The 57,671-nt window shown below is 48.5% G+C and carries 56 protein-coding genes (2 of these 56 cut by a window edge); 17 read left to right on the forward strand and 39 right to left on the reverse strand.

Translation table 11 applies throughout. The annotated features are described in order from the left end of the window. Both tsf and rpsB read right to left on the reverse strand, forming a co-directional pair. Positions 1-280 carry the 5' end (the start) of a translation elongation factor Ts gene (gene tsf, locus ACO0LC_RS14750; RefSeq protein ID WP_423004328.1) on the reverse strand. It extends 602 nt beyond the left edge of the window, so only the first 280 of its 882 coding nucleotides appear in the window; it begins with the start codon at positions 278-280; its stop codon lies off the left edge, out of view. A 137-nt stretch (positions 281-417) separates the two neighbouring features. Further along, positions 418-1,164, reverse strand: coding sequence for a 30S ribosomal protein S2 (rpsB, locus tag ACO0LC_RS14755; protein WP_186951390.1), 747 nt, complete (start codon positions 1,162-1,164; stop codon positions 418-420). Between the two features lie 368 nt (positions 1,165-1,532). Between rpsB and map the strand changes: the two genes are divergently transcribed. The 3 genes from map (at position 1,533) to ACO0LC_RS14770 (ending at position 5,773) form a co-directional block, all read left to right on the forward strand. Continuing rightward, a complete protein-coding gene (map, locus tag ACO0LC_RS14760; protein WP_423004330.1) occupies positions 1,533-2,372 on the forward strand; it encodes a type I methionyl aminopeptidase in 840 nt (279 codons plus the stop codon). 12 nt (positions 2,373-2,384) lie between these two features. Beyond that, a complete protein-coding gene (locus ACO0LC_RS14765; RefSeq protein WP_423004332.1) occupies positions 2,385-4,937 on the forward strand; it encodes a [protein-PII] uridylyltransferase in 2,553 nt (850 codons plus the stop codon). Between the two features lie 89 nt (positions 4,938-5,026). Further along, positions 5,027-5,773, forward strand: coding sequence for a pseudouridine synthase (locus tag ACO0LC_RS14770; protein WP_423004334.1), 747 nt, complete (start codon positions 5,027-5,029; stop codon positions 5,771-5,773). Between the two features lie 68 nt (positions 5,774-5,841). Here ACO0LC_RS14770 and def read toward each other — a convergent pair whose 3' ends face one another. The 5 genes from def to smc form a co-directional block, all read right to left on the reverse strand. Beyond that, entirely contained in the window at positions 5,842-6,375 is a 534-nt protein-coding gene (def, locus tag ACO0LC_RS14775; RefSeq protein WP_423004336.1) for a peptide deformylase, read from the reverse strand. 86 nt (positions 6,376-6,461) lie between these two features. Further along, positions 6,462-7,337 (reverse strand): UTP--glucose-1-phosphate uridylyltransferase GalU, encoded by an 876-nt coding sequence (galU, locus tag ACO0LC_RS14780; RefSeq protein ID WP_423004338.1) that lies wholly within the window; start codon positions 7,335-7,337, stop codon positions 6,462-6,464. A 1-nt stretch (position 7,338) separates the two neighbouring features. Beyond that, positions 7,339-9,396: an NAD-dependent DNA ligase LigA gene (ligA, locus tag ACO0LC_RS14785; RefSeq protein WP_423004340.1), complete on the reverse strand. Its 2,058-nt coding sequence runs from the start codon at positions 9,394-9,396 to the stop codon at positions 7,339-7,341. Between the two features lie 11 nt (positions 9,397-9,407). Continuing rightward, entirely contained in the window at positions 9,408-10,490 is a 1,083-nt protein-coding gene (locus tag ACO0LC_RS14790) for a cell division protein ZipA C-terminal FtsZ-binding domain-containing protein (RefSeq protein ID WP_423004342.1), read from the reverse strand. Next, positions 10,487-14,011, reverse strand: coding sequence for a chromosome segregation protein SMC (smc, locus tag ACO0LC_RS14795; RefSeq protein WP_423004344.1), 3,525 nt, complete (start codon positions 14,009-14,011; stop codon positions 10,487-10,489). The genes ACO0LC_RS14790 and smc overlap by 4 nt, the downstream gene beginning before the upstream one ends. Before the next feature lie 303 nt (positions 14,012-14,314). Here smc and dapC point away from each other — a divergent pair, with 303 nt between their 5' ends. The 7 genes from dapC to ACO0LC_RS14830 all read left to right on the forward strand — a co-directional run bounded on the left by dapC (position 14,315) and on the right by ACO0LC_RS14830 (position 22,184). Next, a complete protein-coding gene (gene dapC, locus ACO0LC_RS14800) occupies positions 14,315-15,547 on the forward strand; it encodes a succinyldiaminopimelate transaminase (protein ID WP_423004346.1) in 1,233 nt (410 codons plus the stop codon). Between the two features lie 72 nt (positions 15,548-15,619). Then, positions 15,620-16,447, forward strand: coding sequence for a 2,3,4,5-tetrahydropyridine-2,6-dicarboxylate N-succinyltransferase (gene dapD / locus ACO0LC_RS14805; protein ID WP_423004348.1), 828 nt, complete (start codon positions 15,620-15,622; stop codon positions 16,445-16,447). Positions 16,448-16,508: 61 nt separating this feature from the next. Continuing rightward, entirely contained in the window at positions 16,509-17,651 is a 1,143-nt protein-coding gene (locus ACO0LC_RS14810; protein ID WP_423004350.1) for a PilT/PilU family type 4a pilus ATPase, read from the forward strand. A 3-nt stretch (positions 17,652-17,654) separates the two neighbouring features. Beyond that, positions 17,655-18,026 carry an ArsC family reductase gene (locus ACO0LC_RS14815; RefSeq protein ID WP_423004352.1) on the forward strand — a complete coding sequence of 124 codons (372 nt, stop codon included), beginning with the start codon at positions 17,655-17,657 and terminating at the stop codon, positions 18,024-18,026. A gap of 2 nt (positions 18,027-18,028) precedes the next feature. Then, positions 18,029-19,156: a succinyl-diaminopimelate desuccinylase gene (gene dapE, locus ACO0LC_RS14820; RefSeq protein WP_423004354.1), complete on the forward strand. Its 1,128-nt coding sequence runs from the start codon at positions 18,029-18,031 to the stop codon at positions 19,154-19,156. 31 nt (positions 19,157-19,187) lie between these two features. Beyond that, positions 19,188-20,090: a 50S ribosomal protein L3 N(5)-glutamine methyltransferase gene (gene prmB, locus ACO0LC_RS14825; RefSeq protein WP_423004356.1), complete on the forward strand. Its 903-nt coding sequence runs from the start codon at positions 19,188-19,190 to the stop codon at positions 20,088-20,090. A gap of 108 nt (positions 20,091-20,198) precedes the next feature. Next, positions 20,199-22,184, forward strand: a complete 1,986-nt coding sequence (locus ACO0LC_RS14830) for an ATP-binding cassette domain-containing protein (protein WP_423004358.1) — start codon at positions 20,199-20,201, stop codon at positions 22,182-22,184. A gap of 46 nt (positions 22,185-22,230) precedes the next feature. Here the strand turns inward: ACO0LC_RS14830 and ACO0LC_RS14835 are convergent, their stop codons facing one another. Next, positions 22,231-23,037 carry a zinc-dependent peptidase gene (locus ACO0LC_RS14835; RefSeq protein WP_423004360.1) on the reverse strand — a complete coding sequence of 269 codons (807 nt, stop codon included), beginning with the start codon at positions 23,035-23,037 and terminating at the stop codon, positions 22,231-22,233. Between the two features lie 361 nt (positions 23,038-23,398). Between ACO0LC_RS14835 and ACO0LC_RS14840 the strand changes: the two genes are divergently transcribed. The 3 genes from ACO0LC_RS14840 to ACO0LC_RS14850 all read left to right on the forward strand — a co-directional run bounded on the left by ACO0LC_RS14840 (position 23,399) and on the right by ACO0LC_RS14850 (position 25,239). Further along, complete coding sequence (locus ACO0LC_RS14840; protein ID WP_423004362.1) at positions 23,399-23,812, forward strand: NUDIX hydrolase; 414 nt, start codon at positions 23,399-23,401, stop codon at positions 23,810-23,812. Next, positions 23,809-24,036: a DUF6500 family protein gene (locus ACO0LC_RS14845; RefSeq protein WP_423004364.1), complete on the forward strand. Its 228-nt coding sequence runs from the start codon at positions 23,809-23,811 to the stop codon at positions 24,034-24,036. Before ACO0LC_RS14840 ends, ACO0LC_RS14845 begins: the two co-directional genes overlap by 4 nt. 87 nt (positions 24,037-24,123) lie before the next feature. Beyond that, positions 24,124-25,239 carry an NADH:flavin oxidoreductase/NADH oxidase gene (locus tag ACO0LC_RS14850; protein ID WP_423004366.1) on the forward strand — a complete coding sequence of 372 codons (1,116 nt, stop codon included), beginning with the start codon at positions 24,124-24,126 and terminating at the stop codon, positions 25,237-25,239. Between the two features lie 49 nt (positions 25,240-25,288). On the opposite strand, the gene ACO0LC_RS14855 is transcribed toward ACO0LC_RS14850, so the two are convergent. The 8 genes from ACO0LC_RS14855 to ppsA all read right to left on the reverse strand — a co-directional run bounded on the left by ACO0LC_RS14855 (position 25,289) and on the right by ppsA (position 36,343). Continuing rightward, positions 25,289-25,747, reverse strand: coding sequence for a MarR family winged helix-turn-helix transcriptional regulator (locus tag ACO0LC_RS14855; protein WP_423004368.1), 459 nt, complete (start codon positions 25,745-25,747; stop codon positions 25,289-25,291). A gap of 3 nt (positions 25,748-25,750) precedes the next feature. Then, entirely contained in the window at positions 25,751-26,386 is a 636-nt protein-coding gene (locus ACO0LC_RS14860; RefSeq protein ID WP_423004370.1) for a cysteine hydrolase, read from the reverse strand. Positions 26,387-26,512: 126 nt separating this feature from the next. Continuing rightward, positions 26,513-29,185 carry a polysaccharide deacetylase family protein gene (locus tag ACO0LC_RS14865; RefSeq protein ID WP_423004372.1) on the reverse strand — a complete coding sequence of 891 codons (2,673 nt, stop codon included), beginning with the start codon at positions 29,183-29,185 and terminating at the stop codon, positions 26,513-26,515. Between the two features lie 112 nt (positions 29,186-29,297). Then, positions 29,298-29,996, reverse strand: coding sequence for a DNA alkylation repair protein (locus tag ACO0LC_RS14870; protein ID WP_423004374.1), 699 nt, complete (start codon positions 29,994-29,996; stop codon positions 29,298-29,300). An 87-nt stretch (positions 29,997-30,083) separates the two neighbouring features. Continuing rightward, a complete protein-coding gene (locus tag ACO0LC_RS14875) occupies positions 30,084-32,024 on the reverse strand; it encodes an SPFH domain-containing protein (protein WP_423004376.1) in 1,941 nt (646 codons plus the stop codon). 134 nt (positions 32,025-32,158) lie between these two features. Continuing rightward, on the reverse strand, positions 32,159-33,109 hold the full coding sequence (locus tag ACO0LC_RS14880) for an SPFH domain-containing protein (RefSeq protein WP_423004378.1): 951 nt from the start codon (positions 33,107-33,109) through the stop codon (positions 32,159-32,161). 59 nt (positions 33,110-33,168) lie between these two features. Continuing rightward, positions 33,169-33,603, reverse strand: a complete 435-nt coding sequence (locus ACO0LC_RS14885) for an NfeD family protein (protein ID WP_423004380.1) — start codon at positions 33,601-33,603, stop codon at positions 33,169-33,171. 322 nt (positions 33,604-33,925) lie between these two features. Further along, positions 33,926-36,343, reverse strand: coding sequence for a phosphoenolpyruvate synthase (gene ppsA, locus ACO0LC_RS14890; RefSeq protein ID WP_423004382.1), 2,418 nt, complete (start codon positions 36,341-36,343; stop codon positions 33,926-33,928). A gap of 232 nt (positions 36,344-36,575) precedes the next feature. On the opposite strand from ppsA, the gene ppsR reads away from it, so the two are divergent. Further along, on the forward strand, positions 36,576-37,424 hold the full coding sequence (gene ppsR, locus ACO0LC_RS14895; RefSeq protein ID WP_423004384.1) for a posphoenolpyruvate synthetase regulatory kinase/phosphorylase PpsR: 849 nt from the start codon (positions 36,576-36,578) through the stop codon (positions 37,422-37,424). On the opposite strand, the gene ACO0LC_RS14900 is transcribed toward ppsR, so the two are convergent. From ACO0LC_RS14900 to ACO0LC_RS14975, 16 genes are all read right to left on the reverse strand, one after another. Continuing rightward, entirely contained in the window at positions 37,421-38,215 is a 795-nt protein-coding gene (locus ACO0LC_RS14900) for a TrmH family RNA methyltransferase (protein WP_423004386.1), read from the reverse strand. The two genes, ppsR and ACO0LC_RS14900, sit on opposite strands and share 4 nt — an antisense overlap. Beyond that, positions 38,216-38,821, reverse strand: coding sequence for a ribonuclease HII (rnhB, locus tag ACO0LC_RS14905; RefSeq protein WP_423004388.1), 606 nt, complete (start codon positions 38,819-38,821; stop codon positions 38,216-38,218). Continuing rightward, positions 38,814-39,065, reverse strand: coding sequence for a glutaredoxin family protein (locus tag ACO0LC_RS14910; protein ID WP_423004390.1), 252 nt, complete (start codon positions 39,063-39,065; stop codon positions 38,814-38,816). The genes rnhB and ACO0LC_RS14910 overlap by 8 nt, the downstream gene beginning before the upstream one ends. A 135-nt stretch (positions 39,066-39,200) precedes the next feature. Continuing rightward, positions 39,201-40,682 (reverse strand): DegQ family serine endoprotease, encoded by a 1,482-nt coding sequence (locus tag ACO0LC_RS14915; protein ID WP_423004392.1) that lies wholly within the window; start codon positions 40,680-40,682, stop codon positions 39,201-39,203. A 12-nt stretch (positions 40,683-40,694) separates the two neighbouring features. Then, on the reverse strand, positions 40,695-41,711 hold the full coding sequence (locus ACO0LC_RS14920) for a MucB/RseB C-terminal domain-containing protein (RefSeq protein WP_423004394.1): 1,017 nt from the start codon (positions 41,709-41,711) through the stop codon (positions 40,695-40,697). Positions 41,712-41,713: 2 nt separating this feature from the next. Further along, a complete protein-coding gene (locus tag ACO0LC_RS14925) occupies positions 41,714-42,382 on the reverse strand; it encodes a sigma-E factor negative regulatory protein (RefSeq protein ID WP_423004396.1) in 669 nt (222 codons plus the stop codon). Positions 42,383-42,445: 63 nt separating this feature from the next. Next, the gene (gene rpoE, locus ACO0LC_RS14930; RefSeq protein ID WP_423004398.1) at positions 42,446-43,048 is read right to left on the reverse strand and encodes an RNA polymerase sigma factor RpoE; all 603 of its coding nucleotides are present in this window, start codon (positions 43,046-43,048) and stop codon (positions 42,446-42,448) included. Positions 43,049-43,184: 136 nt separating this feature from the next. Then, positions 43,185-43,643, reverse strand: a complete 459-nt coding sequence (locus ACO0LC_RS14935) for a protein YgfX (protein ID WP_423004400.1) — start codon at positions 43,641-43,643, stop codon at positions 43,185-43,187. A gap of 60 nt (positions 43,644-43,703) precedes the next feature. Beyond that, the gene (gene fabF, locus ACO0LC_RS14940; protein ID WP_423004402.1) at positions 43,704-44,945 is read right to left on the reverse strand and encodes a beta-ketoacyl-ACP synthase II; all 1,242 of its coding nucleotides are present in this window, start codon (positions 44,943-44,945) and stop codon (positions 43,704-43,706) included. Between the two features lie 32 nt (positions 44,946-44,977). Next, positions 44,978-45,217: an acyl carrier protein gene (gene acpP / locus ACO0LC_RS14945; RefSeq protein ID WP_110253556.1), complete on the reverse strand. Its 240-nt coding sequence runs from the start codon at positions 45,215-45,217 to the stop codon at positions 44,978-44,980. A gap of 152 nt (positions 45,218-45,369) precedes the next feature. Then, the gene (gene fabG, locus ACO0LC_RS14950) at positions 45,370-46,122 is read right to left on the reverse strand and encodes a 3-oxoacyl-ACP reductase FabG (protein WP_423004404.1); all 753 of its coding nucleotides are present in this window, start codon (positions 46,120-46,122) and stop codon (positions 45,370-45,372) included. Further along, positions 46,119-47,060, reverse strand: coding sequence for an ACP S-malonyltransferase (gene fabD / locus ACO0LC_RS14955; protein WP_423004406.1), 942 nt, complete (start codon positions 47,058-47,060; stop codon positions 46,119-46,121). Before fabD ends, fabG begins: the two co-directional genes overlap by 4 nt. Positions 47,061-47,112: 52 nt before the next feature. Beyond that, positions 47,113-48,099: a beta-ketoacyl-ACP synthase III gene (locus ACO0LC_RS14960; RefSeq protein WP_423004408.1), complete on the reverse strand. Its 987-nt coding sequence runs from the start codon at positions 48,097-48,099 to the stop codon at positions 47,113-47,115. Continuing rightward, on the reverse strand, positions 48,096-49,190 hold the full coding sequence (plsX, locus tag ACO0LC_RS14965; protein ID WP_423004410.1) for a phosphate acyltransferase PlsX: 1,095 nt from the start codon (positions 49,188-49,190) through the stop codon (positions 48,096-48,098). Before plsX ends, ACO0LC_RS14960 begins: the two co-directional genes overlap by 4 nt. 255 nt (positions 49,191-49,445) lie before the next feature. Then, positions 49,446-49,628 (reverse strand): 50S ribosomal protein L32, encoded by a 183-nt coding sequence (rpmF, locus tag ACO0LC_RS14970; protein ID WP_008449924.1) that lies wholly within the window; start codon positions 49,626-49,628, stop codon positions 49,446-49,448. A 137-nt stretch (positions 49,629-49,765) separates the two neighbouring features. Next, positions 49,766-50,278 (reverse strand): YceD family protein, encoded by a 513-nt coding sequence (locus ACO0LC_RS14975; protein ID WP_423004412.1) that lies wholly within the window; start codon positions 50,276-50,278, stop codon positions 49,766-49,768. Positions 50,279-50,394: 116 nt separating this feature from the next. Here ACO0LC_RS14975 and ACO0LC_RS14980 point away from each other — a divergent pair, with 116 nt between their 5' ends. The 3 genes from ACO0LC_RS14980 (at position 50,395) to ACO0LC_RS14990 (ending at position 53,025) form a co-directional block, all read left to right on the forward strand. Further along, on the forward strand, positions 50,395-51,006 hold the full coding sequence (locus tag ACO0LC_RS14980; RefSeq protein WP_423004414.1) for a Maf-like protein: 612 nt from the start codon (positions 50,395-50,397) through the stop codon (positions 51,004-51,006). Between the two features lie 41 nt (positions 51,007-51,047). After that, entirely contained in the window at positions 51,048-51,800 is a 753-nt protein-coding gene (locus tag ACO0LC_RS14985; protein ID WP_423004416.1) for an SAM-dependent methyltransferase, read from the forward strand. A gap of 64 nt (positions 51,801-51,864) precedes the next feature. Beyond that, complete coding sequence (locus tag ACO0LC_RS14990; RefSeq protein ID WP_423004418.1) at positions 51,865-53,025, forward strand: iron-containing alcohol dehydrogenase; 1,161 nt, start codon at positions 51,865-51,867, stop codon at positions 53,023-53,025. Positions 53,026-53,070: 45 nt separating this feature from the next. On the opposite strand, the gene ACO0LC_RS14995 is transcribed toward ACO0LC_RS14990, so the two are convergent. The 7 genes from ACO0LC_RS14995 to ispF all read right to left on the reverse strand — a co-directional run. Further along, complete coding sequence (locus tag ACO0LC_RS14995) at positions 53,071-54,294, reverse strand: hypothetical protein (RefSeq protein WP_423004420.1); 1,224 nt, start codon at positions 54,292-54,294, stop codon at positions 53,071-53,073. An 86-nt stretch (positions 54,295-54,380) separates the two neighbouring features. After that, the gene (locus tag ACO0LC_RS15000) at positions 54,381-55,151 is read right to left on the reverse strand and encodes a hypothetical protein (protein WP_423004422.1); all 771 of its coding nucleotides are present in this window, start codon (positions 55,149-55,151) and stop codon (positions 54,381-54,383) included. A gap of 9 nt (positions 55,152-55,160) precedes the next feature. Then, positions 55,161-55,763 carry a hypothetical protein gene (locus ACO0LC_RS15005; protein ID WP_423004424.1) on the reverse strand — a complete coding sequence of 201 codons (603 nt, stop codon included), beginning with the start codon at positions 55,761-55,763 and terminating at the stop codon, positions 55,161-55,163. Next, a complete protein-coding gene (locus tag ACO0LC_RS15010; protein ID WP_423004426.1) occupies positions 55,760-56,038 on the reverse strand; it encodes a DnaJ domain-containing protein in 279 nt (92 codons plus the stop codon). The genes ACO0LC_RS15005 and ACO0LC_RS15010 overlap by 4 nt, the downstream gene beginning before the upstream one ends. 129 nt (positions 56,039-56,167) lie before the next feature. Then, the gene (locus ACO0LC_RS15015) at positions 56,168-56,647 is read right to left on the reverse strand and encodes an FKBP-type peptidyl-prolyl cis-trans isomerase (protein ID WP_305260061.1); all 480 of its coding nucleotides are present in this window, start codon (positions 56,645-56,647) and stop codon (positions 56,168-56,170) included. A 309-nt stretch (positions 56,648-56,956) separates the two neighbouring features. Further along, positions 56,957-57,229, reverse strand: a complete 273-nt coding sequence (locus tag ACO0LC_RS15020; RefSeq protein WP_423004428.1) for a DUF4404 family protein — start codon at positions 57,227-57,229, stop codon at positions 56,957-56,959. Positions 57,230-57,269: 40 nt separating this feature from the next. Beyond that, positions 57,270-57,671: the 3' portion of a 2-C-methyl-D-erythritol 2,4-cyclodiphosphate synthase gene (gene ispF / locus ACO0LC_RS15025; protein WP_423004430.1), read on the reverse strand. The gene runs 102 nt beyond the window's last position; only the last 402 of its 504 coding nucleotides appear in the window; the start codon falls outside the window, past its right edge; it ends in the stop codon at positions 57,270-57,272.

Genomic DNA, 57,671 nt, shown 5'->3' on the forward strand with positions numbered 1-57,671 from the left:
TAGCCAGCGCCAGGAAATCATCATTCTTGGTCACAAAGTCTGTTTCGCAGTTAACTTCGATCAGGGAGCCGACGTTACCAGCGATATAGGAGGCAACAACACCTTCTGCAGTAATACGGGAAGATGCCTTGGAAGCTTTGCTACCCAGTTTTACACGCAGAATCTCTTCCGCACGGTCCATATCGCCTTCTGCTTCTGTCAGCGCTTTTTTGCATTCCATCATTGGCGCATCTGTTTTTGCGCGCAGTGCACCTACCAAAGCTGCTGTAATCGCCGCCATGTCATTCTCCTAGTTCAAGGGTGTTTAAAGAAACACCGATATCAAATTTTGTTTAAAAAAAAGGGCGAACGACTGTTGCCCCATTTTTTGTTACAAGCCGCCTAAGACAGCTTGTAACCATGTGCCAGAACAGGCAATTAAGCTTGTTCTACTTCTACAAACTCATCAGAACCTGGTTTAACAGCTTCCAAAACTTCGTTCACTGCGTTTGCACGGCCTTCCAGGATGGAGTCGGCAACACCGCGAGCATACAAAGCGATTGCTTTGGAGGAGTCATCATTACCAGGGATGATGTATGCAACACCTTCTGGGGAATGGTTAGTATCAACCACGCCGATAACCGGGATACCCAGTTTCGCTGCTTCAGTGATCGCGCCTTTGTGGTAGCCAACGTCGACTACGAAAATTGCGTCAGGAATGCCGCCCATATCCTTGATACCACCGATGGATTTTTGCAGTTTGATCATTTCGCGCTGGAACATCAGGGCTTCTTTTTTGGACAGTTTTTCAACGGAACCGTCTTCGATGGAAGCTTCCATGTCTTTCAGGCGCTTGATGGATGTTTTAACTGTTTTGAAGTTAGTCAACATACCGCCCAGCCAGCGCTGATCAACGAAAGGCATGCCAGCACGTTGTGCTTCTGCTGCGATGATGTCACGGGATTGACGCTTGGTACCAACCAGCAACACTGTGCCGCGATTGGAAGACAATTGACGGATATACTTCATCGCGTCCTGGTACATTGCCAGAGTTTTTTCCAGGTTGACGATATGAATCTTGTTGCGATGGCCGAAGATATACGGTGCCATTTTTGGATTCCAAAAACGGGTTTGGTGACCAAAGTGCACACCGGCTTCCAGCATTTCACGCATTGTTACAGACATAATAACTCCAGGGTTAGGTCTTGAATCCAGCCAGTGATCTGAGCGAATTAATAGTTACTACCATTAATTAAGCGCTGCAAGACACCCTTTTCGACCGGATTCGATTGATAAAAAATTAATTAGCCAGCATCGTATTTCTATACATCTACAAGCTAACCATCTATTCTACTATGAAAACTGCATTTCCCTCAAGTGCCGCGTTCAAGGAGTAAGTATAAGGGTCATACCAGGGCCATGCGGCACTGCCTTTCATAGACTATAATTCCGGTTCTGCAACACTTTCGCAATTTTACTCAGATCAAGGCTCAGCCGATAAACGAATCTGACCCCGCCAGGCAAAAATGCCGGGGCAAAGTCAGTATTGCATTATGCAAGCCTTGGCAAACGACAAGAAACGTATGGAAGCTATCACTATAAAGACGCCGGAAGATATCGCCGGCATGCGCATCGCTGGCAAACTGGCTTCGGAAGTCCTTGATTACATCACGCCATTTGTCAAAGTTGGCGTCAGCACAGGCGAACTTGATCGCTTGTGTCATGAATTCATGGTCAACGTGCAAGGCACCATCCCTGCCCCCTTGAATTATTGCCCTCCAGGCTACACACCTTATCCGAAAGCCATTTGCACATCGGTCAATGACGTCATTTGCCACGGCATACCAGGTGATAAGGTTTTGAAAGATGGCGACTCTGTTAATTTGGATATTACTGTTATTAAAAATGGTTACCATGGTGATACCAGCCGCATGTTCCTGCTAGGCGAACCATCCATATTATCCAAACGCCTGAATGCCATTACTTATGAATGCATGTGGCTGGGCATAGATAAAATCAAGCCGGGCGCGCATCTGGGTGACATCGGCCATGTCATACAACAGCATGCGGAAAGAGCTGGCTATAGCATAGTGCGTGAATTTTGCGGTCACGGCATAGGCAAGATTTTCCATGAGGCGCCACAAGTCATGCATTACGGCAAACCAGGCACCATGGAAAAATTATTGCCAGGCATGATTTTTACCGTGGAACCTATGGTTAACGCTGGACGCCGTGAAATCAAGGAAATGCCGGATGGCTGGACCATCAAAACCAAGGACCGCAGCTTGTCTGCCCAGTGGGAACACACCGTCCTGGTCACCGAAACCGGCTATGAAGTGCTGACATTGTCTGCAGGCTACCCGCCTATCCCGGACTTCATCAAACTCGCTTAAGATCCTGGCCACATGCAGACACCGGCACTCTCTTTCAAGGAAGAACTGAAATCAGCGCAACTGATCGTCATTAATGCCTTCAAGGCCCATCATAAGGCAGAGCATTTACTGCATGATTTGTGCCGTAATGTCGATCAGCAACTCAGCAAGATTTGGCGTCATTTTGACTTTCCGAAAGAAGCTGCCCTGGTAGCAGTCGGCGGTTATGGCCGTGGCGAGTTATTTCCTTATTCCGATGTCGATGTGCTGATATTATTACAGCAAAGACCCGATGCTGCCCTGCGAGACAAGCTGGAAAAATTGGTGCAGTTATTTTGGGACATAGGCCTCGATATCGGCCATAGCATACGCACAATAGAAGAATGCCTGCAAGAATCTGCCGCTGATATAACCGTGCAAACCAGCTTGCTGGAGGCGCGTCTTGTCACAGGCAGTCGCAAGCTATTCAAAGACATGCAGCAGCAATATGCGGAAGCCATGAATCCGCAAAATTTCTTCCAGGAAAAACTACTGGAACTGCAGCAACGCCATGTCAAATATGAAGACACCCCCTACAGTCTGGAACCCAATTGCAAGGAAAGCCCGGGCGGGCTCAGGGATCTGCAAGTCATACTCTGGGTTGCCAAGGCAGCAAATCTGGGCAATTCCTGGCGTGAACTGGCCGAGCGCGGCTTGATTACGGATGTTGAGGCACGTCAGCTAAAGCGCAATGAGCGCGCATTTAAAGATATACGCATACGTCTGCATATTCACGCGGGCCGCCGTGAGGATCGCCTGATTTTCGACGTGCAGACACCAATAGCGGAAACCTTTGGCTTCAAAACCACAGAGTCCAGGCGCGCCAGCGAATACCTGATGCAACGCTATTACTGGGCAGCCAAAGCGGTGACACAGCTCAACACCGTGCTACTGCAAAACATCGAAGCCGTACTATTCCCCCAGCCATCAGTACCACGCCCCATCAATGAGCATTTCAATGAGGTCAATGGTTTCATCGATATTGCCAGGGATGATACTTTTGAAGCCAATCCATCGACTATCCTTGGTGTATTTTTGGCCCTGGCCAAGCATGGCGAGCTGAAAGGGATGACAGCCAGGACGCTGCGCGCACTCTGGCATGCTCGCCTGCTGATTGATGTTGAATTCCGGCATGATATATTCAATCGCTCATTGTTCCTGCAAATTCTGCAATCACCACAAGGGATTACTCATGCCTTGCGACGCATGAATCAAATGAGCATACTGGGCCGCTATTTGCCGAATTTCCGCCGCATCATAGGCCAGATGCAACATGATCTGTTTCATGCATACACGGTAGACCAGCACATCCTTATGGTAGTGCGCAATTTGCGCCGCTTTACCATGCCTGAGCATGCGCATGAATATCCATTCTGCAGCCAGTTAATGGCAAATTTTAATCAACCCTGGGTTTTGTATATCGCGGCTTTATTCCACGATATCGCCAAGGGTCGCGGTGGAGATCATTCACTGCTGGGTATGGCGGACGCCAAAAAATTCTGCTACGACCATGGTCTTAGCAAAGCCAATACCGAGCTGATTATCTTCCTGGTGGAAAAGCATCTGACCATGTCACATGTGGCGCAAAAACAGGACTTGTCCGATCCTGACGTTGTGCAGAATTTTGCCAATCTGGTCAAGGATGAACGTCATCTGACCGCGCTGTATTTACTGACTGTATCAGATATCCGCGGCACCAGCCCCAAGGTCTGGAATGCCTGGAAAGGCAAGCTACTGGAAGACTTGTACCGCATGACCTTGCGCGTGCTGGGTGGCGAAACACCAAGCAAGGACAGGGAGTTAAAGAATCGTCAGGAAGAAGCACTAAAAGCCTTGCGACTGTATGGCCTGGCACCTGATGCGCATGAAAAATTCTGGCAGCAACTGGATGTCGCTTATTTCCTGCGTCATGACGCATCCGATATCGCCTGGCAAACACGCGCTCTGCATGACCGCATAGACAGCCAGACGCCTGTGGTGAAATGCCGCCTCTCACCGATAGGTGAAGGCTTGCAGATTACTGTCTATGTCAAAGACCAGCCTGACTTATTTGCCCGCATCTGTAATTATTTTGACGGCAAGAATTTTGGTATTCTGGATGCAAAAATTCACACCAGTAAAAAAGGCTATGCTCTTGATACTTTCCTGGTCATAGAACCAGCTTTTGCGAATAATTATCGTGACATCATTAATTTGATAGAGCACGAATTGACAGAAATCCTGACGCGCCAGACGCCACTTTCTCCACCTAATCGTGGGCGTTTATCGCGCATGTCACGCACCTTCCCTATTGTGCCCACCGTGGATTTGCGGCCAGATGACCGTGGTCAGTATTATTTATTATCCATCTCTGCCAATGACAGAAATGGCTTGTTATATGCGGTAGCGAACATCCTGACCAAGTATAAAATCAATTTGCATACAGCAAAGATCATGACCCTGGGCGAAAGAGTGGAAGACGTTTTCATCGTCGATGGCCAGGCCCTGCAAGGTGCCCGCAGCCAGATACAGTTTGAAACTGACTTGCTGGACGCATTAAGAATTTAAACACTGACAACGTCATACCACGACCTAATAATCAACACCCTCACCTGATCTGTAAGCAAGCACAGGCGAGATTACCATTTAAAAGCATCATGACTGAACTTGTAAGACTCTCCAAACGCATGTCCGAACTTGGCCTTTGCTCCCGCCGCGAGGCTGACGAATGGATAGCGCGCGGCTGGGTCCGGGTAGATGGCAAAGTCATCTCTGAACTTGGCAGCAAGGTATTGCCTCATCAAAAAGTGACCGTGGAGAGACAGGCCGCAGCCGAGCAATCCAAGCGCGTCACTGTCCTTATCAACAAACCCGTCGGCTTCGTCAGCGGCCAGGCTGAAGATGGCTACACGCCAGCAATCGCCCTGATCAAACCAGAAAACCGCTGGGCCGAAGATGAAGTAGATACCCAGTTCCACCCTACCCAATTACGCAGCCTGGTACCTGCTGGCCGTCTGGATATCGATTCAGTCGGCTTGCTGGTATTGACCCAGGATGGCCGTATCGCCAAGCATTTGATAGGTGAAACCACGGTCGTGGAAAAGGAATATCTGGTACGGGTGGAATATAGCAAACTAGGACGCTTACCAGATGCAGATCTGCGCCGACTGAATCATGGCTTGTCACTGGATGGAAAAAAACTATTGCCTGCAAAAGTCACCTGGCAAAATGAAGATCAATTGAATTTCATCCTACGTGAAGGCAAAAAGCGCCAAATCAGGCGCATGTGTGAAATGGTAGGGCTAAAAGTGATAGGTTTGAAACGTGTGCGCATAGGCAAGATCAAGCTGGGTAAATTGCCAGAGGGTCAATGGCGCTACCTGCGTGAAGACGAACAGTTTTAATCTGCATCTTACAAAAGCAAAAGGGCAAGAATCAAAGCTCTTGCCCTTTTGCTTTGAAATCAATGGACTCAATCGTCGTCGTTAGGATCGAGTTCAGGGAACAAGACTTCAGTAAAACCAAATTGCGTCAGATCGCGTATGCGCATGGGGTACAAAATACCATTCAGGTGATCGCATTCATGCTGCACGACACGGGCATGAAAGCCATCCACTTCACGTGAGATGCGCGTGCCGAACTGATCATAGCCTTCGTAACGCAAGGCGCTCCAGCGTGGCACCAGGCCGCGCATGCCAGGCACGGACAAACAGCCTTCCCATGCATCATCTGTCTCTTCAGATAAAGGTGTCAATACTGGATTGATGAGTACAGTCTCTGGCACTACCGGCGCATCAGGATACCGTGGGTTGTTCTTGAAACCAAAGATCACGAGTTGCAAATTCACGCCTATTTGTGGTGCTGCCAGACCAGCACCATTAGCTGCAATCATGGTTTCAAACATGTCCTTGATAAGCTCATGTAACTCTGGCGTACCAAAGGCCGTGACTTGCTCGGCAACTCTCAATAAGCGGGCATCGCCCATTTTCAGGATAGGATGAATCATGGTGCACCAGATTTTGTATAGATGATTTAGTGTATGACTTTATTTAAAAACAAGGCCAGGTGATGCCTGGCCTTATTTCACATTACTTATTTCAAGGACTGCAGGAATTCAGTGAATTCTGCGCTGGTTTCCTTATGTTTCAAACCCAGGGCAACACTGGCTTTCAAATAACCCAGTTTGGAGCCGCAGTCATAACGTGTCGCATTTGGGCGGAAAGCATACACAGGGAAATCTTTGAGCATCGCTGCGATACCGTCAGTCAATTGAATCTCACCGCCAGACCCTTTACCCAGAGTTTCCAGGTAAGAGAAAATACGGCCAGACAGAATATAGCGACCAACTACCGCCAGCGTAGACGGGGCAACATCAGGCATAGGTTTTTCAACGATGCCCTGCACTCTCTCCAGAGTATCTGTATATGGTGTGCCGCTGACGATACCGTATTGGCGGGTGAATTCACGTGGCACATTCTGTACGGCAACGATGCTGCCACCTTCTGCCTCATACTGGCGCGCCATCTGCGCCATGACTGACGGCTGACCAACATCGGCATCCATCAAGTCATCTGCCAGCAAGACTGCAAATGGATCGTCGCCAATCACGGGGCGAGCACACAACACTGCATGCCCCAAACCAAGAGCGGCTGTCTGACGTATATAAATGCAATTGATGTTCTTGGGGATGACGTTCCTGACCAGGTCCAGCAAGGCTTCTTTGCCTGCAGCTTCCAGTTCGCTTTCCAGTTCATAGGCTTTATCAAAATGATCTTCAATCGCCCGTTTATTTCTACCGGTGATGAATACCATTTCAGTAATACCCGCCTCTACCGCTTCTTCAACCGCATATTGTATGAGTGGCTTGTCTACAATAGGCAGCATCTCTTTTGGCTGTGCCTTGGTGGCTGGCAAAAAGCGGCTACCCAAGCCTGCCACTGGAAATACGGCTTTTTTAATTTTTCTCATTTCAGCTCCCGGAACAAAGTTGAAGCAATTCTGCTTCTGTCAAAATATTGATACCCAATTCTTGCGCTTTCACCAGCTTGCTGCCTGCATCATCACCAGCAACCAGATAACTGGTTTTCTTGGAGACTGATCCAGACACTTTGCCACCCGCTTTTTCTATGACTTCAGTCGCCTGATCGCGACTCAGCGTAGGTAAAGTACCTGTCAGTACCAGCGTCTTGCCTGCCAGGACTTGCTCGCCTTTTTCCTGCACCTCAATTGCAGGCCAATGTATACCTGACGCCAGCAATTGCTCTACCAGTTCCACATTCAATGCGTCTGAAAAGAAACGCAAGATGGACTTCGCTACGACCGGGCCCACATCAGACACTTCCAGCAATTTCTCTTCAGTTGCTTTCATTAATGCATCGGTATTGCCAAAATGTGCAGCCAAATCTTTTGCTGTTGATTCACCCACATGGCGTATGCCCAGCGCATAGATGAAACGGGGCAAACTGGTCAGCTTGGAGGTTTCCAGTGCACTCAATACATTTTGCGCAGACTTTTCTGCCATGCGATCCAGCTCAACTAGCGCGCGCAGACCAAGCTTATACAAATCTGCAGCAGTTGTAACGACATTCTTGTCGACCAACTGATCAATAAGCTGCTCTCCTACACCATCTATATTCATTGCCTTACGTGATGCAAAGTGTGACAAGCCCCCCTTGCGCTGTGCCGTACATTTTATCCAGCCACCACTGCAACGGGCAATGGCTTCGTCTTCAGGTTTTTGTATTGGTGAGCCACAAATCGGGCATTCCACGGGCATGACAAACTGGCGTGAATCTGTCGGGCGTTTTTCCAAGATGCTGGCAACGACCTCGGGTATCACATCACCAGCGCGGCGTACGGACACCGTGTCGCCTATGCGTATATCCTTGCGCTGTATCTCTTCTTCATTGTGCAGGGTGGCATTGGTTACTGTGACACCGCCAACAAAAACCGGGGCCAATCTGGCAACGGGTGTGATGGCACCAGTCCTGCCCACCTGCACCTCTATATCCAGTACGGTGGTCAAAGCTTCTTGTGCCGGAAATTTGTGAGCGATTGCAAAACGTGGCGCGCGCGATACAAACCCTAGCGACTGCTGGCTGGCAAAGTCATTGACCTTATAGACCACGCCATCGATTTCATAATCCAGACTGTCACGTCTGGTTTGAATTGCTTTATAAAACTCCAGCAAGCCAGACGCACCGCTCACGATTGCATTTTCTTCACAAACAGGGATGCCCGCCTGTTTGTACCAATCAAGCAAAGCACGATGCGAGGCTGGCACGCTCATACCTTCCAGCAGCCCTATGCCATACGCAAAAAAACGCAAAGTACGATGCGCTGTAATTTTTGAATCCAGTTGACGCAGGCTGCCAGCCGCAGCATTACGCGGATTGGCAAACTCTTTGGCACCAGCATCACGCTGGCGCTGATTGAGTTTTTCAAAATCGCGTTTGAACATCAAGACTTCACCACGCACATCCAGTATCTTTGGCGGATTGTCTATCTGCAAGCGCAAGGGGATGCTGCGTATGGTGCGGATATTTTCAGTGACGTCTTCACCGGTAAAACCATCGCCACGGGTTGCAGCCTGAGTGAAAATGCCATCAACATAACGCAGATTAATGGCCAGCCCATCAAACTTCAAATCTATCGCATAGACAATTTCATTTTGCACATCCAGCCCCTCGCGGGCACGGCGGTCAAAATTGATGACATCATCATCTTCAAAGCCATTATTCAGCGACAGCATGGGCACGGCATGCTGTACCTGACCAAATTCTGGCAGTGGAGCACCACCAACCCTGTTGGTTGGTGAATCAGCGGTTTTTAATTCGGGATGAGCTTCTTCCAGGCGCTGAAGCTCTGAAAACAATCTGTCATATTCAGCATCGGGTACGCTGGGATTATCCAGCACATAATAGGAGTGTGCGTGCCTATTCAACTCTGCGCGCAGCTGTTCTGCCTGCGCGGCTAGTGTTGAAGTGTCTGCCGCCTTAGCGGCAGCATCCAAAAGATCATTCTGCATGTCTACAATAATTAGCTAAATAGTCGTTGTGCACGCAGGGAGCCTGCAGGAATCTGCGCCTCTGCCATTGCCGCATAAAATTCTTGAACCTGGCCGGATATCTCATCCAGTGCCAGCTTGGAAATAGGCTGATTACCGTCATCCACGACTGTGCCCCCCAGACGAGTCGCCAAAGAGCGTGCGCAAGCTGCCATGGCACCGAAGCCATCACGAGCAGGAGCAACGCAGGGTACGTCCAGCAACAGGGTAAGGCGGGAAGTCATGGTTTCGCTGACGCTGACATTGGTAGACAAGGTAAACAAACTACCGCCATCCCCATCAGGCATCATCAGGCGACCATCTGGTCGTTGATCGAAGCCCATTTTCTCAAGTGCTGCAAGTAAGGTATTCAATGCCCAGGGAGCGCCATTGGCCGCAATATTGACACTCAACTGCGCATCATGTTCGGCGACGAATTGATGCAGTTCACGAGCGTGTACCATGACTTTATTCATGTCTGGAATATCAGGGTGCGCACTCAGATTGTCGGCTATTGCGCGCAACTTCATGATGAACTCGGAATATTCCAGTTCATTCAAAGGGCCATTACGACTGACCATTTGCACACCGGCAAACAGGCAAGTGTAAGCACCACCAACAGCAATCACATCACGCTCGCCACTATGGCTTTGGCCGATGAAATGCACGGGCTTTTTACCTACATATTTAAGCTCGGCAATTTCTGCCAGTATTTTTTCGCCACGTATAGGCGTTTCAAACTCTAGTGGAATCACGCAATCGATTAATTCGTCTACCGGCAATTCTTTGTCCTGAACTGCTATTGGGGCTTCCATTTCAGCAGCAACGTCTGCATGCATGGGCGCGTGCACTTGTGGCACTTCCTCAATTGGCTGAACATCGCCATCCAGGCTAGGCTCATGTCTGACGATGGATTCCACAGGTGCATCTGGATTCATGAGTACATCATCATGACCGTCACCAAATGCATTTTCAACGGTTTTCTTGGCTTTGTATTCTTGCCATTTATTAAAAACCAGGACGCCGACCACCAGCGTTCCACCTATTGCTAACAAACTGATTTGTAGATCTGTCATGCTGCTTGAACCTCAGTAGCAAAATTGACGGCAGATTCCATATCTACCGCCACGATTCGTGAAACCCCCTGTTCTTGCATGGTGACACCAATCAATTGTTGTGCCATTTCCATCGCAATCTTGTTATGGGAGATAAATAAAAACTGTGTGTTTGAGGACATGCGTTTCACCATATTACAGAAACGCTCGGTATTTGAGTCGTCGAGAGGCGCATCGACCTCATCAAGCAAACAGAAAGGTGCAGGATTCAACTGAAACATCGAGAATACCAGTGCAGTCGCAGTCAGGGCTTTTTCACCGCCAGACAGCAAATGTATGGTTGCATTCTTTTTACCGGGTGGCTGCGCCATGACTTGCACGCCAGAATCCAGGATTTCATCACCTGTCATGATTAGTTTCGCCTGACCGCCGCCAAATAAAATAGGGAAAAGTTCAGCAAAATGATGGTTCACCTTGTCAAAGGTGTCTTGCAACAAGTCGCGTGTTTCAATATCAATCTTGTGGATGGCATCCTGCAAGGTCGTGATTGCTTCAGTCAAGTCGGCATGCTGGGCGTCCAGGAAAGTCTTGCGCTCGGTTGCCTGCGCCAGCTCGTCAAGAGCAGCCATATTCACGGCACCCAAGGCCGCAATCGCATTGGTCAGGCGGGTAACTTCACCCTGCAAATAAGATGGTCTAAGATCATCATGCAGCTTTTGCGCCAGAACCTCTTCATCGACTTCAAAATTGCGTAATTGCTCCGAGAACTGCTCCTGACTTAGGCGCGCAGCCTGTTCTTTCAATTGCAATTCAACGATGCGATCCCGTTGTGGTTGCAGGCTGCGTTCCACCTGCATTTTGGATTCTTCGTGATGGCGCAGTTGCTGCGTCAGTTGATCCAGTTCATGACGGGCATTTGCCAGCGCCACTTCCTGAGAACTGCGCCTGTCCAGCAAATCTTGCAGGCCGGCTTGTGCAGTCTGGTCATCCATGGATTCCAGCTCAAGCTGGCCTTGCTGCATACTGGCAAACAGTTGTGCTGATTGCTCGAGGGCTGTCGCAATACTGCGGCGTAATTCTTCCATCTTGCTGCGATGGGATTTTTCTGCAAAAGCGGCTTCTTGCGCAGCCAATTCCAGATCGCGCAAACGCTGCCTGGCTTCATTCAGTTGCTGTTCTTTTTCCAGGTAAGCGGTCTGACCTTCTTCATGGCTTTCCTGCAACTCTGCCAGATCCATATCCAGTTGCTCAAATTTTTGCTCGGACTCGGCCCTGATTTGCTGTTGCTCACCCTCTTGCGCTGCGATTTCCGCCAGGTCACTGCCTATCTGTGTGCTGCGCTGATTAAAGCGTTCCTGCACTTCAGACAGTTTCATGAATTCGATTTGCAGACTGTGGGTAGTTTGCGTCAGGCTGCCCACGCGTTGGCGCAAGTCTTGCAATTGCTGGGTGGCCTGAGTGTAGGCAGATTCTGCGCGTACAGCGCGTGTCTTGGACTCGTCGGCCAGCATGTGCTTGGCCCGGCATTGCTTGGTAATGTTTTCTATCTCTTGCTGACGGCCCAGTACACCATCCTGCTCAGAATCGGAGGCATAAAAACGTACACTGGAACGGGCAATAACATGGCCTTGCTTGGTGATAAAACAGGCGCCGGCTGGCAATTTAACCCTGTCCATGAAGGCAGAAGTAATATCTTCAGCGATATATACCTGGTGCAACCAGTCTTGCATCAAACCACGCAAACCTGCGTCATTGAGTTGCAGCAAGTCGATGAAGGGTTTGAAACTCGCCAGAGGTGTGACAGCCTCGCCGACTATGGTAGGCGCACAAACAGCCAGTTTGGCAGGTGGAGCATCACCAAAAAAGGCCTTGGCCCACTCGAGGTTTGACATTTCCAAGGCTGCAGTGCGTTCGCGCAAGATGGATTCCAGCGCGGTTTCCCAGCCAGCTTCGATATGCAATTTTTGCCAGATTTTTGGCAAACCACTCAATTCGTGTTTTTCCAGCCAAGGCTGTACTTTGCCCTGGCTTTGTACTTTTTCCTGCAATTGCTTCAGGGCCAGCAAGCGCGCTTCCAGTTGCGCATATTCAGCGCTGTCCTGGTTCACTTGCTGCTGCGCCTGTTTGCGTTCATCTTCCAGCAAAGGCAAGCGCTCTTGCGCTTCTTCCAGCTGCATGGTGAGTTCTTCCAGCACCTGTTTTTTCTCTTCCAGTTGCATGGAGAGATTGTCCAGATGCGTCGTATCCGGCAATACCAGCCCCTGCTTTTCCTGCATCAGGCGCTCACGCCTGGTTGTCAGGGTATTCAGGATATTTGAGGCATTGCGCTGATGGGCAGATTCCAGCTCTATCTGTTGCTGCATCTGCATGATCTTGGCGCGTGATTCTGTCGTCTTCAGTTGCGACTCACGCCATATTTGCTCCATCGCTGGCAGTTTGTCTTGCTGTTGCTGGCTGACTTCCAATGCCTGCTCGGCGCGCATGGCCAGCTCTTCGACATGGATTTCGCCTTCAGACAAATCATCCTGGAATTGGCGGCTCTGGTTTTGCCATTGATCGCGCTGCGCAGTCAGTGACTGCAATTGTGACTGCAAACGGCTGCGAGATTCGATGACGAACTTAATTTGTGCTTCCAGGCTGCCAATCTCGGCATTGGTCTGGTACAAATGACCTTGCGCCTGGTGCATGCGGTCGCCTACTGCATAGTGGGCCTGGCGCATTTGTTCCAGCTCCAGCTCGACATGGCGCAGCTTGGCTGTTTGCTCCTCGAGGTCGGTCTGGGTCTTTTCTATCTCGGCGAAATGCTTTTTTTGTTCATTTTCTGCTTCTTTTTTACGCAGCAGCCACAGCAGTTTTTGTTTTTCTTCCTGATCAGTCTGCAATTCGCGGAATTTATTGGCAACAACGGCTTGCGCACCCAACCTGTCCAGGTTGTTATTCAATTCGCGCAGTATGTCTTCTACACGCACCAGATTTTCATGGGTGTCATGGATGCGGTTTTCTGTCTCGCGGCGGCGCTCTTTATAACGGGAAACGCCAGCAGCTTCTTCGAGGAAAATCCTTAATTCTTCTGGACGGGCTTCGATGATGCGCGAAATCATGCCCTGGCCGATAATCGCATAGGCGCGCGGCCCCAGACCAGTACCGAGGAAAATATCCTGAATATCGCGGCGGCGCACTGGCTGCCCGTTGATGTAGTAAGTAGATGTGCCGTCACGCGTCAAGGTACGCTTGACGGCAATCTCGCCGTATTGACTCCATTGACCGGCAGCTTTGCCCATGCTGTTATCAAAAACCAGCTCGACTGATGAACGGCCAGCGGGTTTGCGATGTGTGGAACCGTTAAAGATAACGTCCTGCATGGATTCGCCGCGCAGCTCAGACGCTTTGGATTCACCCAAAACCCAGCGCACAGCATCAATAATATTGGATTTGCCGCAACCATTAGGGCCGACAACACCAACCAGTTGGCCAGGAACCTGAAAATGGGTGGGATCTACAAAAGATTTAAATCCCGACAATTTAATAGAAGTTAAGCGCACTTTATATAATTTTATTATCTTTTGCAGTCAAATCTACCGCGTATCGTATATATGCCAAGGCTTGCAATGCCAGCCATGTTCCTGTATCGCTGCATCATACCATCGTAAGAGCAAAATTTTCAGTTTTCAAACTTATGACACAATTTACATATTAATCAGTATTTCACACAAGTACAGTGGAAAGCCTTTCTCTATAGAATCCTCGGGACGCTATAATACGGATTGTAAATAAGAAGCAGCAAATTCAAGCAGACCAGATAAATAAGCTAAAAAGCCTGTTTAGCGTCGACAACAATTCGAAAAATGACATTTAATCCCTATCTCAGCAAGTTGCAGCCGTATCCGTTCGAGAAACTGAAGCGCCTGTTTGCCGATGTTGTGCCAAATCCCGAATTTCCAGCGATCAGCCTGGGCATAGGCGAACCCAAGCACCCTACTCCAGCTTTAATCAAGGATGCTATTGTCGACAATATGGCAGGTCTGGCCAGTTACCCGTCCACTGCTGGCTCGGATGCCTTGCGCAATTCCATTTCAGCATGGCTGGGACGTCGTTACAATATACCGCCGCTGGATGCCGCCAGCCAGATTTTGCCTGTCATCGGCTCACGCGAAGCGCTGTTCGCCCTGGCGCAAACCGTCATCGATACCAGTGCCTGCAAGGATGGCTTGCCGCTGGTGGTCTGTCCCAATCCTTTTTATCAAATTTACGAAGGTGCAGCATATCTGGCCGGGGCTGAGCCCTACTTTGCCAATGCTGACCCCGAACGTAATTTTGCACCCGACTACAAAAACATCCCCGAATCAGTCTGGCAGCGCGTACAACTGCTGTATATCTGTTCACCCGGCAACCCTACTGGCGCAGTACTGAATCTGAATGACTGGAAAGAGTTATTTGCCCTGTCAGACCGTTATGACTTTGTTATTGCCGCCGATGAGTGTTATTCCGAGATTTATTTCAAGGCTGAAGCACCGCTGGGCAGCTTGCAGGCTGCACGTGAACTGGGCAGGAATGATTATCAACGCCTGATCACCTTGTCCAGCCTGTCAAAACGCTCGAATGTGCCTGGCATGCGTTCAGGCTTCGTGGCTGGCGATGCTGAAATCATCAAGAAATTCCTGCTGTACCGGACTTATCATGGCAGTGCCATGAGCCCTAACATACAGGCTGCCTCAGTCGTCGCCTGGAATGACGAAGTACATGTGCAAGAAAATCGCGACAAATACATACGCAAATTTGCCCAGATCACGCCGATTTTGCAAGAAGTGCTGGACGTAAAACTGCCTGACGCCGCCTTTTACCTCTGGGCAAAAATCCCAGATGCCGTGGGTTTATCAGACACAGAGTTCGCCCGTCGCCTGTACGAGGAATATAATGTAACAGTTCTGCCCGGCAGCTACCTGGCGCGCGAGGCTCATGGCATTAACCCTGGGCAAAACCGCATACGCATGGCCTTGGTGGCCGAGCCTGAAGAATGCCTGGAAGCAGCACAGAGGATAGTCAGCTTTTGCAAGAATTTTACTCCTGCAGCAGCCTGACACGACAACCGGGCAGCAGACACAAGATTATTTCGGTTTTATTTTTTACATTTTCATTTGAAGACACTCAACATGACTCAACAATTACAGCAAATCATTGATCAAGCCTGGGAAGATCGCACAAATTTCTCACCAAAATCTGCCCCTGCAGAAATCCGCGAGGCAGTTGCCCATGTCTTGAGCGAACTTGATGCAGGTGCTCTGCGCGTTGCGCAAAAGATTGATGGTAGCTGGCAAGTCAATCAATGGATCAAAAAAGCTGTATTGCTGTCTTTCCGCCTGGAAGACAATATCACTATGCCTTCTGGCGAACACATGCAGTTCTTCGACAAGGTGCCAACCAAGTTCGCCAATTACACGGCTGAAGATTTCGTCAAAGGCGGCTTCCGCGTGGTGCCGCCTGCAGTTGCACGTCGTGGCAGCTTTATCGCAAAAAACGTGGTACTGATGCCTTCTTATGTCAACATCGGCGCTTATGTCGATGAAGGCGCGATGGTTGATACCTGGGCAACCGTCGGCTCTTGCGCGCAAATCGGCAAAAACGTGCACTTGTCTGGTGGCGTTGGCATCGGTGGCGTATTGGAACCTATGCAAGCTAACCCAACCATCATTGAAGACAATTGCTTTATCGGTGCACGTTCAGAAATCGTAGAAGGCGTGATCGTTGAAGAAAATTCCGTTATTTCCATGGGCGTCTACATCGGCCAGTCCACCAAGATTTATGACCGCGCGACAGGTGAAGTCAGCTATGGCCGCGTACCTGCAGGTTCTGTCGTTGTTTCCGGCAACTTGCCATCGGCTGATGGCAAATACAGCCTGTATTGCGCAGTGATCGTGAAACGTGTCGATGCGCAAACACGTTCCAAAACTAGCATCAATGAATTGTTGCGTGGCGCTTAAGCATTTTTTGCGCCTTTTTTTGCATTTTATTTTAATAATTAGCTCAGCTTAGGGACACATCATGGCAGCGATGGAGAGGTTATTTCAACTGATGAAGGAAAAACATGCATCTGACATGTTTTTCGCGATGAATTCGCCCATACATTTGAAAATTAATGGCAATCTGCTCCCTATCAATCAGCAGAAGATGGATCAGGCAAATATCTTGTCGCTGCTCAGCGAAGTGGTAGAGCCTGAGCATATGGAGCAACTGGAAGCCGAAAACGAACTCAATGTCGGTATCGGTGCTGCAGGCATAGGTCGCTTCCGTCTTTCGGCGTTCCGTCAGCGCGGCTCGATCTCTGCGGTCTTCCGTTATGTACCTGGTGATATTCCCAAGCTCGATACCTTGCATTTGCCACCGGTATTGTCAGAGCTGATTATGGAAAAACGTGGTTTGATCTTGCTGGTCGGTTCTACCGGCTCAGGCAAGTCAACCACGATTGCATCCATGCTGGATCACAGGAATGAAGTCAAGACTGGCCATATCCTGACACTGGAAGACCCGATAGAATTCCTGTTCCGCAGTAAAAAGTCCATCGTCAATCAGCGTGAAATCGGTAGCGATTCTGAAAGCCTGAAAACTGCGCTGAAAAACTCACTGCGCCAGGCGCCAGACTGCATCCTGATCGGTGAAATTCGCGACCTGGAAACCATGATGGCAGCGATTGCCTATGCACAATCCGGCCATCTGGTATTGGCGACCCTGCATGCGAATAATAGTTATCAGGCTTTGAACCGTATTATCAGCTTCTTCCCTATGGAAACGCGTAGTGCATTGTTGCTGGATTTGTCGTCTTCCATACGCGCGATTATCTCGCAGCGTCTGATACGCGCCAAAGATGGTGGTCGTGCACCGGCGGTCGAAATCATGCTCAATACCCGTTACGTGGCTGAGTTGATAGAACAAGGCGATATCTTCCAGATCAAGGAAGCGATTGAGAAAAGTTTGTCACCTGGTTCGCAAACATTTGAGCGCGCCCTCATGCATTTGATACGTGAAGGCTTGATCACGCAGGAAGAAGGCCTGGCCAACTCTGACTCTGCCAATAACTTGTTATGGTTGCTGAACAATGAAGCATCCACTGCGATAGCTGCAAAGCCAGAACCAGAACCAGAAACAAAAGAAGAAGCTTCTTTCACAGAATTTACCCTGAACGTATAAAGTATGACGCGATGCATTACCCTGTTTGGCATTCCAAACTGTGACACCGTAAAAAAAGCCCGTACCTGGTTGCAAGATCAGGAACTGGCTTTTGAATTCCATGATTTCAAAAAACAAGGCTTGAATCGTGCCGCCATAGAAACATGGCTGGAGCATCAAGGCCTGGATGTACTGATCAACCGCAAAGGCACTACCTGGCGCGCACTCAGTGATGTAGAAAAGGCCTCGACCACAGACACAGAACAGGCAATTGCACTCATGCTGGATAAACCATCTGTCATCAAACGCCCGGTATTGCTGATCAATAATGATGGCAAATCGCAAGTGAATGTCGGTTTTTCCGTGCCGCAGTACCAGTCCATTTTTCATAAGTAAACATGAGTAAAACACTAGCCCTGACCGAACAGCTGATCGCGCTGGATTCAGTCACACCTGAAGACAAAGGCTGTCAAAGCACTTTGATCGCCCTGCTGGAGCCTCTGGGCTTCCAGTGCGAAACCATACAATCCGGGGATGTGACCAATCTATGGGCCAGACGTGGTCAGACCCAGCCTTTGCTGGTGTTTGCTGGCCATACTGATGTAGTGCCTACCGGCCCTGTCACACAATGGCAGTCTGCCCCATTTTCACCAACTCACAGAGATGGCAAGTTATATGGCCGTGGCGCGGCTGATATGAAAACTTCGATTGCCGCTTTTGTGGTAGCGACAGAAGAATTTGTCGCGGCACATCCAGATCATAAGGGCTCCATCGGTTTTCTGATTACCAGTGATGAGGAAGGTCCGGCTACCGATGGCACAGTCGTTGTTTGCAAAAAACTCAAGGCTCGTGGCGAGCAGCTTGATTATTGCATCGTTGGCGAACCAACTTCTGTCGACAAGCTGGGTGACACTATCAAGAATGGCCGTCGTGGCACCATGTCGGGAAAACTGATCGTCAAAGGTGTGCAAGGTCATATCGCCTATCCACAACTGGCAAAAAACCCTATACATCTGGCAGCCCCTGCCATGGCTGAACTGGTAGCTGAAGTCTGGGATGAAGGCAATGAGTATTACCTGCCAACCTCCTGGCAAATGTCGAATATCCATGCTGGCACGGGTGCTTCCAACGTTATCCCTGGTGAAGCGGTCATCGATTTCAATTTCCGTTTTTCCACTGCCAGCACAGCCGAAGGCTTGCAACAACGTGTGCATGCCGTACTCGACAAACATGGCCTGGAATATGAGTTGAAGTGGACGGTAGGCGGACATCCTTTCCTGACACCCAAAGGCAGCCTCAGCGATGCACTGGGTGATGCCATACGTGCTGAGACAGGTATAGAGACAGAACTCTCCACTACCGGCGGCACTTCAGATGGCCGTTTCATCGCCAAGATCTGCCCACAGGTGGTGGAATTTGGGCCGCCAAATGCCAGCATACACAAAATTGACGAACACATAGAGCTGCAATACATAGACCCGCTCAAGAACATTTATCGCCGCACTCTGGAAAACCTGCTGACCTGATCAGCTCACCACTGGCCGATATGGAAACAATATGACTACACCCGCTACTACCTTCCTGACCCTGCGCGACCTGTTGCGCTATGCCGTCACCCGCTTCAACAAAGAGAAGCTGTTCTTTGGCCATGGCAGTGCCAATGCCCTGGATGAAGCCGCTTATTTGCTGCTACATACCTTGCACCTGCCACTCGACAAAATAGAGCCATTCCTGGATGCGCATTTATTGCCGTCAGAAATAGATGCGGTATTGCACGTGATTGACAGGCGTGCAGTAGACCGTGTGCCCGCTTCCTACATTACCAATGAAGCATGGCTCGGCACTTATAACTTCTATGTGGATGAACGCGTCATCGTGCCGCGCTCTTTTATTGCTGAATTAATCCCTGAACATTTTTCACCATGGGTGACAGATCCGGACAGCATCACCAACATCCTTGAACTGTGCACCGGTTCTGGCTGCCTGCCTATCATGCTGGCAGATATGTTCTCTGAAGCGCATGTGGATGCCGTCGATATTTCCAAAGATGCACTGGAAGTGGCAAAACGTAATGTGGCAACCTACGAATTGCAGGACCGCATTACCCTGATCGAGTCTGACTTGTACAGCAATGTGCCGAACAAGAAATATGACCTGATCATCACCAACCCACCGTATGTGAATTCTGGTTCCATGGCCAAACTGCCCAAGGAATACACACACGAACCGCAAATTGCCCTGGCTGGTGGTGATGACGGTATGGACCTGGTGCGCAAAATAGTTGCAGGTGCCGCACAACGCCTGACCGAAGACGGTTTGCTGATGGTGGAAATTGGCAATGAACGTGCCTTTGCCGAAGCTGCCTTCCCAGAACTGAACCTGACCTGGTTGAGCACCAGTGCCGGTGATGACATGGTATTTTTGGTAGAGGCTGACCAACTGAGTAATTTCACTGCATAAATCAGTATAGCGCAGTGTAATAAACATAATGAAGACGGGCAAAACCAGTTTTGCCCGTTTTTCCATTTTTTTGCATCAACAATAGCATTACCCATTAATTAAGTTTATATGATACGTCTTCAACAAGTCGTCCTGGCGCGCGGCATCAAACCATTATTTGACAGCGTCGATGTGACGCTCAATCCCGGCGACAAGATAGGCTTGATCGGCTCCAACGGCGCAGGCAAATCCAGTCTGTTTGCCATGTTGCGCGGTGAATTGCATCCTGACCAGGGCAGCATCGATTTCCCGGCCAAATGGCAGCTCGCCCACGTCGCACAGGAAACACCACCTCTGGAACGCAGCGCCATCGATTACGCGATAGATGGCGACGTCGCCTTGCGCAAGCTGGAAGCACAACTGGCTGAACTCGAAGCACAACCGGAGAGCTATGAAAACGGTATTGCCATCGGCAATATGTATGGTGCATTGGCCGATGCCGATGCCTACACCGTGCGCCCTCGTGCAGAACAATTACTGCTGGGCCTGGGCTTCAAGATCAATGAACTGGAACAATCCGTCGCCAGTTTTTCTGGTGGCTGGCGTATGCGCCTGAATCTGGCGCAGGCGCTGATGTGCAAATCCGATTTGCTGCTGCTTGATGAACCAACCAATCACTTGGATCTGGATGCCATCATCTGGCTGGAAGACTGGCTCAAGCGTTATGAAGGCACGTTGATCATTATTTCCCATGACCGCGACTTCCTTGACGGCGTGGTGAATGTCATCGTGCATATTGATGAGCGCAAGCTCAAGCGCTATGGTGGCAATTATTCCGGCTTTGAACGTCAGCGTGCAGCTCAGCTGGAACTGGCACAAGGCATGCTGGAGAAACAAAACCGCAAGCGCGCCCATCTGCAATCCTTTATTGACCGCTTCAAGGCCAAGGCATCCAAAGCCAAGCAGGCACAAAGCCGCATCAAGGCCTTGGCGCGCATGGAGGAAATGGCACCTTTGCGGGCTGCTGCTGAATTCTCTTTTGAATTCCGCGAACCATTGAGCGCCCCGAATCCCATGCTGGTGATGGAAGATGTGGATTGCGGCTACCGCGTAGAATCAGAAACTGATCACAGTTTCACCGAGAAAAAAATCGTGGGCGATGTCAAGTTCACCCTGCAAATCGGCCAGCGCATTGGTCTCCTGGGTGTGAATGGTGCGGGTAAATCCACACTCATCAAAACCATCGTTGGCGATATTGCACCATTGAACGGTGTCATGCAAACCGGCAAGGGTTTGTCCATAGGTTATTTTGCCCAGCACCAGGTAGAGATGCTGCGCCACGATGAATCACCTTTGTGGCACTTGGCCCATATTGCCCCTGATGTACGCGAGCAAGAATTACGCAACTTCCTCGGCGGCTTCAACTTCCCAGGCACGATGGTGAGCAGCCCTATCAAACCATTCTCAGGTGGAGAAAAAGCCCGCCTGGCATTGGCAATGATAGTCTGGCAGCGCCCTAACCTGCTGCTGCTGGATGAACCAACCAACCATCTGGACCTGGAAACCCGCGAAGCCCTGACCGATGCCCTGGCACAGTTTGAAGGCACTCTCGTCGTTGTTTCACATGATAGGCATTTGCTGCGCGCCACGACGGACCAGTTCATCATCGTTGCCGACGGCAAGCTGCAACCGTTCGATGGCGATCTGGACGACTACAAAGACTGGCTGTTCAAAAACAAACTGGAAAAAGCCAACCCTGCCCTACCAGAAAAAACCAAGGCACAGGAAGCGGCTTTACCACAAGCCAAGCCTGTTCCCGTTGCCAAGGTTGATGACAAGGAACAGCGAAAACGTGATGCCGACGAACGCACGCGCCTCGCCAATCTACGCAAACCGATAGAAACACGCATCAAGCGCCTCGAAGAACAGATGGCTAAATTGAACATCAAAAAGAAAGACATCGATGCGCAGTTGGAAGACGGCGATATTTATAACGATGCCAATAAGGAAAAGCTGAAGACACTGTTACTTGACCAGGCTTACGTCGTCAAGGAACTGGGGCAGATAGAAGCTGACTGGCTGGAACAGCAGGAGTTTCTGGAAGCGGTAGAATAAAGCAAAGGGGCGCATACAGCGCCCCTTGTTTTTTTTGATTCAAGAATTAAACCCAGTCACATGGATCAACCTGGTAATAGGCCCGCAATTGCTCATACAAGGCGGGGTGGTAGTGAGCAAGGTCGCGGCTTTTCTTGAAGAAGGCTTCAGTCACCACAGCAAAAAACTCTGCCGGATTGGTCGCACCATAAGGATCAATGATGCTAGCAATATCATTGGCGATCGCCTGATGCAGTTGCGCATACTCTCTTTCCATCAACGCCGACCATGCCTTGTAAGCTGCGGCTGACTTTAAGGCTGGTGCGCCATTGGTCGTTCCCGTTTCACTATCAAGCTGATGGGCAAATTCATGTATAACCACATCCTGCCCACGCGCTTCATTGTCGGGATTATACGCCACCTGATCCCATGCCAATATGACACGGCCATCACTCCATGATTCGCCACTGAGTCCCTGATTGGTATGCGTGACGATGCCATCGCTATTCATTTGAGTTCGGGGTGCCACGAATGCAGATGGATATACCAGGACATGGGTAAGTTGCGGATAAACATCCGATTCACGGTTCAGCAACAGCAGGCAAGCCTTACCCGCAATCGTTACCCTGATTTCATCAGTGATAGTCAAACCACCGCAGCCAACAAAATTTTTTTGATAGAGAAACTGGCGTATGCGCTTCTTCAACTGCATTTGCAGATCAGTCGGCATACGCGTATAGCCCGGCAGGTTTTTCCGTAGAATTTTAGAATAATTCAAGGGAAAAGCCTGTGACAGCACATGACGCAAACGCAGCCTTGGCAAGACAACGATGCCAAGTACGAGTAAAACAATAATAAGGAGTAACCATTCCATGTCGACAACCTAATCAGGATTGCGAATGTGATTTGCATCTAACATTCGTTGATCAGATGCAAATGGGCGCGACGAAGTTAAACTCAATAGCAATTAATATATAAGCTCATGGCCCTTGAAAATCAGCTTATCAGATCACATGGCATTAAATAATATGAATAAGATAATTTCATGAGAAGATATGATGGATTGATTTTTTCCTTCGAAAGCCTGGACCTTACTATGAAACACTGGGAAACTTTAAACTCAAAAATACTGATCAAAGATGATTGGATAACACTGAGCTCAGATACATGTCAGCTCCCCCAATGGAAGAACAATAGCACCTTACTATTTACTTCATGAAGCAGACTGGGTGCATGTGTTTGCCCAGGCAGATGATGGCCGTATATTGACCGTAAAGCAGTTTCGTTATGGTGCAAAAAAGGTTTGCATAGAATTGCCGGGTGGCGTCATTGATGAAGGTGAGACAGCTCTCCTTGCCGCGCAAAGAGAACTATTGGAAGAAACAGGCTACACCACTACACACTGGCAATCATTGGGAACCATGTACGCCAACCCGGCCCGTCAAACCAATAGCATCCACTTGTTCCTCGCTACCGGACTTAATTTAATGGGTAAGCAGCAACTGGATGTATCTGAAGAGATAGAATTCGACTTTCTGGCTATTCCTGAAATACAGCAAAAAATAGAAAAAAACGAGTTCTCCCAAGCGCTGCACATAGCCTCGTTCTACCGAGGGCTGCACGCATTAACCCTGAATACGAATAAATGATGAGAAGCAATCTGAGAAAAAAGATCATCGAAGTATGCAATAACAAAATAGAACAAAAAGGCAGCAATGTTGGTCTCTCCTTTTACGCCTTCTTTGCCAACAAAAACGATGACCCGCGATTATTGATGGAAGCCGCCACATGGTGGATCATGGAAAACAAGTTTGATCACTTTGAAAAGGCAGTCAAGATCAAGGCAATCGTTGACGCACTGGAAGAAAGCTGAAAAATTGGCAGCTCCCTGCAGTAAAAGAAAAGCGCAGGCATAATGAAGAAATCAGATTCTCTTCTTCATTCAGGCATTTTCAAAGACATGAGCGCTCTCTTCTCCCCCATCAAGCTTGGTTCGCTAAGTTTAAAAAATCGTATCCTCATTGCCCCCATGTGCCAGTACTCTGCTGAGGATGGCAAGGCGACCGACTGGCATCTGATACATTTGGGTGGACTGGCCTTGTCAGGCGCAGGTTTATTGATACTGGAAGCCACTGCGGTTGAAGCCATAGGCCGCATCTCTCCTGGCGACCTGGGCTTGTGGTCAGATGAGACAGAAGCAGCACTGGCTAAAGTATTGGCATCAATACGACGGCATTCTGCCATGCCTATTGCCATACAACTGGGCCATGCAGGACGCAAAGCATCTAGCGAGGCGCCATGGCATGGTGGTCAATTGATTGCACTGGAGGACGGTGGATGGCAAATGGCAGCACCCTCTGCCCTGCCGCATGCGCAAGCTGAACGTGCACCATTGGCATTGGATGACGCTGGCCTGCAACGCGTGAAACAGGCCTTTGTTGATGCTGCGATACGTGCACACCGGCTGGGTATTGATGCGATAGAAATCCATGCAGCGCATGGTTATTTGCTGCATCAATTTTTATCCCCCATTGCTAATCAGCGCATTGATTCATATGGTGGTTCAGTGGAAAATCGTCTGCGCTTTCCGCTGGAGGTATTTGATGCTGTGCGGGTGGCAGTTCCCAAGGACAGCATGGCAGTTGGCTTGCGACTGTCAGCAACAGACTGGGTAGCAGGTGGCCTGGATATTGCACAAAGCAAGCTCTTCGTCCAGGCACTGGAGGCAAGAGGCTGTGACTTTATCCATGTTTCCAGTGGTGGCGTCTCACCTGAACAAAAAATCCCACTCGGCCCTGGCTATCAAGTTCATCTTGCTGAGGAAATCAAGCAGCACTGTAGCTTGCCAATCATCGCAGTCGGCCTGATCACGGATGCTCAACAGGCAGAAGGCATCATTGCTAATGGCCAGGCTGATGCCATCGCCATTGCGCGGGGTATTTTGTATGACCCGCACTGGCCCTGGCATGCTGCCGCCCAATTGGGTGCAACTGTAGACGCACCACGACAATACTGGCGCTCACAACCGCGTGACCAGAAAAACCTGTTTGGCGATACCAGGATAGGGCAACGCTAGCACCTCTGTTCACCTCCTGTTTTGGCAGGAAGTGAGCCTGCATCATAGATTACCCTCGCTCAGGGCTGTCAGATTGTAGTTGCATGAAATTTTCAATTTGCGCGTAATAGCAAGGTAAAACCTTGTATAAGCTTGCCTTACCTTGCGCAGTAAGTCGCAATAATTTAACGCGTGCATCCGTGTCGCCATCCATGAATTCCAGCAATCCATCCGTTGCCAGGGTTTGCAAGGTACGCGTCATCACCGGGCGCGACACGTCCAGGCGTGCAGCCACTTCGCTAGGCATCAAACCCTTGCGTTCAACTTCACGATCGAGCACGATCAGAATGAGAAATCGCAGTTGAGACAAATCATGGCTAGCGAAATAAGCATCCAGTTCACGCATCAACAAGCTGGCTTGCCTGAGCATGTGCAGTGCTGCTTCTACAGTGTCTATTTTCATTGCAGGGAAGCGCTGCTGATAGGTCTCCAGCATCTGGCGTGTAGGTAATTCTTTTAAAAAGAACATTTTTCAGGCTTTCAGCAAGCGCACCAGTTCGGCGGCATTGGTCCCACCACCAAAGTGATGCAAGATATGTTCATGAAAGTATTCATCCTGGGCGCGTGTAAATGCCGCACATGCATCGCTGACGACATACGCATTCAAACCGCTATCATGCGCGTCACGCAAGGTGGACTCTACACAAACATGCGTGGCAAAACCCATGAGGAAGATGGTATCAATACGATTATTGCGTAAATATGGGTCCAGGTTTGAATTCTTGAGCACGCTGGCGCCCGAGCGGCCATGCACAATAAACTCCCCCTTTTCTGGTATGAAGGGTGCGACAAATTCTGCACCCGCCCCTGTCCAGGTCTGCGCTTTGGGGATTGCTGAACGCAAGCCCAATACTTGCTGGCCCTTGCCAAATAATTGATACCCGGGATCATCACGCAGGTCGAGTCCGGCATGCACGACTCCTCCACCATGCTCACGGACGGCCGCCAGGACTAGCGCGGCTTGCGCAACCGCATTTCTGAAAGCAGCTTTATCCTGGACCAGTTTCTCAAATAGCAAACCACTTTCATCCAGCCATTCGGACTGGAATTCTATAAAAACAAAAGCAGAACGGCTTTTATCAAAAGTATCTTTCAATTGTGCGGTCATGACATTTACCTCATTTAGTTATCATGGTAACTATTATCAAAATAAAAAAGAGCAATGTCAAGGCATTTACCAACATTACGCTGGTAAAACCTTTACACTGCTCTGGAGGCGAGAATTTGGGAAGAGCTAATTCAATTTCTTTAGCGCATCCTTAACATAGCTGGCATTCTGACTATTCGGTGAAAGTTCCAGAAAACTGGTGTAGGCTTTTTGCGCTTTTTCATTCTCGTGCAAAAGTGCCCTGGCATCACCCAGGTTCAAATAGGCAATTGCCCTGGATGGATCTATCTGCAAGGTATTTTCAAACCAGCGGGCTGCCTCGGCATATTTTTGCTGCTTGAAGTAAACAAAGCCCAGGTTATTTGCTGCCAGGCCAAAGTCAGGACGATATTTCAAAGCCTCGGTAAATGCTGCTTCGGCTTGTGCGTATTGCTTTTCTTTGTAGAGTTGTAAACCATGATCATTGGCTCTTTGCGCTAACTGACGCGATGAGCCATCGACCAATTTTGGCGCAGCAATTTTTTGTTCTCCGCCAGTCAGATTTTTGATGACGATGGGCGTATCGCTACCTGCCTTGACGACTGCCCCGTCCAGCTTGTTATTGAGCGCAATGGCATCAGCAGATAATTGATTGCTTTTTGCACTGAGGAACTCCCCTTCACCGCGTATTTCGAACACAAATTCGCCTCCTTCAGAACCTGGCAAGCTACCAAATGCTGGTGTTTGTTGCGACACGCTTGATACTGCTGGCGCTATATAAGCTGCCAGTTCTGTTGCCGTAATCATGCCATCGCCATTCATATCGGCCTTACCACTCAAGGCTTGCAGCAAAGTCCAGGTAAAGACCGAATGACCATTCGGGCCACCATCAGCCACCAGTTGGTCGGCACCACCAGCGGTCAGCATTTGACGCCCTATGCGCTTGCCATTTTCACGCAAGAATGCGCTGGTGCCACCACCACGCGTCAAACCCAGGCCGCTATAGCAGGCATCCATGACAAACAGGATGTGCTTGGCATTGAGGCTTTCAGCGATATTCTGTAAATCCGTCATGGGTATTGCATCCACCGATAATTGCTCGGGATCGGAATCAACGGGGATGATGTAACCCAGGCTACGACCAGAACTCAGTTTCCTGGTGGCTCCATGACCGGCGAAGAAAACAAAGACTCTGTCGTCTTTTTTCAGCTGCCCATGTCCCAGTTTGTCATGGAATAAGGCCAGGATATTATTCCGGGTCGCATCTGCATTGGTCAATGTCAATACCTTATCGCCAGCAAAGCCCATGTGATTGATCAAGGTATCGCGAATCGCATTGGCATCCTGCACTGCATATTGCAGCTTGGGCCATTTCGCATAATCATTGATGCCAATCACGATAGCCCAACTATTTTGATAGTCCGTAGTGATACTGACTTTTTCTGGCGTAGGCTTGCCGCCTTTGGCAATCTTGAAGTCTGTGCCATCCCAGGAGGCAAAACTATAGCCATCTGCAATCAATTTATCCAATACCAGAGGCAAGGCTTTGACCGTGCGCTCGTGGATATCATGGAAAAGGATAATACCCCGTTGTTCTTTTTCCAGAGTGCCCAATACGCGACCTGCGATGGAATTAGGCACAGGATCGGCCCAATCCAGGGAATCGATATTCCACATGACAGAACGCAAGCCCAGCTTATTCAGGATTTGCATACCCTCTTTGTTCTTGGCGCCGTATGGGAAGCGGAATAGAGATGAGCGCGCCGGGTCTATGGCTTTCAGCAATTTATCTGTCTGCTCGATTTCTGCATTCAGGTTATTACCACTTTGCTTGGACAACAAGGCATGACTAAAGCTGTGATTGGCCAGCACATGGCCTGCACTCAACAGTCTTTTGCTGGTTTCTGCATTCTTGTTCAGCAACTCCTTGCCCTGTGCATCAATACTGCCGACGTTCTTGCCAACCTGGAAGAACACGCCGGGTACATTATATTGCTTGAGTATCGCCGCAATTTCATCGGTATAGGTCGCATGCGGGCCGTCATCGAAAGTCAGGACCACGGTTTTGGGAGGCAAGCCCTGACCGAAAATCTCTTTATCTTTTTCATCCGCTGGCCCAGGTTTTTCTGGATAAGGCAGGATAATGCCGTAATCCTTGAGAATTTGTTCACGGTTATATAGCTTGCGCAGTTTGCTAATATAGTCATCCCAACGCTCACGTTTAAGCTCTATGGTACGTGATTCAAAACGTGAGAAAATTTCCTTGAGTTCTTTGTCATATTCCTTTTCAATCTCGCTTAAGGCGTTCAAGTCTTCGCTTATGCGCTTATGCAATTTTATGGATGGCAAGGTTTGCTCACTGGCGATCAGTTTTTGCATCTTGAGCAAAACTTCACTGAAGGCAAGGCGATCAGCATCATATAAATCTTCGCCGGACTCTATATAAGTCAATATGGCGTCAAAGCTGGCTTCACGCTGGGCATTATGCAGTGACTTCAATTTGCTGAAATAAGTATCCAGCTCATTAAGCCTGACCAGATTTTCATGAAATAAAGCCTGGCCTACACGGTTTGCTTCATTGCGCTCTTTGGCAGTGAGTTTTTTTTCATCGGCCAACAAGATGATGATTTTGCGATAAGCCACCAGCAAACCATTCAAGTCCTCAGGCAACTTGGCAGGGTCAAATGCCTCTTTTTGTTCTACCTGTACACTACCAGCTTGACTGCCCGGCGTTTGATTTATCTTTTGCACTACGAAATACGAACCAATTGCCAAACCGACTACCGCAAGGGCAGACAAAATAATTTTTTGAGGTTTCATCAGAAATAATGCAGACAGCGAAGTAAAGAATAGCCCGATATCATATTGCAAATGCCGTACGACATGGTTGCTTCAGAAAACTACTTAAGTATTAATTGCGTATTTTTTGTAACTAATTCCCAAGTTTATCCAGGTTTTTAGCCGCTTCACGCAAAGTCAGGCCAGAAAATTTATCTTTGTTCTGATGCAAAAATGCACGAATAGCAGCTGGATCATGCCAGGCATAGTCACGCAAGGCCCAGCCTATGGCCTTACGGATGAAAAATTCTTTTTCATCCGCCAGCTTCAGGGCATAGTTAAACAGCCTGTCCGCATCTGTTTGTTCACGCCAGCCCAGTTGGTGCAGTATGGCGATACGTTGCACCCAAAAATCCTCATGCTGCAAAGCCACATCCATGCTGACTTGTATCTGCCTGCTTTCTTTTACATTTTGTCGCAGCAAATCACCGATGACTCCCGCCAATCCATCGACGCTGTCCCACCAGGATTTTTGCTGTACCAGTGCCAATAAGGCAGGCAAATCTTCAGCTCCCAGGCGGCGCCAGTGTTTAGCCAGAATATCGATGGCCAGATATTGATACTCACGCTCCGCATACCCCCATAGGGCTCTGGCAATTTCCAGTAGTTGAGTGGCAGTCGCCGCCTTTAAATCCTTGATGCCTGCAGAGCTAGCTTTGCGTCTTTCTGGTGCTGAAATACCCAGAAATTCAAAATGATTTTTCATATAGGCGCGCATGGTGATGGCGCGCTCGGGATCTGCAATTTGTGACAAAGCGTCTTGAAAATTGGCGATTACCTTGCTGATATCCATCATTACTCCTCTGCCTATACATGCAATTAAAAAATCAGCTTTTCAGCTTAGCTCCTGAAAAGCTGATGCATGTCTCAATAACAGATTTTAATTGGAATTCACGACCACTGACTGATTACCCTTATTCAATAAATCTTTGGCTGCCAGCGCGAGAAAAGCATCGACTGCAGAACTGCTGCCGCTGCCACCTGTCTGTATGCTGGGCACCATGGCAATATGGCCTTTCTCTATTGCTTCCGCAAATCGCAGCAGCACAGTTTGCTGGAATTGCAGCTCTGGGCCACCATAAGCTTCTACATTCAACTCGGTTGCTTTCGCTTGTGCTTCACCTATCTGCTGGATTTGATAAGCCTCGGCATTAGCCAGTGTGCGTTTTGCATCGGCAGCACCTGATGCCACTTGGCGTGCCTCTTCGGCTGCCTTGATGGCTTTTTGCACTGCTGCACTACCCTGATTCTCTGCAATTTTGACTGCCAATTCCGATTCGGTAATCGCCGTTTGTTGTTTTGCCTTGGCTTCTGCCTCACGCAAAATACGCTCTTGTACGGCTGCAGTTTCCTTGGTTTTATAGGTTTCCAGCTGCTCTCTTGATACCTGGCGTTCACGCAATTGCTTGAGGATGACTTCTATCTGAGTATCACCAGTTTTGGCACGCGGCGTGCCGATCAGGACTTCATTCAGGGTCAGGTTATAACCTTCAAAATTCTTGCGCATTTCTGCTTTGGCGCGCTCTTGTATATCTGAGCGTTCTTGCAGCAATTCAATCAAGGTTTTGCCCTGCCCTATGTTTTTGAAATAGGCAGCCACCATGGGGTCCAGGGTTTGCTCTACCAGTTTTTGAATGTCGCCAAATCTTTGTATGACCAACGGTGCCATCTTATAATCAATATTAACAACTACCGACAAAGGCAGGTCAGGCTCAAATGCATCCTTGGTTATCAGTGATACTTCGCTCAAGTGTTTGTCCAGTTCATGGGAACCAACTTGGCCAGACTGCCATTTCAAAATGAAGTTGGTGGTAGGCACATCGATGACACGTTTGGCATAGGGATTGAGCGCATATTTACCTGGTAAAAGCGGGGTCACCTGCACACCTTTTTCATCACTACTTACCAGTTCGCCATGCCGATAAGCATCACCCGTCACGTCATTACCCGCCTTACCCGTATAAGAGACCACTACGCCAACATAGCCAACCGGCACTACGCGTTTCTCCACAATTTCATAGCTGGCAAAACGTGCATTCAGATAATAAGTACCTTCGACCAGGACTTGCAACTGACGGCCTTTGTAGCCACCAGCTTCAATAAATACTTCCGGATTCTGAAAGTCGTGATGATAACTAGCTTCCACATGCGGATCGGCACCCACGACGGGCGCAACTATTGTGCCCTCCGGCAGGGATTGTCCTTCATGCGTGGTAATCACAGCCAGTTTGTCATCCCGTATCACCAAAGGCAGGAAACCATTGCGCAAACGCAGTTCATCCAGCATTTCTGCCAATTGCCCAACTACGATGCCATCATTGCTGACATTACCATCACCAGGCAAGGGTAATGCATAGACACGGTCGGCAGTCAGCACGACAAATTGTGCCAGATTGATGGCATAAGTACCTTCACGCAAAATTTTGCGCTGCAGACCTTTTTGACCGGCATTGGTGAGAAAGCCGCGGACATCGGTAAAGTCATTTGCGGCCTTATTGCAAGCCAGATTTTGCGTGGGCGACATGGCCTGACCATCACGGGCAAATACATAAGCCAGAGTGCCCTGCTGTATCGTCACCAGGTCATGTCTGTGGATGGAGTATTGGAACGGGAAAAACATGTGAAAACCACCACGTAGGACTTCAGGCTGAAAACCTGCTTCGCCATTCAAGGCAATAAAACCATGCTGGACAGAACCACTGCCGGACCATTTCTTTTCTACGATACCGATTTTCTCATTCGAGATATAGACCAGAACATTGCTGCTATACAACAACAGAATAATGACAGCAATGACGACTGCCAAAATAATTTCAAACATACTTAGCCTCTTTTTAAAATGTCCGATAATTCGGAAATGCAGCAGCGCTACTGGCATCTGGTGGATGCCAGCAGTACAACTGGATGGTGTTTATATGATGTGTTGATGAGGAGTCTGTCACACTCCTCACCTGATTAGACGGGTCGTCGCGGCGACTCAGTGACAGCAGGTTTTTGAGATTTGACTACTTGCATGGCAGTTGCGATCAGGCCACTCATATCCCCAAGATTGGCCGGGACAATAATCGAGTTATTGGTTTTGGCCAGATTACCGAATGCATTCACATATTGCTCAGCCACTTTCAAATTAACGGCATCTGCGCCGCCTGGTGACTGTATCGCTGCGGCAGTTTTACGGATAGCCTCAGCACTTGCTTCAGCAATTGCCAATATCGCTGCAGCCTGACCTTGCGCACGGTTGATCGATGCCTGTTTCTCACCTTCGGATTTGGCAATCGATGCTTCGCGCTCACCAGTCGCGATATTGATTTGCTCTTGCTTGCGGCCTTCAGATGCAGCGATCAGTGCACGTTTCTCACGTTCAGCAGTAATTTGCGCCTGCATGGCATGCAAGATTTCTTTTGGTGGTGTCAAATCCTTGATCTCATAACGCAAGACCTTGACACCCCAGTTGGCGGCCGATTCATCAATGGCATTCACGATGGTGGTATTGATGTGATCACGCTCTTCAAAAGTTTTGTCCAGCTCCATCTTACCTATGACAGAACGCAGCGTAGTTTGTGCCAATTGCGTGATGGCAGAGATATAGTTGGACGAACCATAAGAAGCTCGCATGGCATCCGTAATCTGAAAATACAAAATGCCATCCACTTGCAACTGCGTATTGTCCCTGGTAATACAAACCTGCGGTGGCACATCCAGCGGGATTTCTTTCAGTATGTGTTTATAAGCGATGCGATCAACAAAAGGCACCACGATATTTAAACCTGGTCCCAGAGTGGCATGATATTTTCCCAGACGCTCTACCACCCAGGCATGCTGTTGTGGTACGACATTGATGGTCTTGAAAACGAATACCATGGCCAACACTAATAAAACCAGAGCGACGCTACCTATATTTTCCATATCCTTACCTTTATTGTTATTTAGACTGTCTTATATGATTTCAATTATTATTTGCACTGCTACGACGGTTTTACGATCAAACGGCTACCTTGTATTTCTTCAATGATATAAGCACCGGGATAGCCTGCCGAGTGCTGCAACTCCACATCCCACATGGCACCGCGATACATGGTTCTTGCCGCATATTTGCCATTTCCTATGTCCTTCCATTCACTGACTTGCAGAGTCTGCCCTATATCCATATTCACATTCGGGTCACGTGCCGCATTTGCGTTTTCTTTCCAGCCATATTTACTCTTGTGCAAAGCCAGTGTAGCAACAGCACCAACAACAGCTGCAACAATCATTTGGCTTGCTGAACCCAATTGAAAAACCGCGGCCAAAGCACCCGCCACCAAACCAATTGAAATCATCAGCAAATAAAAAGTGCCCGTAAATAACTCAAATATCACGACCATACCCGCCAATATCATCCACATCATCCATGCATTCATATTCTTGTTCTCCTTATTAGTTTTATACTTATTGACACCACCACATTGACATTTTCTACGACAGGCTTATTTTTTTCATCGGTAATCGCCGTAGAAATTTACCCACAAAAAAGCCCCCGTTACCGATGCGGGCAACGAGGGCTTTTCCAGGAATTTTGTTGAAGTATTGATTTTCTTTTTCTTAAGTTTCGACATCGGTAGTCTAGTCCTAATTTAAAAAAATACAAGGGGTCACATTTGATTTATGTTGCAACGCACCAACAAGAAAAAATGGGAATCCTTTTGCAAGGAATTCCCATTTTTCACTTCAAGAACAGACTATTTATTTTCCGACTGTTGCCAGTTTCTGCCAGGTATCAATGACTGAGTCAGGGTTCAGGGAAATCGACTCTATTCCCTCCTTCATCAACCACTCTGCGAAGTCGGGATGATCAGATGGCCCCTGACCACAGATACCTACATATTTATCGAGCTTGCGACAGGCAGCGATCGCGCGTGACAGCAAGGCGCGTACAGCAGGATCACGTTCGTCAAAATCTGCGGCCAGCAATTCCATACCGGAATCGCGATCCAGGCCCAGGGTCAACTGTGTCAAGTCATTGGAACCTATAGAGAAGCCGTCAAAGAATTGCAAGAACTCTTCTGCCAAAATTGCATTCGATGGTACTTCGCACATCATGATCAGGCGCAAGCCATTTTCACCGCGCTTGAGGCCATTTTTAGCCAGCAGGTTCACGACTTTTTCAGCCTGCCCCAAAGTACGTACGAAAGGCACCATGATTTCCACATTGCTCAGGCCCATTTCATTACGCACACGTTTCATGGCCTGGCATTCCATTTCGAATGATTCAGCAAAATCAGGAGCCAGATAACGCGCTGCACCGCGGAAACCCAGCATAGGATTTTCTTCATCCGGCTCGTAGCGTGAACCACCTATGAGTTTCTTGTATTCATTCGATTTGAAGTCAGACAAGCGCACGATGACTTTCTTGGGCCAGAATGCAGCAGCAATAGTCGCAATACCTTCTGCCAGTTTGTCGACATAGAAGGCTCTTGGGGAAGCATGTCCACGGGCAACGGATTCAACCGCTTTCTTCAAGTCAGCATCAATATTCGGATATTCCAGTATCGCTTTTGGATGCACACCGATATTATTGTTGATGATAAATTCCAGACGTGCCAGGCCAACACCTTCATTCGGCACCGACTGGAAATCGAAGGCCAACTGAGGATTGCCGACGTTGAGCATGATCTTCAAAGGCAGCTTGGGTAATTCACCACGCAACTCTTCAGTGATCTCCGTTTCGAGCAAGCCGTCGTAAATCTTGCCTTCATCACCTTCTGCACAAGAGACTGTGACCAGGGTGCCATCTTTCAGCACATCAGTGGCATCTTCACAACCAACTACAGCGGGCACGCCCAGTTCACGCGCGATGATCGCAGCATGGCAGGTACGACCGCCACGATTGGTAACGATGGCGGCAGCACGCTTCATGACAGGTTCCCAGTTAGGGTCGGTCATGTCAGCTACCAATACGTCGCCTGGCTGCACTCTTTCCATCTCGGATGGGTCATGAATGACACGCACGCGGCCTGCGCCTATCTTCTGGCCTATCGCACGGCCAGACACCAGTACGGTACCACTGCCTTTGAGTTTGAAGCGCTGTTGCGCATCAGTGGCTTTTTGCTGGGATTTGACAGTCTCTGGACGTGCTTGCAAGATGTACAGCTTGCCATCACGACCATCCTTGCCCCATTCTATGTCCATAGGACGACCATAGTGCTTCTCGATGATGGTCGCATACTTGGCCAGCTCCACCACTTCAGTATCATTCAGGGAATAACGGTTACGTAATTCCACTGGCACGTCTACAGTTTTTACCGAGCGCCCTGCCTTGGCTTCGCCGGTAAATTCCATCTTGATGAGTTTGGAGCCTATATTGCGACGTATGACAGGCAATTTGCCCTGCTCCAGCATAGGTTTGTGGACATAAAATTCGTCAGGATTGACGGCACCCTGCACTACCGTTTCGCCCAAGCCATAGCTGGAGGTAATGAAGACCACATCCTTGAAACCGGATTCGGTATCTATAGTAAACATGACGCCGGCAGCACCCAAGTCTGAGCGCACCATGCGCTGTACCCCGGCAGACAAAGCGACTTCGGCATGCGTAAAGCCCTTGTGGACACGATAGGAAATCGCCCTGTCGTTATACAGCGAGGCAAATACGTGCTTCATTGCCTCCAGAATATTGTTAATTCCGACAACATTCAAGAAAGTTTCTTGCTGGCCAGCAAAGGACGCGTCAGGCAAATCTTCTGCTGTTGCAGAAGAGCGCACGGCGAAGGACATTTCTGCGGTCGAGTCTGACACCAGCTTGTTATAGAACTCTTCTATCTCTGTCAGCAAACGCGGCTGGAAAGGCGTGTCTATAATCCATTGACGTATTTCTGCACCTGCTTTTGCCAATTCCTTGACATCATCTATATTCAGGTGCTCAAGCCGGTCGGCAATGCGTTTTTCCAGAGGTAAGCCGCCATCTACACTATGTGTCAGAAAATCGCGGAAAGCCTGGGCTGTGGTGGCAAAGCCACCTGGAACGCGGACGCCAGCTGTTGCCAGCTGGCTGATCATTTCGCCTAAAGAAGCATTTTTCCCGCCGACGGATTCAACATCCGTCATGCGTAAATGCTCAAACGAGGCAACATAAGTTGCTTCAGTAATTGCTGCGTTGGACATAACAACCTCTTTTTGATGGTAAGAAATCTTTGCTGTTTAATGCCGTCTTGCTTCGTATCCCGCTGGTTTTTTGTTATTCTTGTAGCGAGCCACGTGTGACATGCTGTTGCAGCATTTTACATTGTGTCCTGCAAGATTTATCTAAACGGAATGAGAATTTGCAGTCTTTTTTGTAGCAGAGACTGCAAATATATTTCGACCAGTCTAATGTACTTATTTATATAAAACCATCATGTCAGATACCCCCCAGCAAGCCAAGCCTGCAGCCAACCGCACCGTCTTTTTCGTATCAGACGGCACGGGTATTACTGCAGAAACCTTTGGTCATTCGGTATTGACGCAATTTGACCTCAAATTCAAGCAAATTCGCCTGCCATTTATTGACACACTGGAAAAAGCCCACGATGCCGTGCGCAAGATCAACGATGCCTACACAGCGGAAGGCAATCGTCCCATCGTATTCTCTACGTTGGTAAAAACTGACCTGGCCGGTGTTGTCTTCAAATCCAAGGGCTTGCACATGGATTTGATACAAACTTTTGTGTCGCCACTGGAGCAAGAGCTGGGCGTGAAATCTACCCATACCATAGGGCGTAGCCACAACATCACCGATTCTGAGGAATATAAAAACAGGATAGAGGCCATCAATTTCTCTCTGGCTCATGACGATGGGCAATCCAATAAAAATTTATCGGCGGCAGATGTAATATTGGTAGGCGTTTCCCGTTCTGGCAAAACTCCTACCACCCTGTATCTGGCCATGCAATATGGTATCAAGGCGGCAAACTACCCTCTGATACCGGATGATTTTGAGCGAGGCAAGCTACCTTCAGCCCTGCCCGAATTTAAGGGGAAGATTTTTGGCCTCAGCATTGCGCCAGAACGCCTGTCAGAAATTCGCAACGAACGTCGTCCAGGCAGCAAATATGCATCCCTGGAAAACTGTCGTTACGAAGTCAACGAGGCAGAGTTAATGATGAAACGTGAAGGTATACGCTGGCTGTCATCGACAGCCAAATCAATTGAAGAAATATCAACGACGATTTTGCAGGAAATCAAATCTGACGTCAGGATTTATTAAGCCTTGCCAGCCAACTGCTGCCTCACCTGTTCAAAGAAGCAGATGGCAGCACTGGCAGCCACATTCAATGATTCTATCGCCGCTTGCTGCGGTATGGTCACTGTGCTGGTAGCCATAGACATCAATTCAGGCGAAACACCCTGCCCTTCATGCCCAAACAGCCAAACCACTTGCTGATTCAAATTGCTTTGATAAATGGTCTGTTTAGTATGGGAGCTGGTGGCCAACACGGGTATCGTGGCTTTACTTAGCAATGCGGGCAAATCAACATTTTCAAAAATATTCAGCAAAAAATGCGCGCCCATGCCTGCGCGCATGACTTTGGGTGACCAGGCAAACGCGGTACCCGGACTGCAAAATACGTTTTCTATGCCTGCTGCTGCTGCACTGCGCAAAATGGAGCCAAGATTGCCAGGGTCCTGTAAGTTGTCCAGCACAACAGAGGATGAGGCCAAAGCGATCGGAAATTCAGGTGCAGGTGTAGCAATGATGAACATCACACCCACCCCATGCTCAACCTGGCTTAAGGCCTTGTACAGAGCATCTGGCAGGCAAATACATTGCGTTTTTTGTTGCTCATTTTGCACCAGGACTGCTGCCACCTCGGCATGATGCAGGCTGCTTTCTGCAACGATGCAATATTCTGGCGCACCGAGATGTTGAAAATAAGCTTCGCACAGATGCACGCCATCCAGCAAGGTACGACCAGCTTTGCGTCTTACCTGCGAACTGGTGGCAAGCTGTTTGAATTCCTTGTAAAGAGGATTGTCGCGGGAAGTAATCGATTTCATTTATTTAAGCAAGGCTTTCACAGGAGCATAAGATTTTCTGTGTATAGGTGATACGCCATGCTCACGCAAGCGTTCCAGATGCAAGGCAGTTGGGTAACCCTTATGCTGATCCAGCGCATATTGTGGATAGGTTTCATGTAACTGCATCAAGACATGGTCACGTGCAGTTTTAGCGAGTATGGATGCAGCCGATATTGCTGCCACCTTATCATCCCCCTTGACGATGGCTTCCGAGGCGATAGACATGACTGGGCAGCGATTACCATCTATCAGTGCCAATGTAGGCTGGACAGCCAAACCCTCGACCGCGCGACGCATGGCCAGCATGGTGGCTTGCAAGATATTGAGTTCATCAATTTCCTGTTCAGAGCATTCTGCGATGCACCAGGCCAGGGCATGTTCCTTGATTTCCACGGCCAGCAATTCACGTTTTGCTTCGCTGAGTTTTTTTGAGTCTCGCAGGCCTGCTATTGGGCGATTTGGGTCAAGGATTACCGCAGCAGCCATGACAGGGCCAGCCAGTGGGCCCCTGCCAGCTTCATCGACACCACAAATCACTTCATTTTCATAATCAAACAAAGGCAGGCCGGGTATCAGATCATGCATGGAAGAAAGCCTTCAATGCAGCAGGATCAAGATAGTAGTGGCAGATTCTTTGCTGGTTCTGACCTTCTTTCTGACCAACCAGTACTGGCACCAGTTCGTCATAGAGCGCCAGCAATTCGTCATCCTGATCAACATCGGCCACCTTGACGGTAAAACCGTATTCAGGACTATAGGCCTGGAGTTGCTCCAGCATATCATCGCAGAGATGACAATAACTGCGTGAATAAAGTGTAAATTGAATCATCATTTTGCCTAAAGTAATGGGGCATGGACATCGTATGCGTAATCCCTATACCCGCATTATAAGTCGCCCCCATCGGGCCTACAAAATAAAAAAGGCCACCTGAAAAACAGGTGGCCTTGGCACTACTTGGAATGTTTATTGATTTGTCGGACGAACTGCCACAAATTTGGACACATCACCACGCTTGACCAATAACAAAACTGGTTTCTTCTGATCAATTTTTGCCATGGCTGCTGCAAACTCCTTGGCATCCTTGACATCTGTGTTAAAGACGCGTGTGATGATGTCACCAGCTTGCAAGCCTGCTCTAGCCGCACCGCCTTCAGCATTTTCAAGTATCACGCCACCAGTTACATGGGCATCACGTTTTTGTGCTTCAGTAAGATCGCTGATGGACAAACCAAACACATTGGCCGCGGGTTCCGCTTTTTGTTTACCTGTTTTTACCGGCGCTTTTTCTGCGTCAGCTTCTGCCACGGTAATCACGATATCCTTGGCACCACCTTTGCGCCACACAGTTACAGTTGCCTTGCCGCCAGGTTTGATATCGCCAACAATACGATTCAAATCCACAGCCTTTTCTATGGCTGTGCCATTCACTTTTTGAATCACATCACCAACTTCAACGCCTGCTTTTTCTGCTGGCGAACCCGGCATGACACGCTGTATCAGTGCGCCCTGTGCTTTTGTCAGGCCCAGACCTTCTGCCACCTCTTTAGGTACGTCGATACGCTCCACGCCCAAATAGCCACGCACCACTTTACCGGCAGACTTCAACTGCTCGACGACACGCATGGCTTCATCTATCGGGATGGCAAATGAAATACCCATATAGCCACCAGAGCGACTATAGATTTGCGAGTTCACACCGATTACTTCACCACGCATATTGATCAACGGACCACCAGAATTGCCAGGGTTCACTGCCACGTCGGTTTGTATCAACGGCAGATAATCGCCAGTATCGCGCGCTTTGGCAGAGATAATGCCTGCCGTAACCGTATTGTCGAGATCAAATGGAGAGCCAATGGCGATTACCCATTCACCTGCCTTGATTTTGTCAGAGTCACCGATGGTAACGCGAGGTAATTTTGTTCCATCTATTTTCAAGACAGCAACATCAGTGCGACGATCCGCGCCAACCACTTTTGCCTTGAATTCACGCTTATCTGTCAGCTTGACATAGACTTCGGACGCGCCATCAACCACATGAGCATTGGTCAACACATAGCCATCCTGCGAGATGATGAAGCCAGAACCTACACCGCGTGGCACTTCTTCCTCTTGCTGCTGAGGGGTTTTACGACCCTTAGGCGTAGGCTGCTGCTTAGGCACAGGCATAGGGGTACCAAAGAAGCGGCGGAAAAACTCCTGCATCTGCTCATCTTCAGCGCTACTGCCGTTTTGATTTAATTGAACCTTCTCTGTCGTCCTGATATTAACGACGGCTGGCCCGGATTTTTCAACCAATTCAGTGAAATCAGGCAAGCCCACTGTGGACGCAGCTTCAGCCACAGGATTGGCATTGATGGCTGTTGGCGCAATAAAACCTACGCAGGCACTCAAGACCAGGGTAGAAGCAATTTTTTCAATTGGAAAAAGTTTATTTGCTCTCATGATGTCATTCGCTTATTTAGATTTAAATTCAATTGAGTTCATTACTTGCCGGATTGCGCTAGCGGGCACCTCACCTACCACGGTCAACCAATACTCAGCATGGCGCTTGCCCATAATGGTCATGGCACCTTGCTGCAAACTACCCTCGGTACGGTTTTCGCTATCTGGCTCAATGAATACGGAAATTGCTGCCAAACCATCAGAAAAAATCATTTGTATGACCTGATGTGATTTGATCGCTGTACCGTCGCCGTTTTTGGCATTGCCGGCAGCAGGAATCAGGCGTTTCATTTCACGGATTTTCTTGAACCCGGTAGGCAAGGATTTCACAATCCAACCTGAATGAATATTGGATTGCACCGTCAAATTTTCAACCTGCCATTGTGCAGTATTTTGAAAAGTCGGTTTTACCCTCTGTTTATCTATGTCCCCAATAGTCAATTGGGTAAAAGCGATCTGCTCTATGACTTCATTTTTGGTATTGACGGTTTGCGCACGTAACAATAAACCAGAATTTTTTTCTACGCACAGTCTATAACCATAGCGGTAACCGTCACGCGGATCCAGCAAATACGTCTGGCAATCAATGCCTGCAACACGACCAAGCTCGGCCTTTTTTATTGCATAAGACTCAGGAAGGGATTGCGCATTCGAGGTTAACAAGGCGGGAAATACTTCTTGCGTGGCATTTTTTTCTACTTGCAGCGTCTTGCTTTCTGGCAGATAGCAGGTTACTTCTTCATTTTTCCGTAAATACTCTCTGGGTTGCCCATCAAGGATTTCCAGTTTTTCCAGCTCATTATTTCCATCAAGAACATGCGTAATTCTGGATGTCCTGATCTGACTGGCTTGCTGATAAACAAAGGTTCCGGAGTAATTCAGCTTTTGGGCAGATGCTTGCATTTTACGCAATACATTATGCACCTCACGCTTATCATCTATCGTATCTTGTGCCGCTGCTGTTGATAGCAAGCCCAGCAGGCAGGCAGATCCTGCCAATGCGATATTAAAACGCCATACGCACGTCATATTTATTTTTCCGAAGCAGATGAAACAGCGTTAGCATGGGTAACGTATTGTGCTCCGTTATTGATGGCAGGAGAAAAGCGCTGATGTGCCATCAAATAACTATCTATCCTTGGGTCGCGCAGCATATCGATTTCTGCAGGCTTTTTGTCATTGGCTTGTGAACTCTGAACAGCTGGATTGCCTGGTGCATTCACAGCCAAGGTATTCATGCCAGTACTTTCAGTATGATTGGCCAACTGTACATTGCTTGCACTTGCGGCTTTGCTACTGATTTGTGTCGCAGCATCAGGGCTAGCCTGGAAAGGCTGTAATTGCGGAAGCATGATAAAAGCAAACGCAGCTGCTGCAGCCATGCTGGCAACCGCCGCGTACGCCCCCAAAAACTTTTGCTTGCGTTGCGGGCCGGTATCACTCTTCTTTTGCATTGCGGCAGGTGCCAGAATGACTGGTTCAGCATCGAGCTTCTCAGAAAGGCGTCGAGAAAAATCTGCGCTAAAAGTAAGCGCCAGCTCTTCCGAACGAAGCACGTCACCAATCTGGTGGTAAATTTCCCATGCATCCTTGCTTTCTGCGTCATTTAAACTCGCAAGCAGGGAATCCAGTTGAGCATCGCTTATTTCACCATCTGTCATGGCGGAAATGCTCTCATGTTGATTTGTGCTTTTGTTCATAATTTTCACCTTTTACCACTATTTTTGAATTCGTTTGTACTGCATTATTGCCAGGTATAGCTGTTACCAGCGTTGTTCCAGTGTAGTACCCAACAAGGGTCGCAATTTCTCTGCTATCGCTTCGCGCGCCCTGAATATTCTGCTTCTCACCGTCCCTATGGGACATAGCATGACTTCTGCAATTTCATCGTAGCTCAAGCCTTCAATCTCGCGCAGGGTAATTGCATTCCGCAATTCTTCTGGCAAAGTCAACATGGCTGAATTCACTGTTTCCGCTATTTGTTTGCTGGCCAACAGGGATTCTGGTGTATTAATATCCCTGAGCCCTTCGGCATCCACAAAAGACTCGGCCTCGTCCACATCAGCATCTGTTGAAGTAGGAGCCCTGCGCCCTTGCGTTACTAGGTGATTTTTAGCCGTATTGACCCCTATCCTGTATAACCAGGTGTAAAAAGCAGACTCACCACGAAAATTGGGTAAAGCTCTATACGCCTTGATAAATGCTTCTTGCACTACATCTTCCGCTTCAGCATGGTCATAGACGAGCCGGGACACGAGCCGCATCAGTTTCCTTTGATATTTGGAAACCAGAAGCTCGAATGCTTTTTTGTCACCACGCTGGACGCGCTCAACCAATAGCTGATCAATTTCGCGTTCTGTCGTCACTCATTCATTCCTAAGTTTGCATGGAGACAGCAAAGCCTATCCCAAATGCATGTTATTCCCGTCAACATACGCGATTTATATAGTGTCTGAGTCCGCATGATTCCTAAAAGTTCCTTTGAAGAAGTAACATTTCATTTCAAGCCAGTCCATGTTGGCTAATCCATATCAGACTAACTCTCAATGAGCGAAATTCAGCAGGACTCAATGAATCTGGCAGTATAAGCAACTTATGTTCCTTACCAGCCTCATCCAGTAAAAATATTGATAAAAAGTATGGCCAAATACGACTTTTGTGACTTAAACGCACATTCAGTCCCGTCAATTGCTCCGCGTCCAGACTTTTCAGGTGCAAAATCATTTCACCAGTTGCAGAAATACTTAGCTGCTGGCTTTGCTGAATATCTTGCCAATATTTGAAACTCAAGTAGGAAGCACTGCAAAATGAACAAGCCAAAATAAGTCCAATCAGCATAAAGGAATCCGTACCTGACCTCAGTAGTAACAGGACACTGAGATGCGCCAGTAACAGCATGAAAAAGCATGCCAGCAATAGCAGACGCGAGGCGCGGGTAAGAATATGTAGGGCTATCGTCATGGCAAAAAAAATGGCACTTCATTTCTATTGAAATGAAGTGCCAAGACTAATTTAGAAAAATCAGACTTTTGCAAATATCAGCGTGCCATTCGTTCCGCCAAAGCCGAAGGAATTTTTCACCGCATAATCCATGCGCATATCACGTGCAACATTCGCACAATAATCGAGATCACATGCCGGATCCTGATTAAAGATATTCATGGTAGGAGGTGAAACCTGGTTATGCAGGGCAAGAACCGTGAACAAGGATTCAAGACCGCCAGCACCGCCCAGCAAATGCCCTGTCATCGACTTGGTCGAATTGATGGTCATCTTGTATGCATGATCAGCAAAAGTGGCCTTGATTGCATCTGTTTCATTCTGATCACCGATTGATGTAGAGGTACCATGTGCATTCAGATAACTGACTTGCTCAGGGTTAATCTCAGCATCTTTCATGGCATTGATCATACTGCGACGCGGACCATCCATGGTAGGCGTAGTGATGTGATAAGCATCGCCGCTCATGCCAAAACCGATGACTTCAGCATAAATTTTTGCACCACGCGCCTTGGCATGTTCATATTCTTCCAGCACCATGACGCCAGCACCTTCGCCCAGAACAAAACCATCACGGTCTTTATCCCAAGGGCGAGAGGCGGTTGCAGGATCATCGTTTCTGGTAGAGAGTGCCCTTGCTGAAGCAAAGCCACCCAGACCCAAAGGAGAAATCGTTGATTCGGCACCGCCGGCAATCATGACATCAGCATCCCCATACTCAATCATACGAGCAGCGGAGCCTATGCAATGCAGACCGGTAGTACATGCAGTTACTATCGCAAGATTAGGCCCTTTCAGACCGTACTTGATCGACAGATTGCCTGAGATCATATTGATAATCGAGGCAGGAACAAAGAAAGGACTAATGCGACGTGGACCACGTGCTATCAGGGTTTCCTTGGTTTCTTCTATCAATGGCAAGCCACCAATACCCGACCCGACGATGACGCCTATGCGCTCGGCATTTTCTTCAGTGACGGTGATACCGCAGTCTTGAAACGCCTGCATCCCTGCGGCAATGCCGTAGTGGATAAAGGTGTCCATATTGCGCGCTTCTTTTGCCGGAATATAATCCTCGACATTGAAGCCTTTCACCTCACCTGCAAAATGCGTGGTGAAAGGAGTTGCATCAAATTTGGTAATCGTTGCAATTCCGGATTTACCTGAAGTGATGGCACTCCAGGCATCTGCAACAGTATTGCCGACTGGAGAAATACAACCCAGCCCGGTTACAACGACTCGACGTTTAAGCGAACGACTCAAGCGCTTCTCCTGGATTTGAAAAAATTCGACTATTAAGCCTTCAGATGGGCTTTAGCGTAGTCAATCGCTTGTTGAACAGTAGTGATTTTCTCAGCTTGTTCGTCAGGGATTTCCATTTCGAATTCGTCTTCGAGTGCCATCACCAGTTCAACTGTGTCCAAAGAGTCTGCACCCAAATCATCTACGAAAGAAGATTCGATTTTGATGTCAGCTTCAGCGACGCCCAGTTGTTCAGCGACGATTTTCTTAACGCGTTGTTCGATATCGGACATGTGTGTCTCCAGTGAAAAAATCAAAAAAATAAGGGCCTACAGAAAGTGCGCGCATTTTAGCAGGTTTGTGAGCAAAAAAAGCAAGCCCCTGATTTTCAGCAATAACTCCTGTTATTTTCATCGAAGTTACTGATAAAAATCAAGAAAATGAATTAGCCCAAATACATCCCACCATTTACATGGAGGGTAGTACCGGTAATATATCCTGCATCGGGCGATGCCAAAAACACAGTTGCAGCTGCAATATCTTCTGGTCTACCGAGTTTTGCAAGTGGAATTTGCTGCAAAATTGTTGCTTTTTGCTCATCACTCAAGGCCCGGGTCATATCCGTATCGATAAAACCAGGCGCAATGCAGTTCACAGTGATATTGCGACTACCTATTTCCCTGGCCAATGCTCGGCTCATGCCAGCCACGCCCGCCTTGGCAGCCGCATAATTCATTTGCCCCGGATTGCCAGATGACCCAACTACCGAGGTGATATTAATGATGCGACCATGTTTGGCCTTCATCATGCCACGCAGCACAGCACGCGACATACGCGCAACGGAAGTCAGGTTGGTCGAGATCACACTATCCCATTCCTCTTCCTTCATGCGCATAGCCAATTGATCCTGAGTAATACCGGCGTTATTGACCAAAATGGACAAGCCGCCAAATTCTTTCTGGATTTCATCGACCAGACTGGCAGCACGCTCGACGTCATTGACATTAAACGCCACCCCCCTGCCTGAGCCTGGAGCCAGCTCTTCCAGATAGGCAGTAATTGCTGCTGCACCAGATTCTGTCGTTGCAGTGCCAATGACCTTGGCACCAGCCTTGGCCAGGCCAATAGCAATTGCCCTACCTATACCGCGGGAAGCTCCAGTGACCAGTGCCACCTGATTTTCTAATTGTTGAGTCATTTCAAAATTTCCAATACTTTTTCCAAACTTGCCTGATCAAATATAGTGTCACCTGTCAACTCAGACTGAATGCGCTTGGTCAGACCTGTCAATACCTTGCCCGGGCCACATTCTATGACATGCGTAATGCCATCAGCATGCATCTTACTGATGGTTTCCACCCAGCGCACTGGACTGGCAGCTTGCCTGACCAGTGCATCCTTGATAGCCGCAACATCATTCACGACAGCAACATCAACATTATTAATTAATGGAATTGCTGGTACAGAAAATGAAATACTGGCCAGATATTCGAGCAACTTGTCTGATGCAGGCTTAAGCAAAGATGAATGAAAAGGGGCAGAAACAGCTAAAGGTAGGGCACGCTTGGCGCCTTTAGCTTTGGCGATTTCGCAAGCACGATCTACAGCAGCCTTACTACCTGCAATAACCACTTGCGCTGGCGCATTGAAATTCACAGCCTCAACCACCTCACCCGGCACGGCAACCATTGCCTCAGCACAAACCGCCTGCACGTCTTCATCCGACAAACCTAAAATTGCAGCCATGCCGCCCTGCCCTACAGGCACAGCGTCTTGCATGGCTTGCGCACGGAAGCGCACCATAGGCACAGCATCTTTAAACGCGATGACACCAGCGGCGACCAGGGCGGAATACTCGCCTAGACTATGGCCCGCCACCAGCTTGGGTGCAGCACCACCTGCGGCGATCCAGGCACGGTAGCAAGCGACGGCCGCTGTCAGCATGACCGGCTGGGTATTAGTGGTCAGATCCAGCGATTCTTTTGGGCCTTCATTAATCATCTTGCCCAAATCCAGTTGCAGCGCATCAGATGCTTCAGCAATGGTTTGTTGCACGACACGATTGTCAGCAAAGCCATTCAACATGCCTATCGCTTGCGAACCCTGCCCTGGAAATACAAATGCAAATTGCGTCATTTCTTATCTCAAATGTTTATTATTGATTGTTTCATTCTTTTTGCTGAACTGCTTACATCTTGACGATGGCCGCACCCCAGGTAAAGCCACCACCCACGCCTTCCAACATCACTGTATGGCCAGGTTTGACCCTGCCATCACGCACAGCCAGGTCCAGTGCCAGCGGTATCGAGGCAGCTGACGTATTGCCATGCTGATCAACCGTGACGACCACCCTATCCATGGGCATGCGCATTTTTTTTGCCGTACTTTGCATGATGCGTATATTTGCCTGGTGCGGTATCAGCCAATCGATCTGATCTGTCGTCAGGCCGGCGATTTCAAGTGCTTCGTTGGCAACCTTTTCCAGCAAATTGACCGCCAGCTTAAACACGGCCTGGCCATCCATATACAAAAATGCACTACCCTCAACTACGCCACTCTGGACATTACCTGGAACGCATAAGATATTGGCGTAGCTGCCATCTGCATGCAGTTTAGTAGCCAGTACACCGGGCTCTTCTGAACGAGACATCACAATCGCACCAGCGCCATCACCAAACAGGACGCAAGTTGTGCGGTCTTCAAAATTCAAAATCCGGGAAAATACTTCCGCACCGATGACCAATACGTTTTTATGATTGCCTGCTTTGATCATGCTGTCAGCGATGGACATGGCATACATGAAACCACTGCACACCGCCTGCACATCAACCGCTGCCGCACCATTGGTGATGCCCAGCTTGTTTTGCACTACGCAGGCAGTACTGGGAAAACCGCCGAGAAAATCGGGGGTTGAGGTTGCCAGCACGATCAGGTCAATGTCATTGGCCTGCATTTTTGCGGCGTCCAATGCACGTTTTGCAGCCTCCACCGCCATATCACTGGTTGCAACAGTAGGCTCTGCATAGTGGCGGAAGGAAATCCCGCTACGGGAAAATATCCATTCATCCGAAGTTTCTATACCCTTCGCCGCCAGTTGATCCGTTAATTCCTGATTGCTTACTTTTTTGGGTGGCAGGTAACTGCCCGTTCCGATAATTTTGCTATAGAAAGTCATGCGCTTTTCTGTACCAAGGTTTCATTGTTGTCTGGAGCGACTATTTCGGCAACTGCCTCAGCATCTGCCATTGGCATCAATTTTGCCATTGAAGTCGCAATGCGTGACAATACATCATTTTTCGCAGCATCGAATGCGCGCTGTATTGCCCATTCATAACTATATTTATCTGCGCTGCCATGGCTTTTAAATACCAGGCCACGCAAGCCCAGCAAACTGCCGCCATTGTAGTTGGACGGATTCATGGTGCGCGAGATGGATTTCAAGGCACCACGTGCGAAGATTGCGCCTAAAATATTCAGGGGATTGCTCTTGAAGGCAGCAGTCAGGGTGGTTTTCACAAAACGTCCCATACCCTCAGCTGCTTTCAGGGTGACATTGCCGACAAAGCCATCACAGACAACGATATCGGTCGTGCCTTCAAAAATATCATTACCTTCAACATTGCCATAAAAATTCAGCAAGCCACGCTCATGATCGGCACGCAGCAATTGCGCCGTTTTCTTGACGACGTCATTACCTTTGATGTCTTCTTCACCTACATTCAATAAACCTATGCTTGGCTTATCTTTACCTTCCAATGCGGATACCAGGGCAGAACCCATGATGGCAAACTGATGCAAATGCAGAGGTTCGCAATCCACGTTCGCCCCCAAGTCCAGCATGTAAGTAGGAAGATTTTTTTGATTTGGTAAGATACTGCAGATCGCGGGGCGGTCGACGCCCTGCATGGTTTTCAGCACATAGCGCGACACGGCCATCAGCGCACCAGTATTGCCAGCGGAAACACAGGCTTGGGCAGTACCCTCTTTCACCTGACTGATGGCGACACGCATTGAAGAGTCTTTTTTGCGACGCAAGGCAACCTCTATCGGGTCATCCATTTCCACCACTTCTGTGGCATTGATAATTTTTAAACGTGCATGAGCACCGGCATGCAGCTTCTTCAGCTCGGCTTGAATGATAGATTCAGAGCCCACCAGGAGAAATTCGACATCAGGTTCGCGATTGGCAAAAGCAACAGCTGCTGCCACTGTAACTGCCGGGCCATGATCTCCGCCCATGCAGTCTATAGAAATTTTAATTGTCATGTAGTGATACGAAACTTCAATCTGAAACAATGAGTGTATCAAACCGGAACAGACATCATCCCGAATTAATTTTTTCAAAAACAGGATTATCTCAAAAATTCAAAGACTCACCGACACAATTCAATCAAAAAACCGAATTAAAACCCTACTCAGCTCCACACTCACAAATCCAACAAGCAAACACGGGCAGGTTAACGCAAAAAAGCGGCGCCAAGTCAAAGACTCGTCACGCCGCTTTTTTACCAGGAACAGAGATTACTCGTCGTTCTTGGTTTTCAATACTTTACGACCACGGTAAAAGCCGTTAGGGCTGATGTGGTGACGCAGATGTGTTTCACCAGTTGTTGGCTCGATACCCAGTTGCGGAGCAACCAGGAAATCGTGGGAACGGTGCATGCCACGCTTGGATGGGGATTTTTTATTTTGCTGAACTGCCATGATAACTCCTAATACTTCAAAAAATGTTTCTAAAATTTAACACGCCTGGTTGAAGAATGCGAACATCAGCAACCAAGAATCCCTAACAATACTTCGACCTGAGTGTTTTTTCAGAATAATGCCACTAGGTACGCCCATTAATTTTTCTTCAGCACGGCAAAAGGTGAAGCTTTTTTGCCGACTTCCGCGTCAATCGCTGCAGTAGTATCTGCTGAAGCCAACGGTAGATCCGGGCATACTGCATGTTTGGGCGATTGGGGTATTGCCAGTAGCGCCTCATCCTCTATCAAATCCATGACATTAAATGTTTTGCTACCTACTACAACATCGACCTCGTCATCTTCAAGCAATGCCTCAATTTCATCAGCATTTTCTTCGTTTTTGGCGAGTATCAATATGGATTCAGAGTCAATATCAAATGCAAGCGGTGTCAAACAGCGCTGACACATCAACTGCACCGTACCATTCACAGACAATTCCAACTGCGGATGACCCAGCTCATCTTTCCCACCCTGCAGAGACCAGTCCAACGCACCTTCGGCGCTTGCACTTTCTTCTGACAGACGCGGCAAATCTGCGACTAAAATGCTTCCCGAACGCTGCTCTTCGAGCCGGGAGAACGTGAAAGCGTCAATCACAAATGCTTGCATAGGATTATTTGAACCCAGAAAACCTGCGATAATAACAGGATTACACCTAACTAGTCAAAGAATTGACGCGTTTTTTTCACGGCATAGCTATGAAAGTCACGAAAAATGTTTTCACAATGCAAACAAATAAGCAAGCAAACAGATTGATATTGGCATCGAGTTCGGTTTATCGCCGTGAATTACTGGCAAGATTGCAATTCAATTTCGAAAGTATAGCACCCGAACTTGACGAAAGCCCCAGGTCGGGCGAAAGCCCCGAACAAACAGCCCTGCGCCTGGCACAACAAAAGGCTGAGGCAATAGCAAAAATTCACTCAGATGCCATTATCATAGGCTCAGACCAGGTCGCAACGCTGGACGGCTTGCAAATTGGCAAGCCAGGCAATCACGCAGCAGCTTTACAGCAACTGCAATTGATGCGTGGGCGCGAAGTGGCATTTCATACTGCCTTATGCGTTCTGGATAATCGTCAACACGCTCCCTTCCCTGTGCAAATTCAGGATATCTGCACGATGGTCAAGTTCAGGGATTTAAGCGATGTAGAACTGGATGCCTATTTACGTATAGAACAGCCTTATGATTGTGCTGGCAGTGCCAAGAATGAAGGCCTGGGCATCGCCATCATAGCAAGCATTCAAAGTGATGATCCAACCGCATTGACCGGCCTACCACTTATTGCTCTGACCAGCATGTTACGCAATACCGGGCTAAGTTTCTTCCATCTTTGAATTTATCGCTTTATCCATTTTACAAAATAAAAATCAAAACCATGACAGGCACGCTTTACTTAATCCCCAATACCCTGGGCATGAATGATGATCAGCAAGTTAATTTACTTGCCAGCATCATCCCTGATACCGTACAAAAAATGACGGCAGAGCTCAGTCATTTTGTCGCTGAAAATGCCAAAACCACACGTGCTTATCTGAAATACCTGTCGCAGGCTCACCCCTTGCAAAAAGCCATGCAGGACATCCAGATCAGCGAATTGAATATCAACACGCCTGCGCAAGCACTGGAAGGCCTGTTGCAGCCACTACTGCAAGGCCATGACGTAGGCTTGATATCTGAAGCTGGCGTGCCTGCTGTTGCCGACCCGGGCGCCAATCTGGTCAGGCTCGCTCATCAGCGCAATATCAGGGTGCGCCCACTGGTTGGCCCTTCTTCACTGTTGCTGGCATTGATGGGCAGTGGACTGAACGGGCAAAGCTTTGCGTTTCACGGTTATTTGCCGACTGATGCAGCGCTCAGGGCAAAACGCATTAAAGAACTCGAAGAGAGATCAAAAAAAGAAAAGCAAACGCAATTACTCATAGAAACCCCTTATCGCAATGCAGCCATGCTGGAAGCGCTGAGCAATCACTGCAATCCAGGCACCCTGATATGCGTGGCAACAGATTTGAGCCTGGAGACAGAATCACTACAAACAAAAACTGCTAATGAGTGGAAAAACAGTTTAAGCAAACAGCAAGGTCCTGATTTTCATAAGAAACCCACAGTTTTCTTATTCTTAAGTCATTAAAAAGTGCACGACCGGTCGATTTTTTATATTTGCGCTAAGATGTCTTTTTTTTGGAGGAATGCACATGCTGAATTTTGATTTTTACAACCCCACACAAATTCTTTTTGGCAAAGGGCGTATAGCCGACTTGAACAAAGTCATTCCAGCCGAAGCCCATGTACTCATGCTTTACGGTGGTGGCAGCATTAAACAAAATGGCGTTTACGATGAAGTTATTGCTGCACTTGGCACACGCCAGGTGACAGAATTCACTGGCATAGAACCCAATCCCAGCTATGAAACCCTGATGAAGGCTGTCGAACTCATCAAGCAAAACAAGATAGACTTTTTGCTTGCAGTTGGCGGCGGCTCTGTCATTGATGGTACCAAATTCATCGCAGCGGCGGCCTTGTTTGAAGGCGATGATCCATGGGCTATCATGGAAAAGCGCGGCAGCAATGTGGTCCAGGCCATGCCATTTGGCAGCGTATTGACACTGCCAGCTACAGGTTCAGAAATGAATAATGGCGGCGTCGTCACTCGCAAATCCATCAAGGCAAAAATGGCCTTTTCCAGCCGCCATTGCTTCCCACAATTCTCGGTGCTGGACCCGACCAAGACTTTTACCCTGCCAGTACGTCAAATAGGTAATGGCGCAGTTGACGCCTTTGTCCACGTCATGGAGCAGTATCTGACCTATCCGGTGAACTCACCAGTACAAGACAGGTTTGCTGAAGGCCTATTACTGACGTTGATAGAAGAAGGCCCGAAAGCCCTGGCCAACCCTGAAGATTACGACGTGCGCGCCAATCTCATGTGGTGTGCCACCATGGCCCTGAACGGCATGATCTCGACTGGCGTGCCTCAAGACTGGGCAACGCATATGATAGGTCATGAACTGACAGCCCTACATAACATCGACCACGCTCAAACCCTGGCCATCGTCCTGCCTAGCATGCTGCGTGTCCGCAAGGAAGGTAAACGGGCAAAGTTACTGCAATTTGCCGAACGTGTCTGGGGCCTGCATGAAGGCGATGAAGACAGCCGCATAGAAACAGCCATCAGCCGCATGCAAGATTACTTTGAGCAAATGGGCGTCAAAACCCGACTCAGCGACTACCAGCTTGGTAGCAATGATATTGCACCTATCCTGTCAGCACTGGAAACACATCGCATGGTCAGCCTGGGTGAAAAACGTGACGTGACGCTCGACGTCAGTCGTCAAATATTGGAATTGAGTTTGTAATTAAACTGCGGCCATTTATTCCAGCGGGATGGAATGGCCGCAGATTTATTTTTTTACCGTTTTCTGGATATGGCAATTCGCATCCAGAAAGCGCATGGCTCCTGTGTAATTGGTATCCCAGTCGTCCATTAGATAATTACCAGCCTCTTCCACGAAGTTATTCCAGTCTTCCAGCAAACCTTCCTGTTTTTCATGCGGCGCGGCAGTTTTAATCCAGTCTGTTGCCAATCCTGAATTGAAACCTTCATCACGAAATTTTTTTACCAAACTTTTTGCCGTTTTTTCTGGCAAGGTCGTTTTTGGTGTAATGCCACCAACGATACAGACGAACAAAGTCAGCAAAGAATCGATGTCAGTTTTTCCCTTGGTCAATTTCGTCCATTCCTTGGAAACCAGGGCATCGTATTCAGAAGTATCTTCGACTTCATGGTCCCGCAGGTAATAGCGATCCTTGAGCTCATACACCAGCTTGTCGAGGGATGCGGATTTATCCTGCAAGCGTGGCAGGTCATGGGATTTGATTTCGCCCAGCACGCGTTCAACGATGGCATGAAATTTCTCGGGGATGTCAGCTAGATCAATGACAGACAATGCTTTTTTCAATTTCGCCGCGGTATATGCGCGGATAGCGTCAATCAGGCTGGCAAACTCCACCTGGTTTTGCAATGTTGCCTCAGGCTTGCCAAACATTTGCAATAACAAGGCTGTGCGGACTACCGACACGGCCTCCACATCTTCTTCTTTGAGGTAACTGGCAGACAGACCCAGCTCTTCACCAAACCAGTAGCCAGCCTCAATTTCCAACGCATTCATTTGCCGGTGTTCTAGCGTGTTCCTGTACTCAATCGGCTTTTCCTTGAGTGACCAGGCCTCCAGAAAATCTTCCACCTTGCCCTTGGCTTCATGGCCCAGCAAGGCGTATTCAGGCATGGCAAACAAGGCTTTCAGCAAACCTGAACCACCGCGCGACAAAGTCAGAAAGGTGTTATCGCGTATCAACTTGGCGGCCAGCTCAAGGTCACCCTTGGTGGCCTCGATCAGATACAAGCTGGCGAGATTGACGATACGTTTGCGTGCCGCTTCAATTTCAGGGCGCAAGTATTTACTGCCGAAAGCATCCGCTATCTGCACCATGCCTTTTGGTGCTTCTGCCTCAATCGCAGCAATCTTGGCGGTGGAGATAATTGCCTTTTGCACACCGTAACGCAACGCCGATTCAAAGTAGGGGCGATTATCAAGCAGGGCAATTTCAAAAGTATTTTCAGGCATAAATACCAGAATAGAGGCAGTCTATAGAAATGAAAGGCAGACAGAAAAACTCCTGCCTGCCCCGCGCATCAAAAAAATATCAACAATTACAAGGCAGACTCTTCGTCATCATCCTTGTCGTCGCCATCATCATTGTTTTTAGGACGTTCTTCCTGCTCTTCTTCAGCAACACCCTCGCCGCCTTCCAACAATTCATCTTGCGCCAGACTAGCTTGATAAGCCTTGTAACGTGCACGCAACTTCATCAACACTTCGCGGAAGATTTCTGGCAATTCATAACGCAGGATGTAAGTCACCTGCATCCAGTCATGATCTTCCAGATTTGCCATGTCCAAAGGCGATGCCAGGCTTTCGGTATCGCGGGTGAGGTTGAGCAAATCATCATCACGTGCCTGGGTTTTGTTATCGTCACCATATTCATACAAGTCGAAAGTCGCATAGCGGTAGAAATGCTCCACCATTTGCGCCCGGTCGAGCAGATAATCGACGAGGGCATCATAGCCACCCTCCACCTCGGCGATTTCATACAAAAATTCAGCTGGATCAGCACCTTCACGGAAAATGACGGAATTGACCATGCCACGCAATTGCTCATGGGTCTGGTCGCCATAGCGACGTTCCAGCACTACGGCCTGGGCAAATTGCTCAGGCGTGACCAGCAGGTTCACCAAAGACTCTTTGGAAGCATCGTATTCACGGATAATTGCCAGCAAATCCTTGGCGGGGAATTCATCCAGGGCGGCTACCAGCGCTTTGTCGCCTTCGGTTTCGGCCAGATTGGCCAGTGCATGTTCAGCACCGGCGATATCACCCGCCTTGACCAGGCTTTGGGCTTCGATTAATGCAGGATAATTCATCTGTACTCCTTATTCTTTGCGGTCAAAACCTTGCTCAGCCAACCAGTCTGCACCGGCTTCGCCCAGATCATAATCATCACCATCATCACCGTCATCGCGACCATGCCTGCCATATTGGCCATCAAGGTCACCATGTTCTTTCAATTCTTCATTTTCCTCATTGGCTTCTTTATCTTCATCCTGGTCAGCACCAGCCGCATCGCTGGCACCAGCCTTGCGTGTGGTGTTGCTACGGTTCAGATATTCCAGCGCCGCAGCCGTCACCAGGAAAACTTCGCCGTCCGGATCTTTCAGGACGATGCGACTCAAGGGCTCAGCCCATGGTTCCAGCTTGACTGCTGCCGACAGGGTTTTCCAGGAAGGAAATTTGCCTGCTTCTTTGGTAATCAATGATTCCATCGTCAGCGGGTTCATGAAGATGAAGCCCTCATGAAAAGCCACTGCCAGCATTTCAGGATTACTGGCCATCATAGGCAACAACATAGGCAATTGCTCCGCCTTTTCACGCAACCTGGCCTTGAGCACGTTTTTGCCCTCGGAATCGGATTTCAAATCCTCCAATTCAGCCTTATAAAGCGGAATAATATCTTCAAAAAAACGCGACAATTTCACTGCAATACTCCTGATAAATAATTTTTCCAGATTTCGGTCGCTGTCTCGATAGGAGAGTCCAGCAAATTGCGTCTACGATTTTCATCATAGGCAGTACGCGCTGTCTCGTCCGACAAAATATCGTAAGCTTCTTTGACCGCATGGAATTTTTCCGGCGCCAGTTCAGAATCATTCCTGTCTGGATGAAACTCCGCAGCCTTTTGACGAAACGCCTTCTTGACGTCTGCCAGACTCGCATTGGTGGCAATACCGAGAATAAAATAATAGTCTTTCATACACACCTTTGGCTTGCACTTGGACTTGAATTGACACTGCAGATCAGCAGCGAAGAACAAGGGGAACCATATATATAGATTCCCCTATGCAGGACTAAGCCAGAATTCCGCTATTCCTGTAGATACATCTTAATGGTGATGACCGTGCTCACCATGCACGTGACCATGCACAACTTCTTCATCAGTAGCTTCACGCACTTCCAGTACCTCTGCATCGAAACGTATGGTCATGCCGGCCAGGGGATGGTTACCATCCACAGTCACCACACCTGCATCAATGGCAGTAACGCGGAACTGCATGGTTTCGCCAGTTTCTGGCTCGCGTGTTTCAAACATCATGCCAACTTCGATATCCGGCGGGAAAGCACTGATATCTTCTTCACGCACGAATTCTGGATCAAATTCACCAAAACCATCTTCTGGTGCCAAAGTCACAGAGACTTTGTCGCCAACGGCTTTACCATCCAGCGCAGCCTCCACTGCTGGCAAAATATTATCATATCCACCATGCAAATAAACGATGGGCTGCTGATTCTGGTCTATGACCTCGCCCTCAGCACTGAACATAGTGTAATTCAAAGTGACAGCGGTATTTTGTGTGATTTGCATGACAAATAAATAAAGTAATTGCGCATTATTGCGACAAGATTGAAATGAGAACCCCATGAGAGGCCCAGATACCTAGGCATATATAGCCTACAAGCACCCATTTCAATAGGCTAACCGCGTATTGTAGCAGAGCTGCTCTCTATTTTTTGGAGTTTGCTGCCTTTGTTCTTTTATCTCTTTTGCTTGCAATCCTCTTTCTTCATAGGTGCCCGGAATTTAGTTTGGTTATAACACAATCTTATTTTCTAATAGGGAATAAAAAACCGCCAGCGGCGGTTTTAAAAGTGAGGCTGGATTGATAGAATCCTCTCAAACTCCAATTTTTTCAAGCATAGTACCCAGTTCACGCAGAGCTGGTTCCAGCTTGGGATGCTGTGCGGCAAATTTTGCTGACAGAGCCTGCGACCTTTCACTTAGCGCGGCAAATACGGGATCATCATGATTTTGCGTGGTTGCGAGGACATGTTGAATATCCTCATTCAATTTCTCCAGCAAGGATTTCAATTCATCATCAACAGCCTCCGTGCTTGCCAACTCTTGATGCAAGAGACCTAGCAGATGTTTTAATTGCTCTTGTTTCATATCGTATCTCCTTGATGAAAAATTCTTAGCTTTTTATAGTTTAGTTGCTGACTCGCGGAAAAACCAGTACCACGGCTTCGGCAGCTATCCCCTCTTCCCTACCTAGATAACCAAGACGTTCATTAGTTTTTGCCTTGATATTAACCTGGCCGATGTCGACCTGCATATCCTCTGCAATATTTGCCACCATACTTACAATATGTGCTGCCATCTTGGGGGCCTGGGCGATGATGGTGGCATCCAGATTGCCCACTTCATAACCTGCGGCATGAATACGCTTGACCGCTTCACGCAGTAAAACACGCGAATCAGCACCGGCGAAGCGGGTGTCTGTATCCGGGAAATGCCTGCCTATATCACCCAGGGCGACTGAACCAAAGAGCGCATCGGTAATCGCATGCAGTAACACATCCGCATCTGAATGTCCAAGCAAACCAGTGGT

This window comes from Undibacterium sp. JH2W (assembly GCF_049340425.1).
Taxonomy (GTDB): Bacteria; Pseudomonadota; Gammaproteobacteria; order Burkholderiales; family Burkholderiaceae_D; genus Undibacterium.

What these genes read in the sequence shown, in the direction of transcription:
- rpsB (WP_186951390.1), bottom strand. Translation starts at nt 1,164, where the DNA reads ATGTCTGTAACAATGCGTGAAATGCTGGAAGCCGGTGTGCACTTTGGT.
- map (WP_423004330.1), top strand. Translation starts at nt 1,533, where the DNA reads ATGCAAGCCTTGGCAAACGACAAGAAACGTATGGAAGCTATCACTATA.
- ACO0LC_RS14765 (WP_423004332.1), top strand. Translation starts at nt 2,385, where the DNA reads ATGCAGACACCGGCACTCTCTTTCAAGGAAGAACTGAAATCAGCGCAA.
- ACO0LC_RS14770 (WP_423004334.1), top strand. Translation starts at nt 5,027, where the DNA reads ATGACTGAACTTGTAAGACTCTCCAAACGCATGTCCGAACTTGGCCTT.
- def (WP_423004336.1), bottom strand. Translation starts at nt 6,375, where the DNA reads ATGATTCATCCTATCCTGAAAATGGGCGATGCCCGCTTATTGAGAGTT.
- galU (WP_423004338.1), bottom strand. Translation starts at nt 7,337, where the DNA reads ATGAGAAAAATTAAAAAAGCCGTATTTCCAGTGGCAGGCTTGGGTAGC.
- ligA (WP_423004340.1), bottom strand. Translation starts at nt 9,396, where the DNA reads ATGCAGAATGATCTTTTGGATGCTGCCGCTAAGGCGGCAGACACTTCA.
- ACO0LC_RS14790 (WP_423004342.1), bottom strand. Translation starts at nt 10,490, where the DNA reads ATGACAGATCTACAAATCAGTTTGTTAGCAATAGGTGGAACGCTGGTG.
- dapC (WP_423004346.1), top strand. Translation starts at nt 14,315, where the DNA reads ATGACATTTAATCCCTATCTCAGCAAGTTGCAGCCGTATCCGTTCGAG.
- dapD (WP_423004348.1), top strand. Translation starts at nt 15,620, where the DNA reads ATGACTCAACAATTACAGCAAATCATTGATCAAGCCTGGGAAGATCGC.
- ACO0LC_RS14810 (WP_423004350.1), top strand. Translation starts at nt 16,509, where the DNA reads ATGGCAGCGATGGAGAGGTTATTTCAACTGATGAAGGAAAAACATGCA.
- ACO0LC_RS14815 (WP_423004352.1), top strand. Translation starts at nt 17,655, where the DNA reads ATGACGCGATGCATTACCCTGTTTGGCATTCCAAACTGTGACACCGTA.
- dapE (WP_423004354.1), top strand. Translation starts at nt 18,029, where the DNA reads ATGAGTAAAACACTAGCCCTGACCGAACAGCTGATCGCGCTGGATTCA.
- prmB (WP_423004356.1), top strand. Translation starts at nt 19,188, where the DNA reads ATGACTACACCCGCTACTACCTTCCTGACCCTGCGCGACCTGTTGCGC.
- ACO0LC_RS14830 (WP_423004358.1), top strand. Translation starts at nt 20,199, where the DNA reads ATGATACGTCTTCAACAAGTCGTCCTGGCGCGCGGCATCAAACCATTA.
- ACO0LC_RS14835 (WP_423004360.1), bottom strand. Translation starts at nt 23,037, where the DNA reads ATGGAATGGTTACTCCTTATTATTGTTTTACTCGTACTTGGCATCGTT.
- ACO0LC_RS14845 (WP_423004364.1), top strand. Translation starts at nt 23,809, where the DNA reads ATGATGAGAAGCAATCTGAGAAAAAAGATCATCGAAGTATGCAATAAC.
- ACO0LC_RS14850 (WP_423004366.1), top strand. Translation starts at nt 24,124, where the DNA reads ATGAGCGCTCTCTTCTCCCCCATCAAGCTTGGTTCGCTAAGTTTAAAA.
- ACO0LC_RS14855 (WP_423004368.1), bottom strand. Translation starts at nt 25,747, where the DNA reads ATGTTCTTTTTAAAAGAATTACCTACACGCCAGATGCTGGAGACCTAT.
- ACO0LC_RS14860 (WP_423004370.1), bottom strand. Translation starts at nt 26,386, where the DNA reads ATGACCGCACAATTGAAAGATACTTTTGATAAAAGCCGTTCTGCTTTT.
- ACO0LC_RS14865 (WP_423004372.1), bottom strand. Translation starts at nt 29,185, where the DNA reads ATGAAACCTCAAAAAATTATTTTGTCTGCCCTTGCGGTAGTCGGTTTG.
- ACO0LC_RS14870 (WP_423004374.1), bottom strand. Translation starts at nt 29,996, where the DNA reads ATGGATATCAGCAAGGTAATCGCCAATTTTCAAGACGCTTTGTCACAA.
- ACO0LC_RS14875 (WP_423004376.1), bottom strand. Translation starts at nt 32,024, where the DNA reads ATGTTTGAAATTATTTTGGCAGTCGTCATTGCTGTCATTATTCTGTTG.
- ACO0LC_RS14880 (WP_423004378.1), bottom strand. Translation starts at nt 33,109, where the DNA reads ATGGAAAATATAGGTAGCGTCGCTCTGGTTTTATTAGTGTTGGCCATG.
- ACO0LC_RS14885 (WP_423004380.1), bottom strand. Translation starts at nt 33,603, where the DNA reads ATGAATGCATGGATGATGTGGATGATATTGGCGGGTATGGTCGTGATA.
- ppsA (WP_423004382.1), bottom strand. Translation starts at nt 36,343, where the DNA reads ATGTCCAACGCAGCAATTACTGAAGCAACTTATGTTGCCTCGTTTGAG.
- ppsR (WP_423004384.1), top strand. Translation starts at nt 36,576, where the DNA reads ATGTCAGATACCCCCCAGCAAGCCAAGCCTGCAGCCAACCGCACCGTC.
- ACO0LC_RS14900 (WP_423004386.1), bottom strand. Translation starts at nt 38,215, where the DNA reads ATGAAATCGATTACTTCCCGCGACAATCCTCTTTACAAGGAATTCAAA.
- rnhB (WP_423004388.1), bottom strand. Translation starts at nt 38,821, where the DNA reads ATGCATGATCTGATACCCGGCCTGCCTTTGTTTGATTATGAAAATGAA.
- ACO0LC_RS14910 (WP_423004390.1), bottom strand. Translation starts at nt 39,065, where the DNA reads ATGATTCAATTTACACTTTATTCACGCAGTTATTGTCATCTCTGCGAT.
- ACO0LC_RS14915 (WP_423004392.1), bottom strand. Translation starts at nt 40,682, where the DNA reads ATGAGAGCAAATAAACTTTTTCCAATTGAAAAAATTGCTTCTACCCTG.
- ACO0LC_RS14920 (WP_423004394.1), bottom strand. Translation starts at nt 41,711, where the DNA reads ATGACGTGCGTATGGCGTTTTAATATCGCATTGGCAGGATCTGCCTGC.
- ACO0LC_RS14925 (WP_423004396.1), bottom strand. Translation starts at nt 42,382, where the DNA reads ATGAACAAAAGCACAAATCAACATGAGAGCATTTCCGCCATGACAGAT.
- ACO0LC_RS14935 (WP_423004400.1), bottom strand. Translation starts at nt 43,643, where the DNA reads ATGACGATAGCCCTACATATTCTTACCCGCGCCTCGCGTCTGCTATTG.
- acpP (WP_110253556.1), bottom strand. Translation starts at nt 45,217, where the DNA reads ATGTCCGATATCGAACAACGCGTTAAGAAAATCGTCGCTGAACAACTG.
- fabG (WP_423004404.1), bottom strand. Translation starts at nt 46,122, where the DNA reads ATGACTCAACAATTAGAAAATCAGGTGGCACTGGTCACTGGAGCTTCC.
- fabD (WP_423004406.1), bottom strand. Translation starts at nt 47,060, where the DNA reads ATGACGCAATTTGCATTTGTATTTCCAGGGCAGGGTTCGCAAGCGATA.
- ACO0LC_RS14960 (WP_423004408.1), bottom strand. Translation starts at nt 48,099, where the DNA reads ATGACTTTCTATAGCAAAATTATCGGAACGGGCAGTTACCTGCCACCC.
- plsX (WP_423004410.1), bottom strand. Translation starts at nt 49,190, where the DNA reads ATGACAATTAAAATTTCTATAGACTGCATGGGCGGAGATCATGGCCCG.
- rpmF (WP_008449924.1), bottom strand. Translation starts at nt 49,628, where the DNA reads ATGGCAGTTCAGCAAAATAAAAAATCCCCATCCAAGCGTGGCATGCAC.
- ACO0LC_RS14975 (WP_423004412.1), bottom strand. Translation starts at nt 50,278, where the DNA reads ATGCAAGCATTTGTGATTGACGCTTTCACGTTCTCCCGGCTCGAAGAG.
- ACO0LC_RS14980 (WP_423004414.1), top strand. Translation starts at nt 50,395, where the DNA reads ATGCAAACAAATAAGCAAGCAAACAGATTGATATTGGCATCGAGTTCG.
- ACO0LC_RS14985 (WP_423004416.1), top strand. Translation starts at nt 51,048, where the DNA reads ATGACAGGCACGCTTTACTTAATCCCCAATACCCTGGGCATGAATGAT.
- ACO0LC_RS14990 (WP_423004418.1), top strand. Translation starts at nt 51,865, where the DNA reads ATGCTGAATTTTGATTTTTACAACCCCACACAAATTCTTTTTGGCAAA.
- ACO0LC_RS14995 (WP_423004420.1), bottom strand. Translation starts at nt 54,294, where the DNA reads ATGCCTGAAAATACTTTTGAAATTGCCCTGCTTGATAATCGCCCCTAC.
- ACO0LC_RS15000 (WP_423004422.1), bottom strand. Translation starts at nt 55,151, where the DNA reads ATGAATTATCCTGCATTAATCGAAGCCCAAAGCCTGGTCAAGGCGGGT.
- ACO0LC_RS15010 (WP_423004426.1), bottom strand. Translation starts at nt 56,038, where the DNA reads ATGAAAGACTATTATTTTATTCTCGGTATTGCCACCAATGCGAGTCTG.
- ACO0LC_RS15015 (WP_305260061.1), bottom strand. Translation starts at nt 56,647, where the DNA reads ATGCAAATCACACAAAATACCGCTGTCACTTTGAATTACACTATGTTC.
- ACO0LC_RS15020 (WP_423004428.1), bottom strand. Translation starts at nt 57,229, where the DNA reads ATGAAACAAGAGCAATTAAAACATCTGCTAGGTCTCTTGCATCAAGAG.